General features: G+C 49.6%; 48 protein-coding genes. 40 read left to right on the plus strand and 8 right to left on the minus strand.

The window, feature by feature from the left end:
- Positions 1–89: 89 nt before the first annotated feature.
- The 4 genes from Dia5BBH33_RS00275 (at position 90) to Dia5BBH33_RS00290 (ending at position 3,897) form a co-directional block, all read left to right on the plus strand.
- Positions 90–350, plus strand: a complete 261-nt coding sequence (locus tag Dia5BBH33_RS00275) for a hypothetical protein (RefSeq protein WP_022381579.1) — start codon at positions 90–92, stop codon at positions 348–350.
- A gap of 61 nt (positions 351–411) precedes the next feature.
- On the plus strand, positions 412–1,086 hold the full coding sequence (locus Dia5BBH33_RS00280; protein ID WP_108850176.1) for a Pr6Pr family membrane protein: 675 nt from the start codon (positions 412–414) through the stop codon (positions 1,084–1,086).
- Positions 1,087–1,189: 103 nt separating this feature from the next.
- Positions 1,190–2,056, plus strand: a complete 867-nt coding sequence (locus Dia5BBH33_RS00285) for a hypothetical protein (RefSeq protein ID WP_143332108.1) — start codon at positions 1,190–1,192, stop codon at positions 2,054–2,056.
- A 617-nt stretch (positions 2,057–2,673) separates the two neighbouring features.
- Positions 2,674–3,897: an IS110 family RNA-guided transposase gene (locus Dia5BBH33_RS00290; RefSeq protein WP_143332109.1), complete on the plus strand. Its 1,224-nt coding sequence runs from the start codon at positions 2,674–2,676 to the stop codon at positions 3,895–3,897.
- A 360-nt stretch (positions 3,898–4,257) separates the two neighbouring features.
- Here the strand turns inward: Dia5BBH33_RS00290 and Dia5BBH33_RS00295 are convergent, their stop codons facing one another.
- Entirely contained in the window at positions 4,258–5,835 is a 1,578-nt protein-coding gene (locus tag Dia5BBH33_RS00295; protein WP_143332110.1) for an IS1182 family transposase, read from the minus strand.
- 70 nt (positions 5,836–5,905) lie between these two features.
- Here Dia5BBH33_RS00295 and Dia5BBH33_RS00300 point away from each other — a divergent pair, with 70 nt between their 5' ends.
- From Dia5BBH33_RS00300 to Dia5BBH33_RS00395, 19 genes are all read left to right on the plus strand, one after another.
- Positions 5,906–6,190 (plus strand): hypothetical protein, encoded by a 285-nt coding sequence (locus Dia5BBH33_RS00300; protein WP_143332111.1) that lies wholly within the window; start codon positions 5,906–5,908, stop codon positions 6,188–6,190.
- A gap of 1,219 nt (positions 6,191–7,409) precedes the next feature.
- Positions 7,410–8,699, plus strand: a complete 1,290-nt coding sequence (locus Dia5BBH33_RS00305; protein WP_143332112.1) for an SLC13 family permease — start codon at positions 7,410–7,412, stop codon at positions 8,697–8,699.
- Between the two features lie 143 nt (positions 8,700–8,842).
- A complete protein-coding gene (locus Dia5BBH33_RS00310; protein ID WP_022383220.1) occupies positions 8,843–8,971 on the plus strand; it encodes an OadG family protein in 129 nt (42 codons plus the stop codon).
- A gap of 21 nt (positions 8,972–8,992) precedes the next feature.
- Positions 8,993–10,117: a sodium ion-translocating decarboxylase subunit beta gene (locus tag Dia5BBH33_RS00315; RefSeq protein WP_143332113.1), complete on the plus strand. Its 1,125-nt coding sequence runs from the start codon at positions 8,993–8,995 to the stop codon at positions 10,115–10,117.
- Positions 10,118–10,903: 786 nt separating this feature from the next.
- Positions 10,904–12,193: an SLC13 family permease gene (locus Dia5BBH33_RS00320; RefSeq protein WP_143332114.1), complete on the plus strand. Its 1,290-nt coding sequence runs from the start codon at positions 10,904–10,906 to the stop codon at positions 12,191–12,193.
- Positions 12,194–12,321: 128 nt separating this feature from the next.
- Complete coding sequence (locus Dia5BBH33_RS00325) at positions 12,322–12,450, plus strand: OadG family protein (RefSeq protein ID WP_108850171.1); 129 nt, start codon at positions 12,322–12,324, stop codon at positions 12,448–12,450.
- A 32-nt stretch (positions 12,451–12,482) separates the two neighbouring features.
- The gene (locus tag Dia5BBH33_RS00330) at positions 12,483–13,607 is read left to right on the plus strand and encodes a sodium ion-translocating decarboxylase subunit beta (RefSeq protein WP_108850162.1); all 1,125 of its coding nucleotides are present in this window, start codon (positions 12,483–12,485) and stop codon (positions 13,605–13,607) included.
- 888 nt (positions 13,608–14,495) lie between these two features.
- Positions 14,496–15,788 (plus strand): SLC13 family permease, encoded by a 1,293-nt coding sequence (locus Dia5BBH33_RS00335; RefSeq protein ID WP_143332115.1) that lies wholly within the window; start codon positions 14,496–14,498, stop codon positions 15,786–15,788.
- Between the two features lie 152 nt (positions 15,789–15,940).
- Positions 15,941–16,078 (plus strand): OadG family transporter subunit, encoded by a 138-nt coding sequence (locus Dia5BBH33_RS00340; RefSeq protein WP_231939256.1) that lies wholly within the window; start codon positions 15,941–15,943, stop codon positions 16,076–16,078.
- A gap of 31 nt (positions 16,079–16,109) precedes the next feature.
- A complete protein-coding gene (locus tag Dia5BBH33_RS00345; RefSeq protein WP_143332116.1) occupies positions 16,110–17,234 on the plus strand; it encodes a sodium ion-translocating decarboxylase subunit beta in 1,125 nt (374 codons plus the stop codon).
- A gap of 838 nt (positions 17,235–18,072) precedes the next feature.
- Positions 18,073–19,365 (plus strand): SLC13 family permease, encoded by a 1,293-nt coding sequence (locus Dia5BBH33_RS00355; protein ID WP_108850166.1) that lies wholly within the window; start codon positions 18,073–18,075, stop codon positions 19,363–19,365.
- 151 nt (positions 19,366–19,516) lie between these two features.
- Positions 19,517–19,654: an OadG family protein gene (locus Dia5BBH33_RS00360; protein ID WP_108850165.1), complete on the plus strand. Its 138-nt coding sequence runs from the start codon at positions 19,517–19,519 to the stop codon at positions 19,652–19,654.
- A gap of 31 nt (positions 19,655–19,685) precedes the next feature.
- Complete coding sequence (locus Dia5BBH33_RS00365) at positions 19,686–20,810, plus strand: sodium ion-translocating decarboxylase subunit beta (RefSeq protein WP_108850164.1); 1,125 nt, start codon at positions 19,686–19,688, stop codon at positions 20,808–20,810.
- 936 nt (positions 20,811–21,746) lie between these two features.
- Positions 21,747–23,039, plus strand: coding sequence for an SLC13 family permease (locus Dia5BBH33_RS00370; protein WP_108850163.1), 1,293 nt, complete (start codon positions 21,747–21,749; stop codon positions 23,037–23,039).
- Between the two features lie 138 nt (positions 23,040–23,177).
- Complete coding sequence (locus tag Dia5BBH33_RS00375; RefSeq protein ID WP_022381697.1) at positions 23,178–23,306, plus strand: OadG family protein; 129 nt, start codon at positions 23,178–23,180, stop codon at positions 23,304–23,306.
- 32 nt (positions 23,307–23,338) lie between these two features.
- Positions 23,339–24,463: a sodium ion-translocating decarboxylase subunit beta gene (locus Dia5BBH33_RS00380; RefSeq protein WP_108850162.1), complete on the plus strand. Its 1,125-nt coding sequence runs from the start codon at positions 23,339–23,341 to the stop codon at positions 24,461–24,463.
- A gap of 936 nt (positions 24,464–25,399) precedes the next feature.
- A complete protein-coding gene (locus tag Dia5BBH33_RS00385) occupies positions 25,400–26,692 on the plus strand; it encodes an SLC13 family permease (protein ID WP_108850163.1) in 1,293 nt (430 codons plus the stop codon).
- A gap of 138 nt (positions 26,693–26,830) precedes the next feature.
- Entirely contained in the window at positions 26,831–26,959 is a 129-nt protein-coding gene (locus tag Dia5BBH33_RS00390; RefSeq protein WP_022381697.1) for an OadG family protein, read from the plus strand.
- Positions 26,960–26,991: 32 nt separating this feature from the next.
- Positions 26,992–28,116 (plus strand): sodium ion-translocating decarboxylase subunit beta, encoded by a 1,125-nt coding sequence (locus tag Dia5BBH33_RS00395; protein ID WP_108850162.1) that lies wholly within the window; start codon positions 26,992–26,994, stop codon positions 28,114–28,116.
- A 554-nt stretch (positions 28,117–28,670) separates the two neighbouring features.
- Here Dia5BBH33_RS00395 and Dia5BBH33_RS00400 read toward each other — a convergent pair.
- On the minus strand, positions 28,671–29,861 hold the full coding sequence (locus Dia5BBH33_RS00400) for an ISL3 family transposase (RefSeq protein WP_162501731.1): 1,191 nt from the start codon (positions 29,859–29,861) through the stop codon (positions 28,671–28,673).
- Positions 29,862–30,671: 810 nt separating this feature from the next.
- On the opposite strand from Dia5BBH33_RS00400, the gene Dia5BBH33_RS00405 reads away from it, so the two are divergent.
- From Dia5BBH33_RS00405 to Dia5BBH33_RS00475, 16 genes are all read left to right on the plus strand, one after another.
- On the plus strand, positions 30,672–30,983 hold the full coding sequence (locus Dia5BBH33_RS00405; RefSeq protein WP_022382517.1) for a hypothetical protein: 312 nt from the start codon (positions 30,672–30,674) through the stop codon (positions 30,981–30,983).
- Between the two features lie 146 nt (positions 30,984–31,129).
- Positions 31,130–32,281 carry a sodium ion-translocating decarboxylase subunit beta gene (locus tag Dia5BBH33_RS00410; RefSeq protein WP_143332119.1) on the plus strand — a complete coding sequence of 384 codons (1,152 nt, stop codon included), beginning with the start codon at positions 31,130–31,132 and terminating at the stop codon, positions 32,279–32,281.
- A gap of 10 nt (positions 32,282–32,291) precedes the next feature.
- The gene (locus tag Dia5BBH33_RS11365) at positions 32,292–32,417 is read left to right on the plus strand and encodes an OadG-related small transporter subunit (protein ID WP_022382519.1); all 126 of its coding nucleotides are present in this window, start codon (positions 32,292–32,294) and stop codon (positions 32,415–32,417) included.
- An 88-nt stretch (positions 32,418–32,505) separates the two neighbouring features.
- Positions 32,506–33,879 carry an aminopeptidase gene (locus Dia5BBH33_RS00415; protein ID WP_022382520.1) on the plus strand — a complete coding sequence of 458 codons (1,374 nt, stop codon included), beginning with the start codon at positions 32,506–32,508 and terminating at the stop codon, positions 33,877–33,879.
- Positions 33,880–34,161: 282 nt separating this feature from the next.
- A complete protein-coding gene (locus Dia5BBH33_RS00420) occupies positions 34,162–36,150 on the plus strand; it encodes a TRAP transporter permease (protein WP_143332120.1) in 1,989 nt (662 codons plus the stop codon).
- A 97-nt stretch (positions 36,151–36,247) separates the two neighbouring features.
- Complete coding sequence (locus tag Dia5BBH33_RS00425) at positions 36,248–37,255, plus strand: TAXI family TRAP transporter solute-binding subunit (RefSeq protein WP_143332121.1); 1,008 nt, start codon at positions 36,248–36,250, stop codon at positions 37,253–37,255.
- Between the two features lie 117 nt (positions 37,256–37,372).
- Positions 37,373–37,825: a cupin domain-containing protein gene (locus tag Dia5BBH33_RS00430; protein WP_143332122.1), complete on the plus strand. Its 453-nt coding sequence runs from the start codon at positions 37,373–37,375 to the stop codon at positions 37,823–37,825.
- Between the two features lie 215 nt (positions 37,826–38,040).
- On the plus strand, positions 38,041–39,042 hold the full coding sequence (locus tag Dia5BBH33_RS00435; protein WP_143332123.1) for a DUF362 domain-containing protein: 1,002 nt from the start codon (positions 38,041–38,043) through the stop codon (positions 39,040–39,042).
- Positions 39,035–39,760, plus strand: a complete 726-nt coding sequence (locus Dia5BBH33_RS00440) for an HAD family hydrolase (protein WP_108850155.1) — start codon at positions 39,035–39,037, stop codon at positions 39,758–39,760. The genes Dia5BBH33_RS00435 and Dia5BBH33_RS00440 overlap by 8 nt, the downstream gene beginning before the upstream one ends.
- Positions 39,761–39,956: 196 nt before the next feature.
- Positions 39,957–40,523 (plus strand): manganese efflux pump MntP, encoded by a 567-nt coding sequence (locus Dia5BBH33_RS00445; RefSeq protein WP_232518059.1) that lies wholly within the window; start codon positions 39,957–39,959, stop codon positions 40,521–40,523.
- An 88-nt stretch (positions 40,524–40,611) separates the two neighbouring features.
- Positions 40,612–41,763, plus strand: coding sequence for an aminotransferase (locus tag Dia5BBH33_RS00450; protein WP_143332124.1), 1,152 nt, complete (start codon positions 40,612–40,614; stop codon positions 41,761–41,763).
- A 150-nt stretch (positions 41,764–41,913) separates the two neighbouring features.
- Positions 41,914–42,345, plus strand: a complete 432-nt coding sequence (locus Dia5BBH33_RS00455) for a hypothetical protein (RefSeq protein WP_108850154.1) — start codon at positions 41,914–41,916, stop codon at positions 42,343–42,345.
- Between the two features lie 9 nt (positions 42,346–42,354).
- Complete coding sequence (locus Dia5BBH33_RS00460) at positions 42,355–42,786, plus strand: EamA family transporter (protein WP_022382529.1); 432 nt, start codon at positions 42,355–42,357, stop codon at positions 42,784–42,786.
- Positions 42,787–42,840: 54 nt separating this feature from the next.
- Positions 42,841–44,991, plus strand: coding sequence for an ATP-dependent helicase (locus Dia5BBH33_RS00465; RefSeq protein ID WP_143332125.1), 2,151 nt, complete (start codon positions 42,841–42,843; stop codon positions 44,989–44,991).
- A 145-nt stretch (positions 44,992–45,136) separates the two neighbouring features.
- A complete protein-coding gene (locus tag Dia5BBH33_RS00470) occupies positions 45,137–47,503 on the plus strand; it encodes a beta strand repeat-containing protein (protein ID WP_143332126.1) in 2,367 nt (788 codons plus the stop codon).
- Complete coding sequence (locus tag Dia5BBH33_RS00475) at positions 47,431–48,222, plus strand: autotransporter domain-containing protein (RefSeq protein WP_143332127.1); 792 nt, start codon at positions 47,431–47,433, stop codon at positions 48,220–48,222. Before Dia5BBH33_RS00470 ends, Dia5BBH33_RS00475 begins: the two co-directional genes overlap by 73 nt.
- Positions 48,223–48,391: 169 nt before the next feature.
- Here the strand turns inward: Dia5BBH33_RS00475 and Dia5BBH33_RS00480 are convergent, their stop codons facing one another.
- The 6 genes from Dia5BBH33_RS00480 to nikB all read right to left on the minus strand — a co-directional run bounded on the left by Dia5BBH33_RS00480 (position 48,392) and on the right by nikB (position 55,337).
- On the minus strand, positions 48,392–49,702 hold the full coding sequence (locus tag Dia5BBH33_RS00480; protein ID WP_022382532.1) for an MFS transporter: 1,311 nt from the start codon (positions 49,700–49,702) through the stop codon (positions 48,392–48,394).
- A 527-nt stretch (positions 49,703–50,229) separates the two neighbouring features.
- The gene (locus Dia5BBH33_RS00485) at positions 50,230–51,042 is read right to left on the minus strand and encodes an ABC transporter ATP-binding protein (RefSeq protein WP_108850150.1); all 813 of its coding nucleotides are present in this window, start codon (positions 51,040–51,042) and stop codon (positions 50,230–50,232) included.
- Positions 51,039–51,800, minus strand: coding sequence for an ABC transporter ATP-binding protein (locus Dia5BBH33_RS00490; RefSeq protein WP_108850149.1), 762 nt, complete (start codon positions 51,798–51,800; stop codon positions 51,039–51,041). Before Dia5BBH33_RS00490 ends, Dia5BBH33_RS00485 begins: the two co-directional genes overlap by 4 nt.
- Before the next feature lie 33 nt (positions 51,801–51,833).
- Positions 51,834–53,408 carry an ABC transporter substrate-binding protein gene (locus tag Dia5BBH33_RS00495; RefSeq protein ID WP_143332128.1) on the minus strand — a complete coding sequence of 525 codons (1,575 nt, stop codon included), beginning with the start codon at positions 53,406–53,408 and terminating at the stop codon, positions 51,834–51,836.
- A gap of 151 nt (positions 53,409–53,559) precedes the next feature.
- Positions 53,560–54,393: a nickel transporter permease gene (nikC, locus tag Dia5BBH33_RS00500; protein WP_143332129.1), complete on the minus strand. Its 834-nt coding sequence runs from the start codon at positions 54,391–54,393 to the stop codon at positions 53,560–53,562.
- Complete coding sequence (gene nikB / locus Dia5BBH33_RS00505) at positions 54,393–55,337, minus strand: nickel ABC transporter permease (protein WP_179951947.1); 945 nt, start codon at positions 55,335–55,337, stop codon at positions 54,393–54,395. The genes nikC and nikB overlap by 1 nt, the downstream gene beginning before the upstream one ends.
- A 267-nt stretch (positions 55,338–55,604) precedes the next feature.
- Between nikB and Dia5BBH33_RS00510 the strand changes: the two genes are divergently transcribed.
- Entirely contained in the window at positions 55,605–57,245 is a 1,641-nt protein-coding gene (locus Dia5BBH33_RS00510) for an IS3 family transposase (protein ID WP_108850122.1), read from the plus strand.
- The last annotated feature ends 426 nt before the right edge of the window (positions 57,246–57,671 follow it).

Raw genomic sequence — 57,671 nt, forward strand, 5'->3', positions numbered from 1 at the left:
AACAAAAACTATTAAAATAAGAGCAATATGCTTTTAACGTTTTTTACAAGATTAACGCGGCCTTCCCGCGCAAAGGAGAAATCACAAGGATGAAAGCACGTGGACTTTTATTTGGCGTAGCTGTCGCTTTCGCCATTTGGAACATTATGGTAAATGGTGTGAACGTAAGAACCGTTGCCATTGCCGTTATGATCCTTCTCTGTCTGGCTATGAATATTTACAACTACCACCAGAAGAAGAAAATCAGGCAGGAGGAAGAGGACCAGATCCGTGAGAAGGAAGAAGTCCGCCGTCTTCGCGCTGAAGCCCGCCATAAGCAGTCTAGAAGAGGAAAGAGAAACAAGAAATAAGCATTTTCCAAATGCTGATCCGGGATGAAAGTTCCCGCTAGTCTTTCCTTTCGAGGTGCATATGCCGGTCGCTTTAATTTACCGCTGGGTGATCTTCGTCCTTCTGATCATAGGGCTGATCCTCCTGATGAAGCATAAGGTCCTGACGCCTTTTGTTTTTTGGTCAAGAATCCAGTACTACACATTTTCCACATTTACCCTGTTCGTACTCTGGCTGGGCGCGACGCTCATGAAAGTGGACATGCCGGTTCTTTATACCGCCGACTTCCGCTACGCTGTCGCAGCGAGCCTTGGGACACTGTCGCTCATGTACCATCTCATCGTGCGGCCGGGCGCCATAAGGACCCACAAGCTGAACGACATCAGCTACGAACACTTTTCCTTTTACAACTACATATTCCATTACATCATTCCGATCCTGATGATGATCGACTACATTCTCTTCGTAGACAAGCGCGAAATGCACTGGTACACCATGATCACATGGATGGTTTACCCTGCACTCTATGTCGTCTTCGTCTACTTCAGGGCATGGCTGACGATCGTTCTCCACGGGAAGAGCCATCTCTATCCCTACACCTTCATGGATCCGAATTTCCATAATATCCTTGTCATCACGAAAGGCGTCCTCATGGTAGGCCTGCGCTTCTTCATCATCGGCATCATCGTCTATGCCGTCGGAGCAGGCCTCTGGGCACTTGGCATTCCGCCCCTTTCCTGGACGTTTAATGGATGATGGATAAGACGGATGCATGCGGGCTTCCCGCTTCTGCAGATGTCCGTATGTTATAATCAATGCATTGATTTCCCTTTATTGCTGCTCAAAAGGAGTATGAAGCATGGCAAATAAGATTACACAGACTGGATCCCCGAAAGATTTCGTCGACCATTCCTATTTTTACAAACCCTATATGATTCCTGCAGTGTTAGGATTCATCCTCTGGGCAGCCTACGTATGCTGGACCGGCTACTGGGGCATCGTCCACGGCCGCGTTCCTGTCATTGATATCGGCATGCAGATTGCCATCCTCTGGTGGTTGCTCGATACCGTCCTCACCAAGACCGTTTACCGCCTGGAAGATGATGGGCTCTACATGCTGAAGACCGGCGTAGGCCACAAGAAGGAAATCATCATTCCTTATGATGAAATCTACGGCGTGCACCACTTCAAGAACCAGCTCATGAAGCCGGTCACCTACCGCTATACATTCCATGAATACGCAAAGATGGACAACCGTCCGATCTGGTCCCTCCTCTACGATATCGGAAGCACCCAGAAAGTCGGCCGCGTCCTCATGAAAGCCTCTGAAGAATTCTGGAAGGAATTCGAAAAGAGAATGCCCGGCCAGATCCGCATCCCGCAGGAAGAAGTCGTCACCTTTACCTATAAAGGCATGGAAAAGAAACTCCGTGAACAGGGCTACTTCAAGGAACATCCGGAAATGGACTTCGAAGAAGGCATCAAGCAGCTCCGCCAGAAGGGCACCGAAATGGGCGGCCGCGCTGACGAACTGACAGGCGAAGACTTCCACGGCGAAGACTTCCACGGCGAAGAAGTCGAACTCAAGGACGGCACCAGAACCGATACATTGGAAGCTGCCAGAAAGAAAGGCATTGCTACCAGCGACGCAAAGGAAAAAGCGCCGGAAGAAACCGCCAAGGAAGAACCGGCCAAGAAAGAAACAGAAGCAAAAGAGACGAAGTAAAAAACAAATGAGGGCTGTGACAAAGTGTGCAAACATTTTGTCACAGCCCTTTTTCTATTGGAATATTCCATTGGAGGATTATCTGACATAAATATAGGCCTGTGTTATCTGAAAACCATAGGCGATGATGCTTCGCCTTCTTAGAAAATGCAACTCTTTCTCCCAGCAACAGAAAAGTGATAGGCTGGGCACTTTCCCCTCCGGGGACAGTTCTGCGATGTGAAATATAAGAAATCAGTTCTAATTTGTCTTGAACTTATATACCTACGGCTGAGGAAATGCAACTCATCCGACCCGTACACTAAGACTTATGTCATTATCATGAATCACTTCTATACCAACTGGTATACGGCCCACCTAGTACAATAGAAGTGTAGTAGATAGGTCGCTCCTATCCGCTGCACTTATTGCATATAATTAGGGAAGTAGATGGCTTGACGGCGGTCCCCCGGTCCGTTTACTGGACGTAGGGAAGAGGGTCAGCCTTCCCCTTATTATGTGTGCTCGCGTTAGGCAGGTTTATCTCCGTGTTCGTGTAAAAAACTAGTTTGAGTGGTAATAAGTGTGTGAAGGATTAGCGTCTACCAACTACAAATATCTTTTATAGGAGGTCACTTATGATCTGTGTAGGTATTGATGTATCCAAGAGAAAAAGTACGGTGTGTTTCATGGCGCCTGGCGACAAGATCATCCGCAGGCCCTTTGATGTTAAGCACACAAAAGAGGAACTTCAGCCTCTGGTCGATGAAATTCGGGTACAAGCAAAGTATGACGAGATAAAAGTCGTCATGGAATCAACAGGCGTCTATCACCTGTCGATAGCCTATTTCTTGCAGCAGAATGGGATTTTTGTATCTGTCGTCAACGCTCTGAAGGTTGCTAATTTTAATAAGGCAGAGAACTTCAGACACACAAAGACAGACTCCATCGACTCCACGAATATTGCCAGATATGGAATCGCTTATTGGGCAAAGTTACCGCAATTCGATCTTAATGGAGATAAGTATTTCCTCTTGAAGAGACTCTGCGATGCTTATCTTAACTTTTCGGAGGAAAGAAGCCGCATCCTTCTCCAGCTGCAAAGTCAATTGGAGCAGACCATGCCAGGAATCTTCGATCTTTTCGGAGGATTCGACATAAACAGCGGTAAAGACAAACTGCTGGATTTCCTGGAAAGGTATTGCCACATTGAGGATATTATTGCTAAATCGGAAGCAGAATTTGTCGCATCTTATCGCGAATGGGCAAAAGAAAAAGGATACCGTTCCAATGAGAGTAAAGCAGCGACGATCTACGCTCAAGCAAAGAATGGTATCCCTTCCATCCCCAATAATCCAATTGTTAGAGAAACCAGCATGTGGTATGTCGGATTACTGAGAAGAGCCGACGAGGCTCTTATGGCTAGTTTAACACGAATGGAAGATATAGCCAAGGATCTGCCGGAATATGAACTCGTCGGCGAGATGGGCGGAGTCGGAAGAGTTACCAGAGTAGCGCTTATTGCCCAGATCGGAGATGTGAGACGCTTTAAAAACAAGCATTCTCTGATCTGCTTTGCAGGCCTGACCCCATCAATACATGAATCAGGGAAATTCCGAGCCTCGCAGAATTACATAGTAAAGAAAGGTCCTGCGCGGCTGCGGAAAGTATTGTATCAAGTAATGATGTCGTTAGTTATGCATAAAATCCCCAAAGATGATGCAGTATATAGGTTCATAAAGAAGAAAGAGGCAGAAGGAAAGTATAAAAAAGTAGCAAAAGTAGCAGGAATGGCTAAGTTTTTACGAATATACTACGGCCGGGTGATGCATTTGTATCGCGACTTAGGCCTTGCTGCGTAAATAAGGCAAACAAGTGAAGAAAAGCGGAAAAAGCCGAGTGTGAGATCGGCTTTTTCGTAGTGCAATGAATTAGTCGGCCAAACTCCAAAATCTAATCAGTTAGGATCAGTCAGGAAATCCGACAAGAAATTCTATAAGAAATTCAAAAAATACCAAAAAATTAAAATTGGGGCTTGTTCTTGTGTAGCAGGTCTTCCCTTCCAGGGCAAGGTTAAAGGGGGCTGTGACAAAATGGTTAATCATTTTGTTGCAGCCTCTTTTTTGCGTCTTTATTTCATCATTTTTAGCTCTGCTGTAAGCCTTTTACGTAAAAATGCGCGTAAGCCCCCTTACCCCCATAAGACTTTTAATTATATTGTCTTAGGCGGCAATCCTTATACGCATTATTTTTGTGATGTATTTCCTTAAATTATAGCCAAGTGCTACCAGGTATAACTCGGCTTTTACAGAATCTATCCCTTTTCTGACGATTCTTTTGTACCATCTGTCATGTTTCATGATTCCAAAAGTTCCTTCAGCCTGGATTGACCGGTTCATTCTTAGCAGGGCTCCATGGATGCTTTCCAGATTATCCTGAACCTCCTGGTACATGTTATTCCGTTCTCTGCTCAATGAGATTCTTTTGTTCTTCGGGGTCTTTTTACATTGCTCTGCCAGCGGGCATCCTTGGCAGTCTTCGCATTCAAATACTTCCTCCTGCCTGCCGTATAAGTTCCCTCTGACCAGATGTCTATAGATAAATTTGAAAGCCCTGTCATTTGGACAACGGATGGTTCCATTCTCATCAACTCTAAAGTTTATTGGCCGAAACGGATTGGTATGGTATTTCTTGTCTTTCGTTTCTTTCTTGTACATGGGGAATTTCATATACTTTTCCATACCGTGCTGCTCGCAATAGATGTAATTGTTGAAAGATCCATATCCTGCATCTGCCACAGGATACTTAGGATAAGCCCCATAGACTTCGTGGAATTCCTCCATCAGCGGTACGAAGCAATCCATATCTGAACGATACTGGTTAACATCAATTACGGCAATAAATTCATCGGCAACACCTATTTGGACATTGTATGCAGGCAGAAGCTGATCATTTCCCATGTAGTCCGACTTGATTCGCATGAATGTTGCATCCGTATCGGTCTTCGAATAACTGTTTCTGGAAGTACCGCATATCTGTATCTTCTCAACATATTCTTCAAGTTTTGATGTATATGCCTTAAGCTGCTCATACTTGCGTTGATGATCGGACTTGCGATGCCCGCTTCCATGAACAAAGGCCGTCTCATCAATCTGCCAGATTTCTTTTAATTTATCCAATACCAGACGCAGATAGTCCGGAGCGTATTCTGTATTGATGTTTACACTCATATGGTCATACTTAAGATCATCATTGAGTAACTCAAAAAGGCTGGTAATCTTGGCAAAATGCTTGTAGCGGGATTTTTCAGCGGATTTCTTCCATACCCAGCTGTATTTATTTGCGTTCGCTTCAAACTTGGAACCGTCAATATATATATGCTGCAAATCCACGTTGAGTTTGCCGCAGAGTTCTTTCGTAATTGAATAAAAGATATCCTTGAGAGAATACTTAAGAAAGCCCTTCACGAAATGACAGAATGTCCGATAGGATGGGGCTTCATAATTCATCAGGTACATATATCTGATATTAACCCTGCAATTATCTTCAAGTTTTCTAAAAGAGCAATATCCTTCTTCTGCGAAACCATAGATGATCGTTTTCAGCATGTTGACGGGATTATACCTGGGTCTGCCAGCGCCACGCGTCGGTATGTAACGAAGGTACTTTTTAAGATCGATTTCCTCCATAAATCTGTCATACATTAAAACAGGATCATCGACATTGAGAATCTCAGAGGGAAACATTGGCAAAATGCCTTGTTCTGCGGTAAAATGATTGCTAGTGTTGTTATTTTTCATTGTAAAAAATTATAACACGAAAGGCTCTGCCCCGGACCAAATGATCCGGGGCAGAGCCTTTTTTGTTGGGATGAATTTTGTCACATCCCCTTTTTTGATGCACGAAAGCGGCCGTGACTCCGCTCAGATTTCGCGAGAAACGCAAAAATCGGGGTCTCAGAGCGATTTGCAGAGATTGCGCGGGAAGAAGGTCGAAGGCCGCCTTAAACCTGCTGAAGCGGACAGGGCGCTTGATGGATACAGCCTTTCCTCAGATGCCGGGCTGGCTGCCCCCCGACGGAGGGAAGTGGCGCCGTCAGGCGACGAAAGGGGGGTAGGAGGGATTTACGAAAGGTTTCAAACAAATAAGAACTGAGCTTTTTCTTTTATTCCGCATGAAGCTGTCTCCGTTAGGAGAAAGTGGACCGTATACTGATTGACTCTATATTAATATCGGTACTGGCTCAATGGTCCTGTACGGGCCGAAAGAGGTGCATTTTCTACGAGTATTAGCGAGCACTCGCCTTCCCTGACAGGAAAGCACTTCCTCTTGCGCCGAAAGTGTTTCGATTCCACAAGCCTTGCCTCTGTTTTCCTGGTTTCAGATAACGCCGGGCACCTATGCCGGAATCCCCGTGCTGAATGCTTCCTGAAGGAGGGACTGTAAACATGACTGCATTTGCAGCTTCCTTGACGCAGAGGCGCGGCCCCACTCAGATTTCGCGAAAAACGCAAAATTTAGGGACTCAGAGCGATTTGCTGATATTGCGCGGGAAAGAAGGACGACGAAATAGAAACGCGCTTTAGAGGCGCTCTCAGGGGCAAAAATGAAAGAAAGCATGAAAGCGGATGAAATCCGTCGATATCCGAAGCGATTCATGATAAAAAATGATGGAAATCTGTCATGAAAGATAGGAATTGTTTGCCATTCGCAACAAAAATAAGGAAAAATCGGAAAAATCTTTTATAAAATAAATCTATTGGTAATTATAGAGAAACCATGAAATGAGCGGATTTTTCCAAGAAGTATCGTATACAAACTATTCTTTGTTTAGGGCTGACAAAAGTTAACGGCCAAAAGATGTTTTCCTATTAGAAATGAGAGATTTTTGCATGAAAAAGCTATTAATCGGGCGTATAGGTTAGATTTTAAGTTATGTATCAAATAAATTGATAAGTGAGTGAAAGTCATCGAGCCGAAAATATCCGTTGAGATTCAGCGAGATAAACGAAGATAAAATGCATAAACATAGTACACATACCTAAAAAACGGTAAAAGTACTATGTTTTTTTGTAAATTCCGTGCTTTTCTTGTACCATTAACTCAGACGCTTCACAGGGGAGCGTACTTCAAGGCGGACCCGGCCGGGAACCCGGGACGTAGAAAAAGGAGGATAGCAGTCCGGTTGGTTTCCAGAATTATGAGGGGGCTCATCAAGATCCGCGTTCTGCAATATTAATTTCTTAAATCAGTTACTTAATGAGTTAGATGGATTAGAGCATGGACCTCTTCACTTTTCTGGAAAATACTCTTGGCCGCAAAAAGCGGCAGGCATTCTTTGAAAACAAGAATAACAATAAGAAAGGTGGTTTTTATGGATCCAGCGATTATCACACTATGTGTGCTTGCGGTTGCAGCATTCCTGTTCGTCACCGAACTGATTCCGCTGGCTGTCACAGCTATGGCAGCTTGTACCGCACTGGGCATTCTGGGAGTACTTCCGTCTAAACAGGTATATGCGGGACTCTCAAACTCCACAGTCGTACTCTTCGGCGGCATGTTCGTCATCGGCGCGGCTATGTTCAAGACAGGCCTTGCCGAAGCAATCGGCGTAGCCGTCGTCAAGAAGGCAGGAACGAATGAGATTCCGCTCATGGCAGCTATCATGCTCGTCACGATCGTTCTCTCCTCCCTATCCTCCAACACTGGTACCGTAGCTTGCCTGATGCCGGTTATCGTAGGCATCTGCCAGGCAGCTAAGATTCCGGCATCCAAGGAACTCATGCCTCTGGCTATCGCTGCTAACGTCGGCGGCACGATCACCATGATCGGTACCCCGCCAAACGTCATCGTTACCGGCGCCCTCGCAGCAGCAGGACTCCCGACCTTCGGATTCTTCGAATTCGCTAAGATCGGTGTGCCGCTCTCCATCATCATTCTCCTCTACACACTCTTCGTAGGCCGTCACTTCCTGCCGGAAAAATCCGCAGGCCAGATGGACGAAGAAGCAGTGAAGGCTGCTAAGGAAGAGGCAGGCGCAGGCGGAGATGCTCCGAAGAGCAAAACAAAGATGTGGATTTCCGGCCTGATCCTGATCGGCGTCGTTCTGGCTATGGCTCTTGGTCTCAAGAACCTGCCGCTCCACACCGCTGCCGTTACCGGCGCTATTCTCTGCGTCATTACCGGATGCCTCAAGGAAAAAGAAGCATATGCAGGTATTGACTGGGTAACCATTTTCCTGTTCGCAGGCATGCTTTCCGTTGCAACCGCAATGGACAAGACCGGCGCAGGCAAACTGATTGCTGATACCGTCGTAGGTATGATGGGCGCAAACCCGAACCCGTATGTCCTGACAACAGTACTGTTCCTGATTTCCAACATTCTCACGCAGTTCATGTCCAACACCGCATCCGCAGCGCTCCTCGCTCCGATCGGAATTTCCATTGCACAGTCCATCGGCGTCGATCCGAAACCGGTTCTGATGGCACTCGGCATTGCGGCATCCTGCGCATTCGCCACACCAATGGCTACTCCGCCAAACACCCTCGTCCTCGGACCTGGCGGATTCTCCTTCAATGACTACGTCAAAGTCGGCGTTCCGATGTGCGTGCTGTCTCTTGTAGTCAGCGTTATCATCATCCCGATCATGTGGCCATTTCATTAATTGTGAATCGTCCTTGAAGGGCAAGATGCTTCTGCATCTGACGAAGGAGGGGTCCGGATTTTCCCGAATCCCTCCTTCCTTGTTTTAAGCGGCTCTGCCGCGGGCATCCTTAGATGCCTTATCGTAGAAAGGTGGATTAATACATGGCAACTCCAAGCCCGCTTTCCATTTGTCTCACCAACATGGTAATCGTGTTCGCCGTTCTGATTTTCCTGGCGTTCGTTATCCAGCTCATTCATGTTATTGACCCGACAAAGGCAAAGAAAAAATAATCAAATAGGAGGATACTAAATATGGACGGCTTTATGAGAGCACTTGCTTCCGTATGGACAGACTCTGGCTTTGCCTCTCTGACCTGGGAAAACATTGTTATGATTTTAGTAGGACTTGTCCTGCTGTACCTGGCAATTGCAAAAGAATATGAACCTCTTCTGCTTCTGCCAATCGCATTCGGCGATATTATGGCTAACTTCCCGAACACCGGCTTTGAAACCGATATGGGCGTTATGATGGCCATTGGATTTGGTATTAAGTATGAAATTTTCCCGCCGCTGATTTTCATGGGCGTAGGTGCCATGACGGACTTTGGTCCGCTTATCGCTAACCCGAAAATGGTTTTTCTGGGCGCTGCAGCTCAGATCGGCGTATTCGTAGCCCTTGCAGGCGCTATGCTCCTCGGCTTCAATGTCCAGGAAGCAGCTTCCATCGGCATCATCGGCGGCGCTGATGGCCCGACCGCTATTTACCTGACAACTAAACTGGCTCCACACCTCTTGGGTGCTATCGCAGTTGCCGCTTACTCTTACATGTCCCTGGTTCCGCTGATTCAGCCACCGATCATGAAACTTTGCACCACCAAAGAACAGCGTCAGATCCGCATGGTCAACCTTCGTCCTGTAACCCACTTCGAAAAAGTTGCATTCCCGATCGTCGTTGCTATCGTAGTTTCCCTGCTTCTGCCGCCAGTAGCAGCCCTGATGGGATGCCTCTGCCTCGGCAACCTGTTTGAAGTTTCCGGTGTTACCGCTCGTCTGTCCGATACCGCTCAGAACGCACTGTGCAACATCGTTACCATTTTCCTTGCAACCGGCACAGGCCTGACCATGACCGGCGACAAGTTCCTTCGTATCCAGACCATCGAAATCATCGTTCTCGGCCTGATCGCATTCGCAGCTGGCACCGCTGGCGGCGTCCTCTTCGGCCAGATCATGAGAATCGCATCTGGCAACAAGGTAAACCCGCTGATCGGTTCCGCGGGCGTATCTGCAGTTCCGATGGCAGCTCGTGTTTCCCAGGTTGTAGGTCTGAAGGATAACCCGTCCAACTACCTGCTGATGCAGGCAATGGGCCCGAACGTAGCAGGCGTTATCGGTACTGCAGTAGCAGCCGGCACCATGCTCGCACAGTTCGGAGGCTAAGACTGGAATTCTTCGGTCTTATCGCATAAAAGCATATCGCTTATAACGAAATCCGCAGAAAGAAGAGACTTCCGTCTCCGATTTCCGCGGATTTTTATTTCTAATAATTTTTTAGATTTTGACGGTTTTTGTCACTTTTATTGTCAACTTTGCATAGATTGCGACGTTTTTACTGAGAACGATTTTGATGATAATTATTATCACTAGCCGAATTAATAAATAGATAGCTATGAAATGAAAATATTCAATCTGATTTCAGGAAAATAGAAAGTATAAGATGGAAATGCTTAGCAATTATATAGCATCCTAAGATATAGATACCTATATTTTATTGCATAGTATACGACAGATACGCTCAATGATGCGCAAAGTGAATACATAGAGATGAGATAGGAATGATTAGCAAAGTTTATAAATGGAATGGGATTAATTATAAACTAAATATAACGTAAGTATAACAGAAACGATTAGAAAACGATTGAAACGAGGGAAAGCGAGTTTGAAAAAATTGTTTCCCATATATACAATGGGTTCAGGTGCATGTGCCGGAGGGGGAAATCCGGTACAAATCCAGGACCTGCTCCGGGTCGTCAGAAAGGAGGATAGCAGGTTTCCAAGGAGCTATTTCAGTTTCCGGGGGAAACAGAAGGATTCATCTATCTATCCAGCTATTATCAATCATATATATGAATCCCACACTCTTCCGGGAAATTCTTCCAATTCCGCTTTCCAAAGCACCCAAGGAAAGCCCGTGGAATGAAAAATGAATAAGGAAGGTGAACATTCATGGATCCAGCTATAACCACCCTGTGTGTACTCGCAGTGGCAGCATTCCTTTTCGTAACCGAGCTGATCCCTCTGGCTGTCACAGCAATGGCAGCTTGTACCGCACTGGGCATTCTGGGCGTACTTCCGTCCAAGCAGGTCTATGCAGGTCTCTCCAATTCCACCGTCGTACTTTTCGGTGGTATGTTCGTTATCGGCGCAGCTATGTTCAAAACTGGCCTCGCTGAAGCAATCGGCGTTGCAGTAGTTAAGAAGGCAGGTACAGGCGAAATTCGTCTGATGGGCGCAATCATGCTCGTCACCATCGTACTGTCCTCCGTATCGTCCAACACCGGTACAGTTGCTTGCTTGATGCCAGTTATCATCGGTATCTGCCAGGCAGCTAAAATCCCGGCATCCAAAGAATTGATGCCTCTGGCTATCGCTGCTAACGTCGGCGGTACCATCACCATGATCGGTACCCCGCCAAACGTCATCGTTACCGGCGCTCTGGCTGCAGCAGGACTCCCGACATTCGGATTCTTCGAATTCGCTAAGATCGGTATTCCGCTGTCCATCATCATCCTTCTCTACACCCTGTTCGTTGGCCGTCACTTTCTGCCGGTTCATAACGCAGGCGACATGGATGAAGAAGCTGTCAAAGCAGCTAAAGAAGAAGCAGGCTCCGCTGGAGATGCTCCGAAGAGCAAAACAAAGATGTGGATTTCCGGCCTGATCCTGATCGGCGTCGTTCTGGCTATGGCTCTTGGTCTTAAGAACCTCCCGCTGCACACCGCAGCAGTTACCGGCGCAATCCTCTGCGTCATCACAGGCTGCCTGAAAGAAAAAGAAGCATATGCAGGCATCGACTGGGTAACAATCTTCCTGTTCGCAGGTATGCTTTCCGTTGCAACAGCAATGGATAAGACCGGCGCAGGCAAACTGATCGCTGATACTGTCGTAGGTATGATGGGATCCAACCCGAACCCGTACGTCCTGACCGCTGTACTGTTCCTGATTTCCAATATCCTGACACAGTTCATGTCCAACACTGCATCTGCAGCACTCCTGGCACCGATCGGTATTTCCATCGCTCAGGAAGTAGGATGCGATCCGAAACCAGTACTGATGGCACTTGGTATCGCAGCTTCCATGGCATTCGCAACACCAATGGCTACTCCGCCAAACACCCTGGTACTTGGACCTGGCAACTTTACATTTAACGATTATGTAAAAGTCGGCGTTCCGATGTGCTTGCTTTCCTGGGTAGCTTGCGTAGTCATCATCCCGATCTTCTGGCCATTCCATTAATCGGCTGGAACGATTAAACGATTAAGCAACATATCAATGATGAGGATCTCTTCCGGCCTGGCCGGAAGAGGCTCCTTATTTTTACTCTCGAACGAGAGTTTCTCGCAGATAGAAAGGTGGATTAATACATGGCAACTCCAAGCCCACTTTCCGTTTGTATCACCAACATGGTTATTGTATTCGCAGTTCTGATTTTCCTGGCTTTCGTCATTCAGCTGATTCACGTCATCGACCCAACCAAGAACAAGAAGAAATAATTCAATAACTATATTAATAGGAGGATACAAATATGGATGGCTTTATGAGAGCACTCGTTTCCGTATGGACAGACTCCGGCTTTGCCGCTCTGACCTGGGAAAACGTGGTTATGATTCTGGTAGGACTTGTCCTGCTGTACCTGGCAATCGCAAAAGAATATGAACCTCTTCTGCTTCTGCCAATCGCATTCGGCGATATTATGGCTAACTTCCCGAACACCGGCTTTGAAACCGATATGGGCGTTATGATGGCCATTGGATTTGGTATTAAGTATGAAATTTTCCCGCCGCTGATTTTCATGGGCGTAGGTGCCATGACGGACTTTGGTCCGCTTATCGCTAACCCGAAGACGGTTCTTCTGGGCGCAGCTGCTCAGATCGGCGTATTCGTCGCTCTGGCCGGCGCTATGATGCTCGGCTTCAACGTTCAGGAAGCAGCTTCCATCGGTATCATCGGTGGTGCTGACGGCCCGACCGCTATTTATCTGACAACTAAACTGGCTCCACACCTCTTGGGTGCTATCGCAGTTGCCGCTTACTCTTACATGTCTCTGGTTCCGCTGATTCAGCCGCCGATCATGAAGCTCTGCACCACAAAAGCACAGCGCTCCATTAAGATGGTCAACCTTCGTCCTGTAACTCACTTCGAAAAGGTTGCATTCCCGATCGTCGTTGCTATCGTAGTTTCCCTGCTTCTGCCGCCAGTAGCAGCCCTGATGGGATGCCTCTGCCTCGGCAACCTGTTTGAAGTTTCCGGTGTTACCGCTCGTCTGTCCGATACCGCTCAGAACGCACTGTGCAACATCGTTACCATTTTCCTTGCAACCGGCACAGGCCTGACCATGACCGGCGACAAGTTCCTTCGTATCCAGACCATCGAAATCATCGTTCTCGGCCTGATCGCATTCGCAGCTGGCACCGCTGGCGGCGTACTGTTCGGCCAGATCATGAGAATCGCATCTGGCAACAAGGTAAACCCGCTGATCGGTTCCGCGGGCGTATCTGCAGTTCCAATGGCAGCTCGTGTTTCCCAGGTTGTAGGTCTGAAGGATAACCCGTCCAACTACCTGCTGATGCAGGCAATGGGCCCGAACGTAGCAGGCGTTATCGGTACTGCAGTTGCTGCAGGCACCATGCTCGCACAGTTCGGAGGCTGATCGTAAGATCAAACGAATTGAAAAGACGCGTCTCTTCGGAGGCGCGTCTTTTTGTGCGATCCGGGGCTTACGGCAGGGAAAAAAGGAAATAAAGAGGACAGGATAAGGCCAGGAAAGGGAAGTATATCAAAATGCGAAAAAATGGAACAAATAGTATACCTTCTATAAAAAAGAAAGCTGTAAATAATGACAGGCAAGTGCAGATTCAGGAACATGAATAAAATCGGTAAATACAGGGATTTCCTGAGATATCACCGCTATATAAACAACGCTTATAAGCCTTTATCGTAAATGTTGATAGGCATTCATTTAGATATGCATACTGTGTAATAGTTAAATGGTACTTAAAATTACATAGTATACATAATGAATTTGCAGAAATACCGCTGCAAAATATCCGTAAATATAAAGATAGTATACTATGCAATTCGAGAATGACGGGATTTCTGGCCAATAACGGCATTTTGCATTTAGTCAGGATGTAAAAGCAAATAGAAATACTGCGCAAATAAGGAAGTGTGACAAAATATGTCATAATCAATTTTAAAATGCAAAATAAACGCGGTAAATACAGGGGTTTCTAGGTTTTGTATACAGCTTGAAAAAAGGGTATCCCGTGCTTAGAATTATCCATAGGTGCCTATGGATTGCAACTGAAAATCCATAGATAAGGGTTCGACCCCGGGACCATTTTAGAAAGGAGGATAGCAGGTTCTTCAGGGGAGTCGTTTTCCGGAAATTATTTCGGGATTCATTCGATTCAAGCTATTTTTATCAAACAATTTTATATGAGTCTCCAAAAATCTTCCGGAAACATTCTTTGACGAGCATCCTCCCGCACCGGTTGGGAAGCCGGTCAAAGAATCATCACTAAGGAAGGTGAAAATTATGGATCCAGCCATTATCACACTGTGTGTCCTGGCGGTTGCAGCATTCCTGTTCGTTACCGAACTGATTCCGCTGGCAGTCACAGCTATGGCAGCTTGTACCGTTCTCGGTATTCTGGGCGTTCTTCCTGCTAAACAGGTATATGCAGGTCTGTCCAACTCCACCGTCGTACTCTTCGGCGGTATGTTCGTCATCGGTGCTGCTATGTTCAGAACCGGCCTTGCAGAAGCAATCGGCGTTGCCGTTGTTAAGAAAGCAGGAACAAGCGAAATCCGTCTGATGACCGCTATTATGCTTGTAACCATCGCTATGTCCTCTGTTTCTTCCAACACCGGTACCGTTGCCTGCCTGATGCCAGTCGTTATTGGTATCTGCCAGGCTGCAAAGGTATCTGCTTCCAAGGAATTAATGCCTCTGGCAATCGCTGCTAACGTCGGCGGCACCATCACCATGATCGGTACCCCGCCAAACGTTATCGTTACCGGCGCACTGTCCGCTGCAGGACTCCCGACCTTCGGTTTCTTCGAATTCGCATACATCGGCATTCCGCTGTCCATCATCATTCTGGTTTGGATGGTAACCATTGGCCGCCATATGCTCCCGGCTCACAATGCTGGCGAAATGGACGAAGAAGCAGTTCAGGCTGCTAAGGAAGAAGCAGGTGCTTCTGACGATAAGGCTCCAAAGAGCAAGACAAAGATGTGGATTTCTGGTCTGATCATGCTGGGCGTTGTAGTCTGCATGGCTCTTGAACTCCCGACCGTTCCGCTGCAGACCGCAGCAGTAACCGGCGCAATCCTCTGCGTCATCACCGGCTGCCTCAAAGAAAAAGAAGCTTATGCTGGTATCGACTGGGTAACAATTTTCCTGTTCGCTGGTATGCTCGCTGTAGCTGATGCTATGGAAAAGACCGGCGCAGGCAAACTGATCGCTGACACCGTTGTCGGCGCAATGGGCGCAAACCCGAACCCGTACCTCCTGACCGCTGTACTGTTCCTGATCTCCAACGTTCTGACACAGTTCATGTCCAATACCGCTGCTGCAGCTCTGCTTGCACCAATCGGTATCTCCATCGCACAGTCCATCGGATGCGATCCGAGACCTGTACTGATGGCACTTGGTATCGCAGCTTCCATGGCTTACGCAACACCAATGGCTACTCCGCCAAACACACTCGTCCTTGGACCTGGTAACTTTACATTCAACGATTATGTAAAAGTTGGTGTTCCGCTCTGCCTGATTTCCTGGGTTGCCTGCGTTATCATCATCCCGATCTTCTGGCCATTCCATTAATTTGAAATGTCCTTGAAGGATGAAACAATCTGAGTTTTACCAGAAGGGCGCTTCCGGCCCCCGGCCGGAAGCCGTCCTTATTATTAACCCCGATGCGGATTTGCCGCAGGGAGGTGCTCCGGCGCCTCTTCAATAGAAAGGTGGATTATTACATGGAAACTCCAGGCCCACTTTCGATTTGTATCGTCAACATGGTTATTGTATTTGCTGTACTGACCGTTCTTGCTTTCATCATTCAGCTGATTCACGTTGTGGATCCAACCAAGAACAGCGTAGCAAAGAAGAAATAATTCAATAACTGGAAAATAGGAGGATACGAACATGGATGGCTTTATAAGAGCACTTGTTTCCGTATGGACAGACTCTGGCTTTGCCTCTCTGACAATCGAAAACATCATTATGATTCTGGTAGGACTTGTCCTGCTGTACCTGGCAATTGCAAAAGACTATGAACCTCTTCTGCTTCTGCCAATCGCATTTGGTTGTATTATGGCTAACTTCCCGAATACCGGTTTCGAAACCGATATGGGCGTTATGATGGCCATTGGTTTTGGTATTAAGTACGAAATTTTCCCGCCGCTGATTTTCATGGGCGTAGGCGCAATGACAGACTTTGGTCCATTGATTGCAAACCCGATGACCATGCTCCTGGGCGCAGCTGCTCAGATCGGCGTATTCGTAGCACTGGCTGGTGCTATGGCTCTTGGCTTCAATGTTCAGGAAGCAGCTTCCATCGGTATCATCGGTGGTGCTGACGGCCCGACCGCTATTTACCTGACAACTAAACTGGCTCCACATCTGCTGGGTGCTATCGCAGTTGCTGCTTACTCTTACATGTCCCTGGTTCCGCTGATTCAGCCGCCAATCATGAAGCTCTGCACCACAAAAGCACAGCGCTCCATTAAGATGGTCAACCTTCGTCCGGTTACCCATTTCGAAAAGGTTGTATTCCCGATTGTCGTAGCAATTGTCGTTTCTCTGCTTCTGCCGCCAGTAGCAGCCCTGATGGGATGCCTCTGCCTTGGCAACCTGTTTGAAGTTTCCGGTGTTACCGCTCGTCTGTCCGATACCGCTCAGAACGCACTGTGCAACATCGTTACCATTTTCCTTGCAACCGGTACTGGTCTGACCATGACTGGCGACAAATTCCTCAACGTTAGAACCCTTGAAATCATTTTCTTGGGCCTCGTAGCATTCGCAGCTGGCACCGCTGGCGGCGTACTGTTCGGCCAGATCATGAGAATCGCATCTGGCAACAAGGTAAACCCGCTGATCGGTTCCGCGGGCGTATCTGCAGTTCCAATGGCAGCTCGTGTATCTCAGATCGTTGGTCTGAAAGACAACCCGTCCAACTACCTGCTGATGCAGGCAATGGGCCCGAACGTAGCAGGCGTTATCGGTACTGCAGTTGCTGCAGGCACCATGCTCGCACAGTTTGGATCTTAATCCGGACCGGATTTAAAGAAGCAGAATGTTTCCTCCTGAAAAGGAGTCTTGGGAATCCAATCCTCTCCCTTCCCTGGAGAAGGGGGAGGGGGATTATCCCTTTTTCTAAAATTTCATCAAAAATTCTTTAAAAATTCTTTTCGAAAGATAGAAAAAAGTAAATGCAAAAGAATTGCGATAAAATCTAAGAAAACTGAACATTTTTGCTTGGTATAAACGATATTTATAAAGAGTTATCGCAATTATTGATATATTGGAATTTATATAGCATACAATGTTTTGCATAGGTTTACCTTATAAAGCATAGACTACTATGCTTAAAATGCAAAAACATATATCCAAAAGCAAGTGTCTTGAATATATAGTATGCAATGTAATTCGACGAAATCACACTTTCCGAATGGAAGGTGCTTTTTTATTGCCTGCAAATGGATTGGCAAATGAAAATAAGGTGCAGGAAAATGAGAGTACCAGAATTTGTCATGGATTATGATTTAATGCTAAATACTCCCATTTGGACAAGAAAACGGGCGAAAATGGGAGCTATTGAAAAGGCAGGGAATGGACGTTATCATTACACATAGGTGCCTATGGATTGCAACTACAAGTCCATAGAAATGCAGATCCTGTCCCGGGATCATCAAAAAAGGAGGATAGCAGGTTCACCAGGGAATACATCGTTTTCCGGAATATGTTTCGGGATTCATGGAATTCAGCTATTTTCATTAAAAATTACATATGAGTCTCCAAAAATCTTCCGGAAATCTTCTCCGGCTCTCCGCCTCCCGCACCGCGCAGACAAAGAGCCAGAGATACATCACTAAGGAAGGTGAAAATTATGGATCCAGCCATTATCACACTGTGTGTCCTGGCGGTTGCAGCATTCTTGTTCGTTACCGAACTGATTCCGCTGGCAGTCACAGCTATGGCAGCTTGTACCGTTCTCGGTATTCTGGGCGTTCTTCCTGCTAAACAGGTATATGCAGGTCTGTCCAACTCCACCGTCGTTCTGTTCGGCGGTATGTTCGTCATCGGTGCTGCTATGTTCAGAACCGGCCTTGCAGAAGCAATCGGCGTTGCCGTTGTTAAAAAAGCAGGTACTGGCGAAGTTCGTCTGATGGCAGCAGTTATGCTCGTTACCATCGCTATGTCCTCTGTATCTTCCAACACCGGTACAGTTGCATGCTTGATGCCAGTAGTCATCGGTATCTGCCAGGCAGCTAAAGTTCCGGCTTCCAAGGAATTGATGCCACTGGCTATCGCTGCTAACGTCGGCGGCACCATCACCATGATCGGTACTCCGCCAAACGTTATCGTTACCGGCGCTCTGGCTACAGCAGGACTCCCGACTTTCGGATTCTTCGAATTCGCTTACATCGGTATTCCGCTGTCCGTCATCATCCTCGTATGGATGCTGACCATCGGCCGTCGTATGCTCCCGGCTCACAATGCTGGCGAAATGGACGAAGAAGCAGTTCAGGCTGCTAAGGAAGAAGCAGGTGCTTCTGACGATAAGGCTCCAAAGAGCAAGACAAAGATGTGGATTTCTGGTCTGATCATGCTGGGCGTTGTAGTCTGCATGGCTCTTGAACTCCCGACCGTTCCGCTGCAGACCGCAGCAGTAACCGGCGCAATCCTCTGCGTCATCACCGGCTGCCTCAAAGAAAAAGAAGCATATGCTGGTATCGACTGGGTAACAATCTTCCTGTTCGCTGGTATGCTTTCCGTTGCAACCGCTATGGAAAAGACCGGCGCAGGCAAACTGATTGCTGACACCGTCGTAGGTATGATGGGTGCAAACCCAAGCCCGTACCTCCTGACCGCTGTTCTGTTCCTGATTTCCAACGTTCTGACACAGTTCATGTCCAACACCGCATCCGCAGCACTTCTTGCTCCGATCGGTATCTCCATCGCTCAGACAATCGGATGTGATCCGAAACCTGTACTGATGGCACTTGGTATCGCAGCTTCCATGGCATTCGCTACACCAATGGCTACTCCGCCAAACACACTCGTCCTCGGACCTGGTAACTTTACATTCAACGATTATGTAAAAGTTGGTGTTCCGCTCTGCCTGATTTCCTGGGTTGCCTGCGTTATCATCATCCCGATTTTCTGGCCATTCCATTAATCCGGAATGTCCCTGAAGGGCAAAAGATTTGAGTTCTAAAGGAAGGAGCTTCCGGCCTTGGCCGGAAGCGTCCCTTTCTCTTTAACCGCGTGTAGCGGTCCCACACATTGGGTGCAGCACGCACCCATCAATAGAAAGGTGGATTTATTACATGGAAACTCCAGGCCCACTTTCGATTTGTATCGTCAACATGGTTATTGTATTTGCTGTACTGATCGTTCTTGCATTCATCATTCAGCTGATTCACGTTGTGGATCCAACCAAGAACAGCGTAGCAAAGAAGAAATAATTCAATAACTGGAAAATAGGAGGATACAAACATGGATGGCTTTATAAGAGCACTTGTTTCCGTATGGACAGACTCCGGTTTCGCTGCTCTGACATGGGAAAACATCGTTATGATTCTGGTAGGACTTGTCCTGCTGTACCTGGCAATTGCAAAAGACTATGAACCTCTTCTGCTTCTGCCAATCGCATTTGGTTGTATTATGGCCAACTTCCCGAATACCGGTTTCGAAACCGATATGGGCGTTATGATGGCAATTGGTTTTGGTATTAAGTATGAAATTTTCCCGCCGCTGATTTTCATGGGCGTAGGCGCAATGACAGACTTTGGTCCGCTTATCGCTAACCCGAAGACCATGCTCCTGGGCGCAGCTGCTCAGATCGGCGTATTCGTAGCACTGGCTGGCGCTATGGCTCTTGGCTTCAATGTTCAGGAAGCAGCTTCCATCGGTATCATCGGTGGTGCTGACGGCCCGACCGCTATTTACCTGACAACTAAACTGGCTCCACATCTGCTGGGCGCTATCGCAGTTGCCGCTTACTCTTACATGTCCCTGGTTCCGCTGATTCAGCCGCCAATCATGAAGCTCTGCACCACAAAAGCGCAGCGCTCCATTAAGATGGTCAACCTTCGTCCTGTAACCCACTTCGAAAGGGTTGTATTCCCGATCGTCGTAGCAATTGTCGTTTCTCTGCTTCTGCCGCCAGTAGCAGCCCTGATGGGATGCCTCTGCCTTGGCAACCTGTTTGAAGTTTCCGGTGTTACCGCTCGTCTGTCCGATACCGCTCAGAACGCACTGTGCAACATCGTTACCATTTTCCTTGCAACCGGCACAGGCCTGACCATGACCGGCGACAAGTTCCTTCGTCTCCAGACCATCGAAATCATCGTTCTCGGCCTGATCGCATTCGCAGCTGGCACCGCTGGCGGCGTCCTCTTCGGTCAGATCATGAGAATCGCATCTGGCAACAAGGTAAACCCGCTGATCGGTTCCGCAGGCGTATCTGCAGTTCCGATGGCAGCTCGTGTATCTCAGGTTGTAGGTCTGAAAGACAACCCGTCCAACTACCTGCTGATGCAGGCAATGGGCCCGAACGTAGCAGGCGTTATCGGTACTGCAGTTGCTGCAGGCACCATGCTGGCTCAGTTCGGAGGCTGATCGTAAGATCATCCCGAGCAATAAAAACGCATCTCTTCGGAGGTGCGTTTTTTGTTTGCCTTTTTGTCTGCGCTGATGAATGGCTGACCGGCAGGAGAGGAAAAGAAAAGTGGAAAAAGGATCCGGAAGGGGAAAGGCGTGAAAGGGAATGAAAAGGATCCGATTTTGGAAAAATGCTGCGAGTGGTCATGGTTTTGCATTAAGGAAGTCCGGTATTATCGGACAAAGTGCGCTGCTGATGGCAGATATAACCAGTCTAATGGGAATGGATATAATGAACCTTTATAGCATACTATATAAAAAATCTGATACGTAATTCTTAGGAAGACCTTAAAACTGACTGAAAAAATCTCGAAATAATACATAGCATACATATCTAACACATGGATTTGATTCACAAATGCAATAAATTCGAAAAACAAATAGATAACGATGCTATCTATTTGCAGGTACATTTTTTAAGAAAAGTTTATGTTTGCATTTGCAGACGAAAAGGGCCCGTTTTTGGAGCTCTTTTTTTTGCGTTTTTAATGCACTTGCAACCGAATATCATTTAAAATTTCAAAAATCGAAGAGGGAAATTATGTTCCGGGTGGCCGAAAAGCGTTTGAAAATTCAAACCTTGGCCGTTACAATAGGCAACAGGTGCTCACGAAATGCAAGTATCTTGCAATATCCGACAGCAGGTGTCAGATTTCATGGACTTGTATTTGTGCGATAGTGATCCCCTCCCCGGGGGATATCCGAAAGGAGGATAGCAGGTTGACCAAAGGGGAGATGTTCCGGATGGATTTCGGGGCTCATTCAGTGTCAAGCATTTATCTTTCAATCACAATTTCATATGAGTCTTTTAATCTTTCCGGAATGAAACCGGACGACATGACTTCCACCTGAGCCGCGTCTTCCGGGGAAAACATTTTAGGAAGGTGAACATTTATGGATCCAGCTATTATCACACTGTGCGTGCTGGCAGTCGCTGCTTTCCTGTTTGTTACCGAACTGATTCCGCTGGCTGTTACCGCAATGGCAGCCTGCACCATGCTCGGTATTCTGGGAGTTCTCCCGGCAAAACAGGTTTACGCAGGTCTTTCCAACTCCACAGTCGTACTCTTCGGCGGCATGTTCGTTATCGGCGCTGCTATGTTCAAGACTGGCCTTGCTGAAGCAATCGGCATCGCAGTCGTTAAGAAGGCAGGCACAGGAGAAATCCGTCTGATGGGCGCTATCATGCTCGTTACGATCATCCTGTCTTCCGTTTCCTCCAACACCGGTACTGTTGCGTGCCTGATGCCAGTTATCGTCGGCATCTGCCAGGCAGCTAAAATCCCGGCTTCCAAGGAATTGATGCCTCTGGCAATTGCTGCTAACGTCGGCGGCACCATCACCATGATTGGTACTCCGCCAAACGTCATCGTTACCGGCGCACTGTCCGCAGCAGGACTTCCGACCTTCGGATTCTTCGAATTCGCATACATCGGCATTCCGCTGTCCGCTATCATTTTCTTCTGGACACTCTTCGTAGGCCGTCACTTCCTGCCAGACAAATCTGCAGGTGCTATGGACGAAGAAGCAGTCAAGGCTGCTAAAGAAGAAGCAGGCGCAGGCGATGACAATGCTCCAAAGAGCAAAACAAAAATGTGGATTTCCGGTCTCATCCTGATTGGCGTCGTACTCGCTATGGCTCTGGAACTCCCGACACTTCCGCTGCAGACTGCTGCCGTTACCGGCGCAATCCTCTGCGTCATCACTGGATGCCTCAAGGAAAAAGAAGCTTACGCTGGTATTGACTGGGTAACAATCTTTCTGTTCGCTGGTATGCTTTCCGTTGCAACCGCTATGGAAAAGACCGGCGCAGGCAAGCTGATCGCTGACACCGTTGTCAACATGATGGGTGACAATCCGAACCCGTACGTCCTGACCGCTGTACTGTTCCTGATCTCCAACGTTCTGACACAGTTCATGTCCAACACTGCATCCGCAGCACTGCTTGCACCAATCGGTATTTCCATCGCTCAGTCTATCGGCTGCGATCCGAAACCGGTTCTGATGGCTCTTGGTATTGCAGCTTCCATGGCATTCGCAACACCAATGGCTACTCCGCCAAACACTCTGGTCCTCGGACCTGGCGGATTCTCCTTCAACGATTATGTCAAAGTCGGCGTTCCGATGTGCCTGATCTCCTGGATCGCGTGCGTCATCATTATCCCGATTTTCTGGCCATTCCATTAATCCGGAATGATCGTGAAGGGTCAGCGTATCTGACACGAAGAAAGGATCCGGGGCTTCCCGGGTCCGGACTTCACTTATTTTCAAGCGGCTTTGCCGCAGGCATCTTTGATGCCGTATCGTAGAAAGGTGGATTTATAGATGGAAACTCCGGGCCCACTTTCAATTTGTATTACCAACATGGTTATTGTATTTGCCGTACTGATTTTCCTGGCATTCGTTATTCAGCTCATCCACGTTGTGGATCCGACCAAGAATAAGAAAAAATAATTCAATAACTCAATAATTAGGAGGATACAAACATGGATGGCTTTATGAGAGCACTCGTTTCCGTATGGACAGACTCCGGCTTTGCCGCTCTGACCTGGGAAAACGTGGTTATGATTCTGGTAGGACTTGTCCTGCTGTACCTGGCAATCGCAAAAGAATATGAACCTCTTCTGCTTCTGCCAATCGCATTCGGCGATATTATGGCTAACTTCCCGAACACCGGCTTTGAAACCGATATGGGCGTTATGATGGCCATTGGATTTGGTATTAAGTATGAAATTTTCCCGCCGCTGATTTTCATGGGCGTAGGTGCCATGACGGACTTTGGTCCGCTTATCGCTAACCCGAAGACGGTTCTTCTGGGCGCAGCTGCTCAGATCGGCGTATTCGTCGCTCTGGCCGGCGCTATGATGCTCGGCTTCAACGTTCAGGAAGCAGCTTCCATCGGTATCATCGGTGGTGCTGACGGCCCGACCGCTATTTACCTGACAACTAAACTGGCTCCACACCTCTTGGGTGCTATCGCAGTTGCCGCTTACTCTTACATGTCCCTGGTTCCGCTGATTCAGCCGCCAATCATGAAGCTCTGCACCACAAAAGCGCAGCGCTCCATTAAGATGGTCAACCTTCGTCCTGTAACTCACTTCGAAAAGGTTGCTTTCCCGATCGTCGTAGCAATCGTCGTTTCCCTGCTTCTGCCGCCAGTAGCAGCCCTGATGGGATGCCTCTGCCTTGGCAACCTGTTTGAAGTTTCCGGTGTTACCGCTCGTCTGTCCGATACCGCTCAGAACGCACTGTGCAACATCGTTACCATTTTCCTTGCAACCGGCACAGGCCTGACCATGACCGGCGACAAGTTCCTTCGTATCCAGACCATCGAAATCATCGTTCTCGGCCTGATCGCATTCGCAGCTGGCACCGCTGGCGGCGTCCTCTTCGGTCAGATCATGAGAATCGCATCTGGCAACAAGGTAAACCCGCTGATCGGTTCCGCGGGCGTATCTGCAGTTCCGATGGCAGCTCGTGTATCTCAGGTTGTAGGTCTGAAAGACAACCCGTCCAACTACCTGCTGATGCAGGCAATGGGCCCGAACGTAGCAGGCGTTATCGGTACTGCAGTTGCTGCAGGCACCATGCTGGCTCAGTTCGGAGGCTGATCGTAAGATCATCCCGAATGATAAAAACGCATCTCTTCGGAGGTGCGTTTTTTGTTTGCCTTTTTGTCTGCGCTGATGAATGGCTGACCGGCAGGAGAGGAAAAGAAAAGTGGAAAAAGGATCCGGAAGGGGAAAGGCGTGAAAGGGAATGAAAAGGATCCGATTTTGGAAAAATGCTGCGAGTGGTCATGGTTTTGCATTAAGGAAGTCCGGTATTATCGGACAAAGTGCGCTGCTGATGGCAGATATAACCAGTCTAATGGGAATGGATATAATGAACCTTTATAGCATACTATATAAAAAATCTGATACGTAATTCTTAGGAAGACCTTAAAACTGACTGAAAAAATCTCGAAATAATACATAGCATACATATCTAACACATGGATTTGATTCACAAATGCAATAAATTCGAAAAACAAATAGATAACGATGCTATCTATTTGCAGGTACATTTTTTAAGAAAAGTTTATGTTTGCATTTGCAGACGAAAAGGGCCCGTTTTTGGAGCTCTTTTTTTTGCGTTTTTAATGCACTTGCAACCGAATATCATTTAAAATTTCAAAAATCGAAGAGGGAAATTATGTTCCGGGTGGCCGAAAAGCGTTTGAAAATTCAAACCTTGGCCGTTACAATAGGCAACAGGTGCTCACGAAATGCAAGTATCTTGCAATATCCGACAGCAGGTGTCAGATTTCATGGACTTGTATTTGTGCGATAGTGATCCCCTCCCCGGGGGATATCCGAAAGGAGGATAGCAGGTTGACCAAAGGGGAGATGTTCCGGATGGATTTCGGGGCTCATTCAGTGTCAAGCATTTATCTTTCAATCACAATTTCATATGAGTCTTTTAATCTTTCCGGAATGAAACCGGACGACATGACTTCCACCTGAGCCGCGTCTTCCGGGGAAAACATTTTAGGAAGGTGAACATTTATGGATCCAGCTATTATCACACTGTGCGTGCTGGCAGTCGCTGCTTTCCTGTTTGTTACCGAACTGATTCCGCTGGCTGTTACCGCAATGGCAGCCTGCACCATGCTCGGTATTCTGGGAGTTCTCCCGGCAAAACAGGTTTACGCAGGTCTTTCCAACTCCACAGTCGTACTCTTCGGCGGCATGTTCGTTATCGGCGCTGCTATGTTCAAGACTGGCCTTGCTGAAGCAATCGGCATCGCAGTCGTTAAGAAGGCAGGCACAGGAGAAATCCGTCTGATGGGCGCTATCATGCTCGTTACGATCATCCTGTCTTCCGTTTCCTCCAACACCGGTACTGTTGCGTGCCTGATGCCAGTTATCGTCGGCATCTGCCAGGCAGCTAAAATCCCGGCTTCCAAGGAATTGATGCCTCTGGCAATTGCTGCTAACGTCGGCGGCACCATCACCATGATTGGTACTCCGCCAAACGTCATCGTTACCGGCGCACTGTCCGCAGCAGGACTTCCGACCTTCGGATTCTTCGAATTCGCATACATCGGCATTCCGCTGTCCGCTATCATTTTCTTCTGGACACTCTTCGTAGGCCGTCACTTCCTGCCAGACAAATCTGCAGGTGCTATGGACGAAGAAGCAGTCAAGGCTGCTAAAGAAGAAGCAGGCGCAGGCGATGACAATGCTCCAAAGAGCAAAACAAAAATGTGGATTTCCGGTCTCATCCTGATTGGCGTCGTACTCGCTATGGCTCTGGAACTCCCGACACTTCCGCTGCAGACTGCTGCCGTTACCGGCGCAATCCTCTGCGTCATCACTGGATGCCTCAAGGAAAAAGAAGCTTACGCTGGTATTGACTGGGTAACAATCTTTCTGTTCGCTGGTATGCTTTCCGTTGCAACCGCTATGGAAAAGACCGGCGCAGGCAAGCTGATCGCTGACACCGTTGTCAACATGATGGGTGACAATCCGAACCCGTACGTCCTGACCGCTGTACTGTTCCTGATCTCCAACGTTCTGACACAGTTCATGTCCAACACTGCATCCGCAGCACTGCTTGCACCAATCGGTATTTCCATCGCTCAGTCTATCGGCTGCGATCCGAAACCGGTTCTGATGGCTCTTGGTATTGCAGCTTCCATGGCATTCGCAACACCAATGGCTACTCCGCCAAACACTCTGGTCCTCGGACCTGGCGGATTCTCCTTCAACGATTATGTCAAAGTCGGCGTTCCGATGTGCCTGATCTCCTGGATCGCGTGCGTCATCATTATCCCGATTTTCTGGCCATTCCATTAATCCGGAATGATCGTGAAGGGTCAGCGTATCTGACACGAAGAAAGGATCCGGGGCTTCCCGGGTCCGGACTTCACTTATTTTCAAGCGGCTTTGCCGCAGGCATCTTTGATGCCGTATCGTAGAAAGGTGGATTTATAGATGGAAACTCCGGGCCCACTTTCAATTTGTATTACCAACATGGTTATTGTATTTGCCGTACTGATTTTCCTGGCATTCGTTATTCAGCTCATCCACGTTGTGGATCCGACCAAGAATAAGAAAAAATAATTCAATAACTCAATAATTAGGAGGATACAAACATGGATGGCTTTATGAGAGCACTCGTTTCCGTATGGACAGACTCCGGCTTTGCCGCTCTGACCTGGGAAAACGTGGTTATGATTCTGGTAGGACTTGTCCTGCTGTACCTGGCAATCGCAAAAGAATATGAACCTCTTCTGCTTCTGCCAATCGCATTCGGCGATATTATGGCTAACTTCCCGAACACCGGCTTTGAAACCGATATGGGCGTTATGATGGCCATTGGATTTGGTATTAAGTATGAAATTTTCCCGCCGCTGATTTTCATGGGCGTAGGTGCCATGACGGACTTTGGTCCGCTTATCGCTAACCCGAAGACGGTTCTTCTGGGCGCAGCTGCTCAGATCGGCGTATTCGTCGCTCTGGCCGGCGCTATGATGCTCGGCTTCAACGTTCAGGAAGCAGCTTCCATCGGTATCATCGGTGGTGCTGACGGCCCGACCGCTATTTACCTGACAACTAAACTGGCTCCACACCTCTTGGGTGCTATCGCAGTTGCCGCTTACTCTTACATGTCCCTGGTTCCGCTGATTCAGCCGCCAATCATGAAGCTCTGCACCACAAAAGCACAGCGCTCCATTAAGATGGTCAACCTTCGTCCTGTAACTCACTTCGAAAAGGTTGCTTTCCCGATCGTCGTAGCAATCGTCGTTTCCCTGCTTCTGCCGCCAGTAGCAGCCCTGATGGGATGCCTCTGCCTTGGCAACCTGTTTGAAGTTTCCGGTGTTACCGCTCGTCTGTCCGATACCGCTCAGAACGCACTGTGCAACATCGTTACCATTTTCCTTGCAACCGGCACAGGCCTGACCATGACCGGCGACAAGTTCCTTCGTATCCAGACCATCGAAATCATCGTTCTCGGCCTGATCGCATTCGCAGCTGGCACCGCTGGCGGCGTCCTCTTCGGTCAGATCATGAGAATCGCATCTGGCAACAAGGTAAACCCGCTGATCGGTTCCGCGGGCGTATCTGCAGTTCCGATGGCAGCTCGTGTATCTCAGGTTGTAGGTCTGAAAGACAACCCGTCCAACTACCTGCTGATGCAGGCAATGGGCCCGAACGTAGCAGGCGTTATCGGTACTGCAGTTGCTGCAGGCACCATGCTGGCTCAGTTCGGAGGCTGATCGTAAGATCATCCCGAATGATAAAAACGCATCTCTTCGGAGGTGCGTTTTTTGTTTGCCAAAGTGGAGAAGGCTTAGACTTATAGGACATTTCGTGTTGGTTTTAGGGCCGATGGAGCCAGTGTTTATCAGGCTTTATCGGCAATTTAAGATTTCATGGGAAATTGCAGGGGGTATCGCGTAAATAGACTTACCTGTAAAGGCAGGGGGCAGGAATCCAATATACCGTTCGCCCTTATCAAGGAAAATAAGGGCAAGGCAAGCTTGAAATGAGTCCTTTTGCTTCAAGCCGCAGGACTGTCTCTGCCGGAGAAAGTGATTCTGCTGCCAGTGGATTTTTTGATAGAAGGAATGATGACTCATATACTTTTGCAAGAATCGATGAAGGTTAATCCGGTAAAGGCAGTATGATCTCTCGGATTGCAACCCCGCCTTCCCACGCGGTCAGCGCTGTGGATAGGAAGGCAGATGCAGGCTGGCCTTGGTTTTAATTTTTGCTCCTCTCTGAAAATCTTCCGTTTTGCTGCCTGGGTGCATGGAAATTTTTTGGCTCTTCACGGAAATTTGGGGGATGAATAATTTTTAGGTAAAGAATGGAATCGGATAAGGGTAAAGAAATAATCCATGTTTCGGTACCCATATCCGATTCTTTTTAGTACCTTGATCTTATTATTGAATCCTTCAAGCTTCCCCGTATTGATAGGATACAGGGCATGAGCAGCCAGTCCCTTGATTCGCTTCTGCTTTTGCCGGGCAAACTTTACCAGGGCAGGAATCCCGCTCTCCAGTCCAGCCTGAATCCATTTTGTCCATCCGGCGAGAGCTTCTTCATAGTCAGTCAATGTGAACAGACGAGTCATCTCCTGCTTCATGGCATAACAAATCGCCAAATCCCTATGCTCGCTCAGGATATCCAACAGATGAGTTTTCTGCCTTTCATTCAGGTGGTCGTCCTTCTTTAACAGTATCCATCGGGATTTCTTCAATTCGGTATAAAGCTTCCTTTCTTCATGGCTCTTTTCCCTGGACATCTTCTGGAGCTCTGGATTATTAGTTTCTTTCGTATATTCCTTTAATGCTTCTGCTTCCTGCCTATGCTTTTGTGCTTCCTCCAGGCGCACGGCTCCCATAACATCACGCCCAAACTGTGCCTGCATATGGTACCGGTCATAAACGATGGGGGCCTTCGGACAATATTTCTGGAACAGCCTGTTAAAGGATGCGTTCATATCCATGGCCACCGCTTTTAGCCTGGAAAGAAGCGAAAGGCCAATGCTCTTAAAGAAGTGCTCAAAATCTGACATGGAGCGGCCCAGGCCGGCCCACAAGATGAATCCCGTTTCCAAATCCATAACGCAGGTGGCATAGCGATGGCCCTTATGGATAGCGAACTCATCTACGGCCAAATACCGTGGGCGATAGTTACTTTTCTTCAGGCAGGTTTCAAAGGCAGCCAACGCCTTATCCATGATATGCTTTTGTATTTTCTGTATGGTACTCCAATGTACAGAGAGCATGGCCGAAATGGCAGAAATGGATGTATGACACTTAAGCAGATGGATAATCCACAAGGCCATATCCCAAGTAACGCGTGTGAAAGGGCATTGGCAGGGGATATCTTCCGTTATGGTCTTCCCGCAGGATGTGCAGCGGAATCTGTGCCCCGAGAACTCTATATACTTCTTTTGCTTAGGAAGATCTGGAAAATCCTTGATGAGTACAGAAAAAGCCCCATAACTATACATACGGGAGTGACAGTGCGGACAGGAAAAATCTCTGGCAGTCCGTAGACTGGTAACTCGGGTATGGCAATGAGGATTTGGATGGTTAGTGATATTTTCTGTACGATAATATTGACAATTAAAAGTGATTTCATTATGGTAATAAAAGAGCATTATTCGACCTCCGTGCGTAGTTTTAGGCAACTTACATTTTGGAGTAGATAATGCTCTTTTTCAATGCCAATTTTATATGTTATTATTTTTATCCCACAAAAAAGCGTGAAGAACCAATTTTTTCACCTGTCATCATTCATTTGCGGGATTATCCCCTGACCGGCACCTGTCTTTTCTCTGAGACGAGTGCTTCGCGTAGAATGCTGCCGTGAAAATGCATATGTTGTTGTTCCATCCTTTGCCCGGGAAGGTATTGGTGGAGCCTCTTTCAGGTACAAAAAGTACAGCAAAATCTCTTCTGCTGCAGGAATACAAAATAGTAAAAAGCAGCCGGTAAATATTCATTCTTTGATAGTGAAAAGGTTCATTTATCAAATAGAGCAAAGGACAGACGATTTCCTAGAAGAAGTAGTTCCTGTCAAAAGTTCATCTGCTGCCAGATGGGAATGCATTGTATGAATAATTCTTAAATACTTTGTATGTCTCTTGACAGGGACATGGCAAACATGATAGATTTCCGAAAGAATGCTTCGGATGGAGAATAACGGAGGGTTTTCTATAAAAAGGGGCGCAAGGGACGGTATTCCTTTGCCAAATCGGGTCCGTTGCATTATAATAGAAGTACTGGTATGATATACACGTAGAAGGAGTACTAACAAGATGCAAATGATCGATCTGTCGGACGTGCATGATTTCAGCGCGGCCCGGTTCATACTTTACTGGGTGGTGGCTTCTGTCGTAGCCGTCATCGTAGCTTACAGCATCGGACAGGAAAGAAAACTTAAATGGTTCAAGCCAAGAAGCTCTAACGGATTCATGGTTCGCCGCGGACCTTTGGGAAATTTCAGTCTGCTGGGCGTACCGCATTCCAAGGAAGGCGTTGCCATCACAGCTGGCATTTTCATCGGAGCCGGCGTTATCTGGGCAATTCTTGTATTCATGATTCTTCCGGCGCTTGGATACAACATTTAATTCCATAATACGGTTTCCTGCGTATGGCACAGGGGTAGGAAATCATCCTGAAAATAGGACCTGGCATTGAAAAATGTCGGGTCTTTTTTTAGGTTTAAGGAAAGTAGTGCCGGTTATTTCTTTTTATTCAAGGAGGTCTTATTGGTATGGCAAATTGGGAATCAGTTCTTGAGGAACTATTTACGGGCGTCATGGGGATGCAGGATCCGACGGTATGGATCATGTTCCTCATCGGCGGGCTCCTCATCTGGCTGGGAGTGAAGAAGGACTATGAGCCTATGCTTCTCTTCCCGATGGGGGTCGGATGTATCCTGGCGAACATCCCCGGACATTTTGCGGTCATCCCGACGGGAGGCGGTGAACCAGGTTTCCTGACGGTGCTCTATAATGCAGGCATCGCCAACGAGCTTTTCCCTGTCCTGATCTTCATCGCCGTCGGTGCGATGTGTGATTTCACACCGCTCATCCGCGCTCCGTACGTCATGCTCTTTGCAGCGGCAGCGCACTTCGGTATTTTCGCGGCAGCGCTTCTCGCCGCTATGGTCGGCTTCCCGTTCAATGAAGCTGCATCAATCGGTATCATCGGTGCTGCTGACGGCCCGACCACCATCTTCGTCGCACAGAAATTTGCGACAAATCTTCTGGCTCCGCTGACGGTCACGGCGTTCTGCTACATGTCCCTCGTGCCGATCATCCAGCCGCCGATCGTCAAGCTTATGACGACAAAGCATGAAAGAAGAATCCGCATGGGATTCAAGGAAGAAAAGCCTGTCTCCTGGACAGCGAAGTTCCTCTTCCCGTTCATGGTCGTTCTTTTCGCGGGCATCCTTGCTCCGATTTCCGTACCGCTTATCGGTGCGCTCATGTTCGGCAACATGCTGAAGGTTTCCGGCGTCTGCGATTCCCTGTCAAATGCTGCGCAGAATGAGCTGTCCAACCTCGTGACACTCTTCCTCGGCATCACCGTCGGCGCTACAATGACAGCTGAAAACATCCTTACATTCGACGTACTGAAGATCCTGGCCCTGGGCGCTGTTGCCTTCGTATTCGATACCGTGGGCGGCGTTCTCTTTGCCAAGATTGCCAACCTCTTCCTGAAGAAGAAAATCAACCCGATGATCGGCGCATGCGGCATTTCCGCATTCCCGATGTCCGGCCGTGTCATTGCGAAAATGGCGCTCAAGGAAGACCCGACAAACTACATCATCCAGCATGCCATGGGCGTCAACGTGGCAGGCCAGGTTGCTTCCGTCGTAGCCGGCGGTCTCGTTCTTGCATTGATCCCTGTATTAGGATAAGGAGGAAACTATGAGCTCTGTTGAATCAGCCATTTACCTGATGGTCATCGCGTATCCCATGGTTTTCATCGTCATGGGGCTCTTTGTGGCATTGACCTACTTGCTGAATAAAGCATTCCCGTACAAAGGGGAATAAAAGAGAGGGTCGGCGGGGATATTTCCTGTCCGTCCCTTTTGCGTTATAATAAGAAATGTGATAATAATTCTCTATTAGGAGGTATGACATGAAAGAAACATACAGCAGAACCAAGTCCGTATGGCAGCGCATGGACGAAACCGAACGCAAAGCCGTCATGGACTATGGCGAAAAGTACAAAGCATTCCTTGATACAGCCAGAACAGAAAGACTGGCAGCCAAAGAAATCATCCGTCAGGCAGAAGCAAAAGGCTTTAAACCTGTCTATGATATGAAATCCCTGAAAGCAGGCGACAAAGTATACTGGAACCAGAAGGATAAGTCCGTCATCCTGGCCGTCATCGGTGAAGAACCGGTCCATGAAGGCATCAAGATCGTCGGCTCCCACATCGACTCCCCGCGTCTGGACCTCAAGGCAAACCCGGTCCATGAACAGGAAGGCGTCGTATACTTCCGCACCCATTACTACGGTGGCATCAAGAAGTACCAGTGGACCTGCATTCCGCTCGCTCTGATCGGCGTCGTATACACCAAGGACGGCAGAAAAGTGGAAATCAATATCGGCCTGAAAGATAGCGACCCGGTATTCTACATTTCCGATCTCCTCATCCACATGGCACAGGACCAGATGAAGAAATCCCTCGCAGAAGGCATCACAGGCGAACAGCTCCAGCCGATCATCGCTACCAACTCCGATGAAAACCAGAAGCCGAAGGAAGCTCTCATGAAGATGTTCAAGGACACCTACGGCATCGAAGAAGAAGACTTCGCAGCTGCTGAGCTCGAACTCGTACCGGCTGAAAAGAGCCGTGACGTAGGCTTCGACCGTTCCCTCATCGCATCCTATGGCCAGGACGACAGAGTCTGCTCCTATGCAAACCTGGAAGCCATCCTCGATGCAAAGCCGGGCGTCAAGACACAGGCAGCTCTCCTGACAGATAAGGAAGAAATCGGATCCTACGGCAACACCGGCATGGAATCCTCTTACTTCGTCAAATTCGTCATGAAGCTCCTCTCCCTCCAGGGACAGAACACCATCCTTGATTTCTATGAAACCATGGAAAACAGTGAAATGCTCTCCGCAGACGTCAACTCCTGCCTGGATCCGATGTTCCCGGAAGTATCCGAAAAAGACAACGCATCCTTCCTGGGCTACGGCATCAACCTGACCAAGTACGGCGGATCCCGCGGCAAAGCAGGCAGCAATGATGCCAATGCTGAATTCCTCCAGAAGATCCGCACCATTTTCAACGAAGCAGGCGTATGCTGGCAGATCGGTGAACTTGGCAAAGTAGACCAGGGCGGCGGCGGAACGATTGCATTCATGATGGCAGACTGGGGCGCTGAAGTCGTAGACTGCGGCACAGCCATGCTCTCCATGCACGCACCGTACGACCTCCTCTCCAAGGCTGACGCTTACGAAACCTACCTCGCTTACAAAGCATTCTTCGAAAGCAAGTAATTGATAAGAGCAATATAAAGAAGGGCCCGGGAAACCGGGTCTTTTCTTATGCCCGAAATGCCATTTCTTCCTGGCAGCAGTTCAGTTTTTGATGGTATATAAAAACCCGCACTTTCTCCATTTCCTTGCTCTCCGGAATAATCCGTATCTTTCTTATGTAAGAAAAATATATAGTAAGGAACGGTTTTTCTTTTCCGTTCCTCGTTTCCGTGGTATACTTTCAATAATCAATACTTTCGATAAAGAGTTTATCGATGGAGAATAGGAGCATGGGAGGTACTTATGGAAAAAGAAAGGAAAGAAGTCCGCATCGAAGACGCGATGGCGGAGAAGGAGGCCCTGGACAAGAAGGCACAGGAAATCCTTGAGGAGAAGGACGCGGATTCGCGTCTGCGCGTTTACAAGGGGCCGCTCGGGAAGGCAATCATCGTCCTTCTCTGTGTCTGGACCGCATTCCAGCTTTACTTCACGACGATCGGTGCCATCAGCGCAGTGAATCTTCGCGCGATCCACACGATTTTCCTGCTCGTCTTTACATTCCTTCTCTTCCCGACGTTCAAGTCGGAGACGAGGAAACGGAAGATTCCGCCGATATGGGATATCGCATTCATCCTGGGCTCGGTCGGTTCCTTCGGTTACCTGATCTTGAATTTCACGCGCATTGCCCAGACGGGCGGGCGCATCAATAATATGGAAATCGGCATTGCGCTTGTCGGCATCGTCTGCGTCTTTGAAGCAGCGCGCCGCGCATCAGGAAATCTGGCCATACTGGCTGCTCTTTTCCTGGCATACAACTGGTTCGGTGCCTACCTTCCGGGATACCTCGGTCATAACGGATTTACGCTGAAGCGTGTCCTCATCACCCAGTTCTGGGGTACAGAGGGCGTCCTTGGCACAGGCGTCGGCGTTTCTGCGACGTATATTTTTCTCTTCGTTGTCTTTGGCGCTTTCCTGAAGCACAGCGGATTTTCCAAATTCATCAATGATTTCTCGCTGACACTTGTCGGTCAGACATCTGGCGGCCCTGCGAAGGTGGCTGTCATTGCATCCGGCCTCATGGGCATGATTAATGGTTCTGCGATAGCGAATGTCGCAACGACCGGCACGATCACGATTCCTCTCATGAAGCGTACGGGTTACAAGAAGGAATTTGCGGGCGCTGTCGAAGCCGTCGCATCGACGGGCGGCCAGTTCACGCCTCCGATCATGGGCGCTGTCGGCTTTGTCATGGCAGAATTCCTGAACCTGTCTTACACCTACGTAGCGCTTGCCGCAGTGACCCCTGCGCTTCTCTACTACATTGGACTTCTTCTTGCCGTCCACTTCGAGGCAAAGCGTCTCGGCCTTTCCGGCATTGCCAAGGAAAATATTCCTGACGTGAAGATCGTCCTCAAGGAGCAGGGACACCTGGTTCTTCCGCTCATCAGCTTGATCGGCCTCATGTTCGCAGGCTTCACGCCGCTCTATGCCGCTGTCATTTCCATCTTTGTCACAATCGGCGCCAGCTGGCTCCGCAAGGATACGAGAATGACACCGGACAAGATTCTGGCGGCTGTCGTCGAAGGCTCGCAGAGCGCGATTTCTGTCGGTGTCTGCTGCGTTATCATCGGCGTCATCATCGGTACAGTCACACTGACTTCGATGGGGCTCAACATGGGCTACCTCATCCTGTCCATCGTTCATAACGATAACCTTTACCTCGCAGGCTTCCTCGTCATGATCATGTCCGCCATCCTTGGCATGGGCGTTCCCGGTGTTGCCGCCTACGTCATCGTGCAGGCCGTCGCTGTTCCTGTCCTGATCAAGGCAGGGGCTATGCCTCTCATCGCGCACCTTTTCTGCCTGATCTATGCCTGCCTTTCCAATATCACCCCGCCGGTCGCTATGTCTGCGTACGTCGCATCCGGCATTGCAGGATCCGACCAGACGAAGACGGGCCTCTGGGCCGTCCGGCTGGGGCTCATCGGCTTCATCATTCCGTTCTTCTTCCTGAATAATCCGGTCCTTCTGATCGGCGTCGACAAGACAGCGACCGTGTGGGCGACGCTCTGGTGCGTCTTCACCGCTGCCGTCGGCACCTTTGCCCTCGTGGCAGGCCTGGAAGGATGGATCTTAAGGAAAGCATCGTGGATCGAAAGAATTATTCTCATTGCATCCTCGCCGTTCCTGCTCTTCCCGGGGTCTCTCACGGATCTTGCAGGAGCCGTTGGCCTCATCGGCGTCATTGCATTCCAGTATTTCCACAAAAAGAATGGGGAAAATGCAGCTTAGGAATGCGGATTTCTAAAAAGAATAGTATAATGAAACTAATCGATAAAGTCTCCGGCTAAGGAACCCGGAGCATTAGGAGCATAGGAGGAAAAGTAAAATGGGCAAATGGAAAAAGACAATGGCAGCAGCGGCAGCAGCACTCGTTTTGACGGCTGCATTTGCAGGATGCGGAGATGAAAAGAGCAGCGGACAAGCACAGTCGAAGCCGGCAGCAGGCCAGACAATCCGCATCAACTTCCCGACTGCAGGCGCATCCGGTGCACTCTATGCCGTAGGCGCAGCCATCACGAATATGTGGAGCCAGAATATCCCAGGCATGCAGGCAGCCAGCCAGGCCTCCGCAGGCGGCGTCGCGAACCTCAATATGGTCTCTGACGGCGAAGCGCAGGTATCGATTGCGATTTCCAGCAACGTGTACCAGTGTCTGAACGGTACTGACAGCTTTGAAGGCCATGCGTACAAGGACCTCAAAGCCATCGGCGGACTTTACCTCAACCCGAACCAGGTTGTTGCCGCAGCCAATACGAATATCAACAGCCTCGAAGGCTTCAAGGGCAAGAAATTTGCCGTAGCTTCCGCAGGGTCTTCCGTTTATAACGAATGCGACGTCCACTTCACGGCGGCCGGCATGAAGTTCCCGGAAGACATCCAAGCGGAATACATCACCTTCACCGACGCAGCCGACATGCTGCAGAACGGATCCATCGACGGCGCATGGATCATGTCCGGCGCACCGGCCTCTGCCGTCACCCAGGCACTGACAAGCGGTGCTCACCTCGTCCCGATCCCGAACGAGCTCATTGAAAAGCTGAAAGCGAAGTACCCATGGTACACCAGCTACACCATCAAGGCAGGCACATACCCGAATCAGAATGAAGACGTGAATACGTCCGCCATCAAGATGGTCATGTTCTGCCGCGGCGATCTGCCGGACGATGTCGTCTACCAGATGACGAAGACACTCTGGGAACACATGGATGAACTCGGCCAGTCCCAGAAGAACCTGAAGGGCCTCACCGCAGCGAATGCCGTCAAGGATATCGCAGGCGTTCCGCTCCATCCGGGCGCTGCGAAGTACTACAAGGAAATCGGCGTACTGCAGTAAAATAATCATCAGAAGGACATGAGAAGGACCGCAAAGGGTTCCGCTCATGTCCTTTTCTTTTCTCAATCTCTTTCCTGTGCTACAATGGGACAAATGGAAGAAAATGGGAGGTACAACATGATTCATAAATTTCATCCGGACAAGAACAGATGGGATGGAGTAGAACCCCATATCTATAAGGAAAACCCGGGCGTATTCCGCAAAGTGACCAAGCAGATCCTTTTTGACAATGAAAACGACCTGCCGGTGCAGTTCCGTTATTTCCAGGTGGAGAAGAACGGCTTCTCTTCGCTTGAGCATCATAAGCACATGCATGCTGTCATGATTTTCAAAGGAAAAGGCCATGTCCTTCTGGGCAATCAGGTCTATGCTGTCGAAGAGGGAGATTTCCTGACGATTGCCCCCTGGCAGTGGCACCAGCTCAGGGCGGACCGCGGAGAAATCCTTGGTTTCCTCTGTCTTGTCAACCACGACAGGGACATCCCGAAGTATCCGACAGAAGAGGATCTGGCGGAAATCAGGAAGAACCCGGAGGCGGCCGCTTTCCTTGACGGGACACTGAAAGACTAGTGTTTTGCGCCTATGCGCTAAAGGTATAGTGAACTATAACATATGGTTATTTTACATATAGTAGATTTGGGATTATAGTAAATGCAGGGGGAAAGCTCCTGCATTTTTAGTGCGCCCGAGAGGCGCAGGGAGTCCCCTTCATTAAAATAAAGATCAATTTTTCATCTGCATTTGGAAAAGGGACCGGGAGACCGGCCGCCAAAGGAGAAAGAATTATGGCAGAAGTAAAACCAGGAACCGGCGGAGATCATTACATTCCGTACGAAGAAAGAAAAGGAAATGAATCGATCGTCTATTTCACAAGAGACCTTTCCGCCGAAGGGCTCAAGAAGATTTATGAAAAGATTAGTGCAAACCTGACAGGCAAGATCGCCGTCAAGCTGCACACCGGCGAAAAGCACGGCCCGAACATCCTGCCGCGCCCGTGGGTCAAGGAACTCCTTGAAAAGGAAATCCCGGATGCCACGATCATCGAAACAAACACCTATTATGAAGGCGACCGCTACACGACCGCCCAGCACAGGGAAACGCTGAAGGTCAATGGCTGGACCTTCGCACCGGTCGACATCATCGACGACGAATCCCACGGCACCACGATGCTTCCGGTCAAAGGCGGCAAATGGTTCGACGCTATGTCCGTCGGCAAAGGCCTTCTGGACTATGATTCCTTCCTGGCTCTCGCCCATTTCAAGGGCCATACCCAGGGCGGTTTCGGCGGATCCAACAAGAATATCGGCATCGGCTGCGCAGACGGCCGCATCGGCAAAGCCATGATCCACACCTATGAAGGACAGGATCAGTGGTCGATCGGCACCGAAGAATTCATGGAAAGAATGACCGAATCTACAAAAGCAACTATCGACCATTTCGGCAAGAAGATCGCTTATATCAATGTCATGAGAAATATGTCCGTTTCCTGCGACTGCGAAGGCGTCGCCGCCGCTCCTGTTGTAACCCCGAACGTCGGCATCCTTGCTTCCCTTGACATCCTCGCTGTCGACCAGGCTTGCGTTGACTGCGTCTATGCCATGAAGGAAGAAGACCATCACGACCTCGTGGAACGCATGGAATCCCGTCACGGCCTGCGCCAGCTGACCTACATGAAGGAACTGGGCATGGGATTTGACCGCTACGTCCTGATCGACCTCGACAATGGCGAAAAACGCATCGATGCGAAAGAAGCCGTCAAGGGCGTCAAACCATTCGTCAATGAATAAGAAGGGCTGGCTTTCACAGGCCGGGGACACGATCATCTTTGATATGGACGGCACGCTCATCGACTCCGTCGGAGTATGGAATGATGTCGACGCTGCCCTCATCAAGGAGCTCGGAGGCCCCGAAGAGGATCCGTCCTTCACGCAGAGGAGAAGGGATGAGCTCCTGACCCGTTTCCGCGCTGACGACGATCCCTACGTTTCCTACTGCGGAGAGCTGGGAAAGATTTACCATTCAGACAAATCCGGCAGGGACATCATGAAGCGCCGTTATGAAATCGCGCAGGATTTCCTTGTGAACCGCGTCGACTACAAGGAAGGTGCGCCTGAGCTCATCAAGAAGCTCGCTTCCCTTGGGAAGACACTCGTCATTTCCACGACGACAAAACGCGCGAACATGGAAGTCTACCGGACAAAGAACAGGAACATCCGCGAGAAAGCGCCCGTCGACAAGTACTTCGTGAAAATCTACACGAGGGAAGATGCCGAGCGCATCAAGCCGGACCCGCAGATCCATGAAAAGCTCCTTGCTGAAATGGGAAAGAAACCGGAAGACTGCTTCATTTTCGAAGACTCCCTGATCGGCGTCAGGGCGGCAAAGGCAGCCGGCATTCCTGTCGCTGCGATTTACGACAAGTATTCGGACGCAGAGAGAGAGGAAATCAACGCTCTGGCGGATATGACCTTCGATTCCTCTGCCGATGTCCTCAAAAATATGTAATATCGATAAAAACAGCTTTGACAGGGAATGGCCATAATGATAATATAAATGACAATGTGTGAGGGAGTAGCAGCCCTTGGGCGAAACAGTCAACATACTGGTCATGGTACCTGGCTGTATTCAGAATCGCGAGACTCACGCGTACGGTTTTCGTGCGCGTGGGTCTTTTTTGTTCGTATTGGATAGAGGGATCATTTTGAGCTTTTGGCTTTTTCTGAGCAATCTTCTTCTTGGCGCAGGCCTTGCCATGGACGCCTTTTCCGTTTCGCTGGCAAACGGCCTGCAGGAACCGTACATGAAAAGGAGGAAGATGACGCTGATCGCCGGTGTCTTTGGATTTTTCCAGTTCGCGATGCCATTTATCGGCTGGATTTGTGTCAATATGCTTATCGGTGTGTTCCAGTTTCTCTGGCCGCTCATTCCGTGGATTTCCCTCATCCTTTTCTGCGCCATCGGCGGTTTCATGATCAAGGACGGACTGACGGGCGAAGAAGAAGCCGTCCATTCGCAGGTTTATATGAAGGCGCTCCTCCTGCAGGGGATTGCGACCTCCATCGACGCCCTTTCCGTCGGCTTTACGATTGCAGAATACGATGCATCCGACGCGCTCCTTGCTAGCCTCATCATCGGCATCACCACCTTCTTCATCTGCATCGCAGGCCTCATCCTGGGCAAGACATTCGGCATGAAGCTTGCGGACAAGGCCATCATTTTGGGCGGTATCATCCTGATTGCGATCGGCATTGAAATCTTCATCGGCTAGTTTGCCGTAATAATTATTTCATGGTAATATAGTAGAGATTACTGGCAGCAGCCGGCGTTTTAGTTCTGCTAAGGAAAGGCTGGGAAGCATGAATATCGAGCGGTTTGGCGTGGAAGAATGGATGGACAAGTACGAATCGGATGCAAAATACAATATCACCGACACCTGCGCCCGTCCCATGACGCTGAAGGAACTCTTTGCCCTTGCGGGAGAAGACAGGGAAGATTTCGTGGAAGCTCTCTTTGAGAAGGAGCAGTCCTACGGAAGCATTTACGGCCTTGCCTCTCTCAAGGAAGAAATCGCCGGGCTCTATGAGACGATCACCCCGGACGATATCCTTACCCAGCATGGCGCGACCGGCGGAAACCAGCACGTCCTTTTCTCCCTCGTACGTCCCGGAGACAGGGTCGTCGCTTTTTCCCCGAGCTACCAGCAGTTTTACTCGACGCCCCGCGCTCTTGGAGCCAATGTCACGGTGCTGAAGCTCCGACGAAGCAATGGATTCCTTCCCGATCTTGACGAACTCAGGAAAGCCGCTGCAAGGGGCCTCCGCCTCATCTGCATCAACAATCCGAACAACCCGACCGGTTCCCTCATCCCAGAAGACATGATGAAGGAAATCGTCGAGATTGCAAGGAGCTCCGGCACCTACATCCTCTGCGATGAAGTCTATGCCGGCGTTTCCATCGAAGGCGCTGCCTGCCCATCGATTGCCGACCTTTACGAAAAAGGCATCGCGACAGGCTCCATGTCCAAAGCCTTCTCTCTGGCAGGACTCCGCCTCGGATGGCTGGCAACAAAGAGCCAGGAAGCCCTCCGCCAGTTCAAGCGCGTCCGGGACTATGACCTTGTCAGCTGCGGACTTTTCGATGAGGAAACGGCAGCCCTTGCGCTCCGCCATAAGGAAAAAATCCTTGAAAGGAACCGCGCTATCCTCCGCGAAAACCTTCCCATCCTCGATGCATGGGTCAAGGAGGAGCCGCGCACTTCCTACGTCAGGCCGAGAGCCGGCACGATGGCGCTTGTCTACTATGACCTTGACATCGACTCCGACATTTTCAGTCAGAGAATGTTTAAGGAAACCGGCGCATTCGCTGTCCCGGGCACCTGCTTTGAGGAAAGAAGAGCCCTCCGCATCGGCTACGGCCATGATGGAGAAGCCCTGAAGGAAGGCCTTTCCGTCGTCAGCTCCTTCATGAGGAAGCTGGAAGAAGAAGGAATCCCAGTCATAAAAGAATAACCAATACCCCTTGTCCCGCCACCGGGTTGGACAAGATGGACGGAAGTCCGAAGGTGTTTCAGCAGTTCTCCGTAGGTACGGCACAGCCGGGAGAGAACAGCTGGAGCACCTTTTTTTAATCATAAATGGAAAATGGAAAGAGGTATCGTTATGGAATTATTTGCCCTATGGTGGCCGGTCGCACTCGTCGTCGGCGCCGATGTCATTTACCAGGTCTGCGCGAAGAAACTCTCCTCGCATGCCAGCCCCATGGCAGCCCTGGGTGTCACCTATATCGCAAGCGCCATCGTCTGCGCCGTTCTTTTTGAAATCATGGTGCCGGGAAAGAGCATCTTTGCCGAGCTCCTCCTCGTCCAGCCTGCGGCTATCGTCGTAGGCGCTGCCATTGCAGGCCTTGAAGTCGGATCCATTTACATGTACAGGGCAGGCTGGCCGATGAACGTGGGTTTCATCGTCTACACCGCCTCCATCGTCGTCGTCCTTGCCATCGTCGGAAGCGTCTTCTACGGAGACTCGATGAGCTGGATGCGCCTTGCCGGCATCCTTCTCACACTGACCGGCATGTTCTGCATCGTGAAATAGGAGGGGACTATGTTTAAATTCTGGTGGCCGATCGGCCTTATCATCTTATCAAGTGTCGGATACCAGGTCGGGCTGAAGGAAGTCTCGACCGGTATGGATCCCTTCGTCGCGCTCGTCGTGACCTACCTCGTCGCATCCGCCGTTTCCTTTGCCATTTACTTCATCCAGGGGACAGGGGAAGCAGGATGGAAGAAGGACATCTTCACCATCAATCCGGCGGCCCTCGGTCTTGGCGCTGCCATCGTCGGCATCGAGCTTGGGAACGTCTACATGTACCAGGCAGGCTGGACCGTCAATACCGCCTTCATCGTGTCGAACGGCCTTATCGTCCTCGCCCTCATGGTCATGGGGACCCTCCTTTACGGAGAAAAGATCACCCCGAGGAAGATCCTGGGCGTCGTCATTTCCATGGCAGGCATCGCCGCCATCACATTGGGCTGACAAGTATTTCCGTCTGTTGTATAATGAAATAAGAATATCAGTTCGGAGGGAAATATGGACATACTGGAAGGACTCAATGAGAAACAGATCGAAGCCGTCACCACGACAGAAGGCTACGTGCGCGTCATCGCAGGCGCAGGCTCGGGCAAGACACGCGCCCTTGCCAGCCGTTTCGCCTACCTTGTGAACGACCTCGGCATCATGCCAGGCCACATACTCTGCGTCACATTCACGAATAAATCCGCACGCGAAATGGCCATGCGCATCCACCGCCTGACCGGCGACAACGACACAGGATACATCAATACATTCCACGGCTTCTGCGTCTCCGTCCTGCAGGAAGACAGCTTTGCCGTTTCCTATCCGAAGAATTTCCTCGTCATCGACAACTCCGACATCGATGAGATGCTCGCCATCATTTATGAGGAAATGGGCCTCACCCTGCGCGACATGCCCTTCAACAAAGCGCGCGACATGATCGAAATGAAGAAGTGCGTCTGGGAACCGGAATACTACAAGGACATGATTGCCATGCCGCTTCAGGTCCTCTATGAAAGGTACCATACCGCGACGACCGTCCAGGACATCATTTTCTACGGCTACCTGTACCAGGAAAAGAAATGCTTCGCTCTGGACTACAACGACCTCATCAAATTCACGCTCTACATCTTTGAGGAAAATGAGGAAATCCGCCTCAAGTGGCAGAAGCTCCTCGAATACATCATGCTCGATGAATTCCAGGATATCGACCCGCTTCAGTACAAGCTGATGGAAGCCCTCTGCGGCTACCACAACAACCTCTTCATCGTCGGCGATCCCGACCAGACCATTTACACATGGCGCGGCGCCAATATCCGTTTCCTTCTGGACTTTGACAAGAAATTTCCAAACGTCAAGACCATCCTCATGAATGACAACTACCGCTCAAGCCCTGAAATCCTTGCTGCGGCAAACTCCCTCATCGCCAAGAACAAGAACCGTTTCAACAAGAACCTCATTGCCCACAGGCCAAGCGGGCCGAAGGTCACCTGCTTCATGGGAAAGACAGCGGGCGAGGAAGCAGACCGCGTGGCAAAGGAAATCATAGAGCTCCATAAGAAGGGCGTCCCGTACAAGGACATCACGCTCCTTTACCGCGCCCACTACGTCACAAGGAACCTCGAGGAAAAGCTCCTCAAGAAGAAAATCCCGTACACCATTTACAGCGGCACGCAGTTCTTCGGAAGGATGGAAATCAAGGACGCCCTCTGCTACCTGCGCATGATTGTCAGCCAGGACGACATGGCTTTCCGGAGAATCATCAATAAGCCGAAAAGAAATATCGGGCAGCGCCGCATGGAATTCCTCACGAATTACGCCTCTGAAAACGGCTGCACACTCTTTGAAGCCCTCAGGAAGAATGTCGAGGAACCCACGCTGAAACGCACAGGCGCCGCCGATTTCATCGAACTCATCGATACCTTTGCCAAAGACAGCGAAGGGAAACCCGTCTCCGAGGTCCTCTCTGCCATCCTTGACGAAAGCGGGTACGAGAAAATGCTTCGCACTGAAGGCAGCCAGGAACGTCTCGACAATCTGGCGGAACTCAAGCAGTCTGTCTTCGAATATGAAACCACCTGCGGCGAAGAGACGAACATCGTCCATTATCTGGAGCACGCTGCCCTTTTCTCAAGCATGGACACCGGCGAAGGACAGGACAAAGTGAAGCTCATGACCGTCCATACCGCCAAGGGCCTTGAATTCCCGTACGTCTTCATCTGCGGCATGAACGAAGGCATCTTCCCGTCAAGGAAGACAAGGACAGTGAATGGCATGGAAGAAGAAAGACGCCTTGCCTTCGTTGCCATGACAAGAGCCGAAAAAGCCCTCTACATCACGGAAGCCGGCGGCGCCAACCTCGACGGCTCGCCAAGATACCCGTCAAGATTCATCCTGGACATCGACAGGGACAAGCTTGAATTCGATTCGCCCGTCGATGAACAGCTCATGAAGGAAACCATGGTCTACGTAGGAAGATCGACCGCCTTCCTGCAGGAAGACAAAGACGAAACAACCATGGAAGCAGGCACCCGCGTCCGCCATCCCGTCTTCGGCCCGGGCACCATCGTCGAAGTCGATGGAAGCGCCCATGCCTACCTCATCAAATTTGACAGCATGCCCACCATGCGCCAGATCTCCTTCCACGCAAGACTGTTCAAATTGTAATCTGTAATCAAAAAAGGCTGCACAGATAACAATTCCCTCACAAAAATAAAAAAAGTATACTTTCGGATAATACACAACCGACATTCCCTGTTTTATAACTAAGACAGGGAATTTTATATTGTTCTAAAGAATGAGGCGAATGGGAATGAAAAACGGGAAGGTTTTCTTAAGGCTGTCAGTGATAGCTCTTCTCTTAGCCTGCACATCAGGGACGATAGTACAGGCAGAAGATGTATCCGGCAAAGTGAATGAAGTTTCAGAAAGTGCGGAAGATACTGTCTACGGCGGAAATGCCGCAGACGGCAGCGCATTGAATAATCAGCTCTCCATCACGAAAGAAGCATCCGTCAATGGATCCGCATACAGCGGCTATTCATCAAACGGAGAAGCTTCCGGAAATACTTTGAAAATCACGAGGACAGGAACCATCTACGAGAGCGCGGAAGGCGGCTACGTGAATTCTGGAAGCGGAGCAGTCTCATGCAATAAAGTTTTCATGGAAAGCGGCGAAGTAGTACAATCTATCAACAGCGGCAGTACGGGCGGCAGCGGTGACGCCACAGGAAACAGCATCGAATTAAGCGGCGGGACAGTTACGGTTTCTGTCTACGGCGGTGTTTCCGCAGGAGGTAATGCGAAGGGAAACAGCGTGACGATCGGGGGCGGCAGCATTGATGCAAAAGCCGGGAACGTTTATGGCGGCGTGACTTTGACGAGTGAGAGCGCCGAATCGTCAGGAAATTATCTTTATATCAAAGAATCCGGCACGGTTGACGCGAATGCTTATGGCGGTTATTCCGGTTTCGGCTCAGCTCTGAAAAATATAGTGACGATGACAGGCGGCACCGTGGGAGACTGCCTCTATGGAGGCCGCGTCTCTGAAAAAAGCAATGGCGAAGCTTCCTACAATGAAGTGACCATAAGCGGCGGCACAGTTTCTAATGATGTCATCGGAGGCTATTCTCAAAATGGCGATGTCATCGGGAACAAGGTTACCGTGGAAGGCACGGCCACAGTAAAGGGAACTGATTACAGCGATGTTTATGGCAGCTACTCAATAGACGGCAAAGCTTCTGGCAATCAGGTGCAAATGACAGGCGGCAGCGTGCAGAGTGAAATCAGCGGTGCCTTCTCTTATAAAGGCGATGCCATAAATAATACTCTGACAATATCAGGCGGAACCGTGGATGGTTATGCATCCGGCGGCTCTTCAGACGCTGGTGCTGTGACAGGAAATATCATTACAATCAGCGAAAATGGTACAATAAAAAATGATGCAGTGGGAGGCCTTTTGTCTGAAGGAACCAAGGGTACCTCAGGAAACCAGGCCATCATGACCGGAGGCAGTGTCGGCGGAAATCTGATTGGCGGATATATCATGATAAGCAGTCCGTCAAATGCGGATAATACCGTCACCGTGACAGGCGGGACATTCGGTGAAGAAACGAGCGTCTATGGCGGGTATACAGAAGAAGGCGATGCTTCCGGAAACAAAGTGACGATCCAGGATGTGACCGTCAATGGCTATGCCGAGGGCGGCTATTCAGGCGGCGGTTCCGTGACGGGCAATACGCTTGCCATCAGCGGCAATTCCTATGTTAAAGAAAATGCATATGGAGGCCTTCTTTACTTTGCAGATGGCACCGTTTCTGGAAATAAAGTACTCCTGAGCGGCGGTACCGTTTCCGGTCAGGCGGCCGGCGGTATGTCCTTCCTTGGTGATGCAGTAGAAGTTTCAGGCAATGAAATCACTGTGACAGGCGGCACCATCGAAGAAGGTGTGTATGGCGGCCTTGCGCAGCTTGGCGGCAATGCTTCGGGCAACACCGTGACAATCAGCGGCGGAACCATTAATAAGTATGTATACGGCGGCAGCGCCGATTCCGGCACGGCTTCGAATAATACAGTCAATATTTACGGAGGCACCTTCAAATCAGATACCAGGCTCTATGGCGGTTTCTCTGATGACAGCAGCGGCAATACACTGAATTTCTATACGAAAGGCATAACCGTAGACAAGCTCGGTTATTTCCAGAATCTGAGTTTCTATGTCCCGGAAGATACGACGGCAGGAGAAACGATCCTGACCGTGACAAGCACGGCTGACGTCAGCGGTGCATCCATCAGGGCATCCGTCTACGACTCCATGAAGATGAGCCCCGGCGATACGATCACGCTGATCGACGGCAGGAGCGGCCTTACAGCTGAGGACACAGACTATGGCATGATGAGCGGCAGCAGCACGGTCACGGACGCTGCGTTCCTCAGAAGAGAAGTGAATATCCGGAAAGACGGAGACAAGGTCATCCTCGAAGTTCCTGAGGACAGCGTACCATCCCTCCTTTCTGACACGAAACTCCTCGCCGAAGCAAGGGAAGCTTCCATTGAGACACTTTGGAATGCGTCCGACATAGTCTTCTCTTTCGTACTGGTGGATTCATGCCGTACGCATCCATCGGCGGCTTCGATCTTCGCCATGAAACGGGATCGTATATCGATACGGCCGGCCTGAATGCGAACATCGGCTTTGCCCGCCAGTACGAAAGAGAAGACTATGTCGATACACTGATGCCATTCTTCGAATACGGCAGGAGCAACTACACCAGCCACCTGGATGATGGTGCAAGAGCCGATGGCGATCAGCACTATACAGGAGCAGGCGTACTCTACCGCCGCGACCGTAAAGACGGACTCCACTATGAGGCACTCGTCCGCGCAGGCCATCTCTCCGGTGACTTCAAAGGAAAGATTGACGGCTATGACGCCTCCTACGACAGCGGCGCTCCATATATCGCCGCCATAGCAGGCCTTGGCAAAGTCGTTACCAGAGACACTAACTCCTTAGACTATTATGGCAAATTCTTCTGGACGCACCTTGGAAGCGACAACGTCCGGATTGATAATACATTAGGCAGTTCCCGGTATGATTTCGATTCCATCGATTCCTACCGTACAAGACTCGGCGTAAGATGGACGAAAGACATTTCCGACATCGGATCCTGCTACGCAGGCATCGGCTGGGATTATGAATTTGACAGCAAGGCAAGAGCCAGCTACAGGAGCTTCAATACTCCAAGTCCTTCCGCAGAAGGATCGAGCGGCTTCCTCGAACTTGGCTGGAAGAGCAGACTGACAAAAGAAAACCCGTGGGGCGCAGACGTCAACGTCACAGGCTGGGCTGGAAAACAGCGCGGCGTGACCTACACACTCTCCGTCTCAAGAGCATTTTAATTGATGAAGGTTATCTCCCTCTCCCAAGGGAGTTAACTGATAGATTCCCACCCACTTATGGAAAAGCAGGCATACTCCACCTTCCCGGGAGATGCCTGCTTTTCCAATGCAAAAAAAAAGGCTGTGGCAAAATGATTAACCATTTTGCCACAGCCCCTTTTAAATGCAATTATTCTTCCGTCCCTTCGAGCTGCTTGCCCGGATTGACGAAGAGCCATGCTGCGATGGCAATGATGCCAAAGAGTGCGGTGTAGGTGAATGCATTGTTCCAGCCATAGTTGGTGACGAAGAATGCAGTGACGATCGGAGCGAGGACGCCGCCGACATTTCCCCAGAGGTTCATCCAGCCGGATACGGAGCCGGTGTACTTGCCGCCGAGGGAAATAACAGTGGACCAGCTGGCGCTCATGGAGAAGCCGAGTGCGCCTAAGGAAACGCTCATCCAGAAAATCGTTGCTGCTGCGCCGCTTGCGGTATGCGCTGCGATGTAAAGACCGAGGGAGGTGACAGCGACGCCTGCCATAGCGGTGAAAGTACGCATGGTGTACTGGCGGCTTGAGTTCTTGCTGTGTGCCATACGGTCAGAGAGGAAGCCGGCGGTGAATACCATAGCCATCAGTGCGAGCCACGGGAAGGAAGCCCAGATGCCCATAGATTTCAGGGACAGGTTGTGGACTTCAGTCAGGTAGAGAGGCAGCCATGCGAGGAATACGTACATGATGTAGTCGACGACGAAGAACTGGATGCCCAGTGCCCAGAACTGACGGGAACGGAGAAAACGGCCCCAGGGAGCAGATTTCTTTTCTGCGGAGAGGCTGCGTCCTTCATTGATGAATGCTGCTTCTTCCTCATTGACATACGGGCTGTCCTTTGGATTGTCCTGCGCATAGCGGTGCCAGACCCAGGCGAGGACGCATCCTGCCAGACCGAAGATGATGAAGACAGCATGCCAGCCAAGAGCGGCGATGAGAGCGACGGTAACCATCGGGCCGATGACGGGTCCGAAGAAAGTGCCCAGAAGGATGGCGCTGCTTGCCTTGCCTTTTTCATCCTTGTTGAACCAGTTGAAAGTCGCCTGCCCCAGAGACGGGAAAACAGGACCTTCACCAAGACCGAAAGCCAGACGGACAGCGGCAAAGCTTGCCTTGCCCTGAGCAAAAGCGGTGAGCGCTGTGAAGACAGACCACCAGAGTATAGCGCCGGCGCCGGTTTTGCGCAGGCCGAAACGTTCAGCGAGCATGCCGCCAGGGACCTGCATCAGCGCATAGCCTGCGAAGAAGCAAGTCTGGAGGAAGCCCATATCCATTTTATCAAAGCCAAATTCCTGCATAATGACAGGGGTTGCGACGGACAAATTGACCCGGTCCATGTAAGCGACGAAGCTGATCAGGAAAATAAGGAAGGCAATCTTCCAGCGAAAATTAGTCATAGTACGTGTTTTGGCCTGCGGAACGGCGTCCGCGGTGATGGTTCTTTCCATAATCAGATACCCCTTTCATTAATCATTTTGAATCCTTATCCTTTTCCTCACATGCATCAAGGGTGCAAAAAGCCCCTGCTGCTCTTTATAGAGCAACAGGGGCGAAGGTTCGCGGTACCACCCTGTCATTATTCTTTGTGCTGATGACAGACTGCCTGTAACGAAGGCTTGCGGCTGTATCTGGGAATCCCGGGTGCTCCTCGATACAGCGACTCCCAAGTGATATGGAAATGGATCCGATCCGCCGGTTCTCAGCTTTCCCGGCTCTCTGTAAGATACTTGATGTCCAATCCCAGCTTGTTCATTGTCTCTTAGCGGTACTATTGTCAACGGTACCTTGGTAGTGAGTTGGGTTCATTATCCATGAAACGGAGAAACTTGTCAAGAAGAATTTACTCATTTTTATAAAGTGTACTATATATCTCCTCAAAAAGGGCTGAAGATGGCACTTTTTAAGCCCTTCCCATGCTAGAATGTCCCAAATCAAAAAGAGCCATGAAATGATTTCCATTTCATAGCTCTTCTTATTATGCGAATAAGGATTCCGGGAAAACTTTATTCTTTCCTTCCCTGATCGTGAATGTACACGCGAGGAGTTTCCTTGAGTAGGGGGCCTTCGCTTCGTTCAGGTCATGAATCGTTTCATGAATGACGCCCTTCTTCATGACGGCGATGGTATCGCAGAAAAGGTTCGCAAGCGCCAGGTCGTGGCAGATGAATAGATAGGCGACGCCTGTTTCCTTCTGCAGCCTTGAAAGCAGCTCGATGATTGTCTTCTGGACGGACATATCAAGCGCTGACGTGGCTTCATCGCAGATGATGAGCTTCGGCTTCAGAACCAGAGCGCGAGCAATCGCGATACGCTGACGCTGGCCTCCTGAAAGTTCAGAAGGGTAGCGGTTGATGAAATCTTCCGGAAGGTCGACCTTCTTCAGCATTTCAGCAGCCTTCTTGTCGATATCCTTACTGGCGATGAGTCCGAAATTCATGAGCGGCTCGCAGATGATATCCGCGATGCGTTCCTTCGGATTGAAAGCAGAGGATGGATCCTGGAAGACCATCTGGATGGCGCGGCGGCTCTCGCGGAGTGCTTTGCCCTTCAGATTCGTCACGTCTTTCCCTTCAAAGTACACCTTTCCCGAATCGGGCTGGTGGATGTGCGTCAGTATGCGGGCAAGCGTCGACTTGCCGCTTCCGGATTCACCAACGAGGCCGAAGGTTTCTCCTTCATGGATCGTGATCGACACATGGTCAGCCGCCTTGACGGGAATGCCGTCTTCAGGATGGAAGGTGAGGCATATGTCCTCCGTTCTCAGCAGTTCTTTTCCATCAAGTCTCATGACAATACGCCTCCCGGGTCTGGAACAGCTGCTAGAAGCAGCTTGGTATACGGATCTTTCGGATGATAAATGACTTTTTCGGCGCTTCCGTATTCGACGGCATTTCCATCCTTCATGACAAGGATGGTATCCGCCATGTACGAGGCAAGGGCCATATTATGTGTGACGACGATGATGGCCGTGTCCGCGCGGGCACAGACGTCCATCATTTCACGGACAACGACAGCCTGATTCGTGACATCCAGGGCAGACGTCGGTTCATCGGCAAGAATCAGCTCGGGATGAATCGCCATCGCCATTGCAATCCCGACTCTCTGGCGCATGCCGCCTGACAGTTCGAAGGGATAGCTCTTGAGGATGCCGGCCGGATCAGGAAGGCGCACCTGCGAAAGGAGATTCGTCATGCGGTCTTCCGCTTCGCCTCCCGTGATGCCGTGGGCAGCGAGGTATTCGGAAAATTCCGTCCCGATCGTGCGGATCGGGTTCAGCATGGCGCCGCTGTCCTGAAAGATGAAGGACGTCTTCTCGCGGATCGTCTTCGTCTCCGATTCCTTCCCTTCAAAAAGGATGTGTCCGCCTGTCACTTGTCCCTGCCTTGGCAGGATATGGCCGACAGCGCGGAGGACGGTCGTCTTCCCCGAGCCGGATTCCCCGATGATGGCAAGAATTTTCCCTTTGTCCACGGAAAAGGATACCCCGTGGACGACGGGATTTCCTTTGCCGTATGAAATGGACAGGTCATTGACTTCTAAAAGCATGGCAGCTCCTTTATGAATGAAAGAATGAAATGATTACTTGGAAGCCGGTGTGATCTTGTCGGTGATCCAGTAGTAGTCACACGGCTTGATATCTGCATGAGCGACAGCAGAGGTGGAAATCATATTGGTCTGCGGATAACCGAAGACGAGGGTGGCGGAGGTATCCTGCAGAATCTTTTCCATCTGGATGATGATGTCCCTGCGCTTGGCCGGATCGAATTCGCCGGCCAGCTGATCGGAGAGCGCATCATAAGCCGGGTTGCTGTAGCCGGAACCGTTCTGCGGGTTGGAGCCGTTGACGTTCGTCTTCCAGTACATGTTGAGGAACGTTTCCGGATCGCCTGCCTGTTCGGTCAGGATGTTGGAAATGAGGAGGTCGTACTCGCCTCTGGTGCCGATGCCGTCAAGGACGTTGTAGTCGACGTTCTTCAGATTGATCTGGATGCCGACCTTCTTGGCATCAGCCTGGGTAGCTTCAGCAAAGAGCGGCAGTTCAGCACGGCCGGAGTAGTAAACGAAATCAAGGGAGAGCGGCTTGCCGTCCTTATCGACGATGCCGTCGCCATCCGTATCCTTCCAGCCTGCTTCAGCAAGGAGCTGTTTGGCATGTTCAGGATTGTACTTGTTCGGATAGGTCTTGGAAAGTCCGTCGAAGTCATAATCGAGGGACGGCGGGAGAGCCGGGCCACCAGGGGTGAATGTATCCTTCAGGAGGACCTTGCAGTATGTATCGCGGTCGAGGGATTCGATCAGGGCAGCACGTACGCGCGGATCTGCCAGCGGTTTACCTTCCTTCACGGAAAGACGGGCAAGAACGTCGCGGATGGAATCGATTTCAGAGGTGGTGAATTTGCTCTTATCCTTGAAGAGTGCAAGATCGCCAGGCGCAATGTTGACGGCAACGTCGACTTCGCCCTTCTGGAGAGCCATGGCGCGTGTAGACGGGTCATCGATTGTATTGACGACAGCATGCTTGTAAGGAACAGCTGCATAGTAATTCGGGTTCGCATCAAGCTCTGTCTTGGCTTTGGAGAAGCTCTTTACGACATAAGGACCAGTGGAAATCGGGCCCTGCTTGTCGAAGTCCTGCTTTCCTTCAGCAGACGTGTCGACGATGATGAAGAGCGGATCGCCCAGCATGCTTGGAAGTGTTGCAATCGGCTTCTTGGTGTAAATCGTGACAGTCTGTCCATCAGCTGTGATATGGTCGAGTGGGAACATAGCCTGGGCACGCGGCGCTTTAGCAAACGTTCTCTCGATGGATTTCTTGACAGCTTCACCGGTGACAGGATTGCCGTTGGAGAATTTGATATTCTTGATCTTGAATGTCCAGGACATCTGGTCCGGAGCGACCAGCCAGCTTTCAGCGATCCAGGGTTCCGGGCGCATTTTATCATCAAAGTGGACGAGTGCTTCGCCGACACCGTAACGCATGACCTGCCAGCCGAAATAGTTGGCCGTCGGTTCAAGGCTGTCGGCGAAGTTCGTTACGCCGACACGGAGGGTGTCTTTACTCGCGGAGGAAGAACTTCCGCCGCATCCGGAAAGACCGAAAACGAGAAGGGCGCAGGCTGCAAGGGCAGCCCCTTTCTTTGCAAATGAATTCATGATGTCTCCTTTTTGAAAATATAGTGAATAAATCTATAGAAAAGGCAATGGGAAAGAATCATGCGGCTTTTGGGAAGAAGCCGGGTGATCCGAAGGAAACGGGATGGCGGGATGCAAGTGAGGAGACCTTGCCATTCGTTTCCTGCGCCTTTTACTGCTGATCCTGATGCGGGTCAAGGACATCCCGGAGTGCATCGCCCCAGAGATTGAAGACGACGACAGAAAGGAAAATCGCAAAACCCGGGAAGAACATGAGCCATGGCGCGGTCTGCAGCTGCAGGCGGCCCTCATTCAGCATGAGGCCCCATTCCGGCTGCGGCGGCTGGCTCCCGAATCCGAGGAAGGAAAGTCCGGCCAGTTCCATCATCATGGCGCCGATATCTGCAGCGGCCGTAATGACGAGAAGGGGAAGGACATTTGGCAGAATATGATGCAAAAGGATGTGAGTGTGAGTGCCGCCGCTGACAATGGCAGCTTCTACGAATTCACTTTCCTTTAATTTCAAGACGAGCGAGCGAGAAAGCCGCGCATACTTCGTCCATGTGACGACCGTCAGAGCCAGCATCGCATTGATCAGGGACGGTCCCATGATGCCGGAAATCGCGATCGCAAGGATGATCCCCGGGAAGGAAATCATCATGTCAGCGATACGCATAATGACGATATCGACGATGCCGCCTGCATAACCGGAAATGACACCGGCTGTCGTGCCGACGACAAAAATGAGAGCGACAAGGAAGAGGACACTGGAGAGCGAACGCTTAGCACCGCAGAGGATGCGGGAGAAAACATCGCGGCCCAGCTTGTCCGTGCCGAAAATATGCGACGAAGACGGAGCCAGATTCGCATCCTTCATGGAAGCGGAAAGCGGATCATAAGGCGCAATGTGCGGCGCAAGGAATGCAATGAGAAGAATAAAAAGAATCAGGATCGACGTCACGAGGAAAACCCTGTTTTCCCGGAGTCCGCGGGCTATCATGTGCATCAGCGGCCTCCTTTCCTCAGCCTGGGATCCAAGTGCTGATAGGAGAAGTCGATGATGATATTGATCACCATGTACATGAAAGCAATCCAGAGGACGACCGCCTGCACCGTCAGGAAGTCACGGTAGGTGATGGCCTGCACGATCATGTAGCCAAGGCCCGGCCAGGAGAAAATGATTTCCACGACAGCCGCGCCCCCAAGAAGCGAGCCGAAAGCAAGGCCGAAGAGCGTGATCAGAGGCAGGAATGCATTAGGAAGGACTTCCTTCCATAGAATCTGGCTCTCGGAAATGCCCCTGGCGCGTGCGCCCATGACATAGTTCTGCTGGAGTTCTTCAAGAACAGCAGCGCGGACCTGCCTTGTGAACTTGGATGTCATGACAATGCCAAGAGTGACCGTCGGAAGGACGAGATTTTCAAGAGAAATCGTTCCGTCGATGATGGAGAAAAGATTCAGCTTCAGTCCGAAAAGCCAGAGGAGCATGAGGCCCATCCAGAAATTCGGGATCGATACGCCGGCAAACGAGAAGAGCCTCACGATATAGTCGAAGCGGCTGTTCTGGCGGACGGCAGTGTAAATGCCAAGCGGCACAGAGAAGACGAGCATGAAAATCGAGGAGGAGCAGGCGAGAAGAAGAGTCGCAGGAAGCGCTTCCAGAATGGCATCCAGGACCGGCTTCTTCATGAGGTAAGAAAAGCCGAAGTTGCCATGCAGTACGCGTCCCAGCCAGTCCAGATACTGGTAAATGAAAGGCTGATCGAGCTCCAGCTCATGACGCAGCGCATCGATTTCCAATTGGCTGACGACGATGTCTTCATTGCCGGCAATCATCTGACGGACAGGATCTCCCGGGGACAGCATCACGAGACAGAACGTGATGAAGCTGATGCCCAGAAGAACGATCACAATCTCCACAAGGCGCAGGGCCAGTTGTTTCGGTTTCAAAGTCTTCCTCCTGAGATAATAGACAAACATACGTAAACGAACATTTAGTTCGAAAACCCCATAACGTCAAAGAACAAGGCATGCATGCAGGACCTTGTTCTTTAAAATGGCAAACTCCGGACTCCCGGCAGTGCCATGCTTGTTTCGTTATCAGATTAGAATTTGTTAAATTAATTATAACATGGTTTCCATGGAAATCAATGATAATGTTTGGGGGACGCGGACAAAAAGTTGGACCAATTGACAGAGGTGTCAGGAGGTCAATTTATGTATTCGCATGAAGAGCGCTTAAAGGCAGTCAAACTGCACGTCGATTCGGGCATGGGGCTCAAAGGCATTATGAGAACGCTCGGCTATCCTCACGACATAAAAGTGTTGCGTCAATGGTGCCGGGAATTCAAGTTCTCCAGAGAGATTCACGAAGTAGACGGATTTGATGACGGATATTCTCTCAAACAAAAAACATTAGCCGTCAAATACTTCGTAAATTGCGGCGATCTGCGGCGCACCATCAGGGAAATAGGCTATCCCAGCAGCACGCAGAGATTGAAAATATGGGTTGAGAAATACAACCTTAACGAAAACGATCATTGGCAAGCTGACCAGAACCCTGTAAAATGGGGGCAAGATCGACAGACGGGAAGCAGTCCACTGATTCAGGAGAATCCATTCGAAGAAATTGAGATAGCCTCTAACGCTATCTACAAGGACTTAGGCTTCCTCGAGGAATTGTTCCAAAGGAGGCTGGCAACAATGTCTAAAAAGGACTCGGAAGTAACGATTGAATCTTTAAAAGAAGAAATGCAAGTACTGCTTAGAAATATGGAAAACCTCCGCAAAGAGAATAAAGCATTGCTGAAAGCCAATCAGTCACTGGGAGAGAAGACGAAGTCTCTTGATGAAAAGTGCCAGACACTTGCGAAAGAGTATAAGGAGCTTGGCGAGCAGACTCTTATTAAACGGATCGAGTACGAAGCCCTCGAGATAGCTGCAGAAACAATAAAAAAAGAAGAGGGCATCAGTCTAAAAACACTGACCAATCGGGAAAAAGCCATCGTGATTGATGCCCTTCTGAGCCGCAGCAAGTATCCCCTGAAGAAACTGCTGACGGTGCTAAATATGGCTAAAGCCTCATATTTCTACCAGAAATCCGCTATGAAGGCGGGAGATAAATATGCGGAAATACGCGAAACCATCAAAGACAAATTTAAGAAGAACCGGTCGGTTTATGGTTACCGGAGAATCTGGTTAGCGCTCAGAAAAGATGGGAAAATTCTTTCTGAGAAGCTCGTCCGCCGCTTTATGAAAGAGGATCATCTGGTTCCATACCGCAAAAAAGCTAAAAAGTATAGCTCCTACAAAGGAGAAATTTCACCTGCCCCTAATCTCGTTAACAGGAATTTTCATGCCGACGAATTAGGAAAGCTGCTTCTCACAGATATTACGGAATTCCACATATCTGCAGGGAAAGTATACCTGTCAGCTATAACTGACGTCTTTGACGGCAAGATTGTCGCATGGACGATCGGCACGTCGCCGAATGCCAAACTGGTCAATACCATGCTGGTAAAAGCGAGAGAGGCCCTGGGCGATGACAAGCATCCTATCGTTCATTCAGACCGCGGTATACATTACCAATGGCCTGGATGGATCGCCTTGATGAAGAAATTCGGCTGGACAAGATCCATGTCGAAAAAAGGGTGCTCGCCGGATAATGCTGCTTGTGAAGGTGTCTTTGGAAGAGTAAAAAACGAAATGTTCTATAATAGAAGCTGGATAGGTGTATCCATTAAAGAATTCATAGCTTACCTAGACGATTATCTTCATTGGTATAATGAAGACCGAATTAAAATTACCTTGGGCGGCATGAGTCCAGTAGAATACAGAGAAAGCTTAGGGATAATGTAAGTACTACCAGAATGGTCCAAAAAAATATCCGCACCCCCTTGTCAATACCGAGTAAATGAATGAAATCATAAGAAAATATGAGGAAATCATGAGAATAACCGAGATTAAGAAACATATCATTTAGAATGACCTGTTTTGCATGTATAAGGCATTTTTATAGTACAGTATAGAAAAATCTCGGATTCATCGCGGATCCCGGGAACGATTCGAATAAGTGTACACTTAAACATAGAAAAAATTCTGGTTCTTCACGCTTTTTTGTGGGATAAAAATAATAACATATAAAATTGGCATTGAAAAAGAGCATTATCTACTCCAAAATGTAAGTTGCCTAAAACTACGCACGGAGGTCGAATAATGCTCTTTTATTACCATAATGAAATCACTTTTAATTGTCAATATTATCGCACAGAAAATATCACTAGC

It is taken from the genome of Dialister hominis, assembly GCF_007164725.1.
Taxonomy (GTDB): Bacteria; Bacillota; Negativicutes; order Veillonellales; family Dialisteraceae; genus Dialister; species Dialister hominis.

What these genes read in the sequence shown, in the direction of transcription:
- Dia5BBH33_RS00275 (WP_022381579.1), top strand. Translation starts at nt 90, where the DNA reads ATGAAAGCACGTGGACTTTTATTTGGCGTAGCTGTCGCTTTCGCCATT.
- Dia5BBH33_RS00280 (WP_108850176.1), top strand. Translation starts at nt 412, where the DNA reads ATGCCGGTCGCTTTAATTTACCGCTGGGTGATCTTCGTCCTTCTGATC.
- Dia5BBH33_RS00285 (WP_143332108.1), top strand. Translation starts at nt 1,190, where the DNA reads ATGGCAAATAAGATTACACAGACTGGATCCCCGAAAGATTTCGTCGAC.
- Dia5BBH33_RS00290 (WP_143332109.1), top strand. Translation starts at nt 2,674, where the DNA reads ATGATCTGTGTAGGTATTGATGTATCCAAGAGAAAAAGTACGGTGTGT.
- Dia5BBH33_RS00295 (WP_143332110.1), bottom strand. Translation starts at nt 5,835, where the DNA reads ATGAAAAATAACAACACTAGCAATCATTTTACCGCAGAACAAGGCATT.
- Dia5BBH33_RS00300 (WP_143332111.1), top strand. Translation starts at nt 5,906, where the DNA reads ATGAATTTTGTCACATCCCCTTTTTTGATGCACGAAAGCGGCCGTGAC.
- Dia5BBH33_RS00305 (WP_143332112.1), top strand. Translation starts at nt 7,410, where the DNA reads ATGGATCCAGCGATTATCACACTATGTGTGCTTGCGGTTGCAGCATTC.
- Dia5BBH33_RS00310 (WP_022383220.1), top strand. Translation starts at nt 8,843, where the DNA reads ATGGCAACTCCAAGCCCGCTTTCCATTTGTCTCACCAACATGGTAATC.
- Dia5BBH33_RS00315 (WP_143332113.1), top strand. Translation starts at nt 8,993, where the DNA reads ATGGACGGCTTTATGAGAGCACTTGCTTCCGTATGGACAGACTCTGGC.
- Dia5BBH33_RS00320 (WP_143332114.1), top strand. Translation starts at nt 10,904, where the DNA reads ATGGATCCAGCTATAACCACCCTGTGTGTACTCGCAGTGGCAGCATTC.
- Dia5BBH33_RS00325 (WP_108850171.1), top strand. Translation starts at nt 12,322, where the DNA reads ATGGCAACTCCAAGCCCACTTTCCGTTTGTATCACCAACATGGTTATT.
- Dia5BBH33_RS00330 (WP_108850162.1), top strand. Translation starts at nt 12,483, where the DNA reads ATGGATGGCTTTATGAGAGCACTCGTTTCCGTATGGACAGACTCCGGC.
- Dia5BBH33_RS00335 (WP_143332115.1), top strand. Translation starts at nt 14,496, where the DNA reads ATGGATCCAGCCATTATCACACTGTGTGTCCTGGCGGTTGCAGCATTC.
- Dia5BBH33_RS00340 (WP_231939256.1), top strand. Translation starts at nt 15,941, where the DNA reads ATGGAAACTCCAGGCCCACTTTCGATTTGTATCGTCAACATGGTTATT.
- Dia5BBH33_RS00345 (WP_143332116.1), top strand. Translation starts at nt 16,110, where the DNA reads ATGGATGGCTTTATAAGAGCACTTGTTTCCGTATGGACAGACTCTGGC.
- Dia5BBH33_RS00355 (WP_108850166.1), top strand. Translation starts at nt 18,073, where the DNA reads ATGGATCCAGCCATTATCACACTGTGTGTCCTGGCGGTTGCAGCATTC.
- Dia5BBH33_RS00360 (WP_108850165.1), top strand. Translation starts at nt 19,517, where the DNA reads ATGGAAACTCCAGGCCCACTTTCGATTTGTATCGTCAACATGGTTATT.
- Dia5BBH33_RS00365 (WP_108850164.1), top strand. Translation starts at nt 19,686, where the DNA reads ATGGATGGCTTTATAAGAGCACTTGTTTCCGTATGGACAGACTCCGGT.
- Dia5BBH33_RS00370 (WP_108850163.1), top strand. Translation starts at nt 21,747, where the DNA reads ATGGATCCAGCTATTATCACACTGTGCGTGCTGGCAGTCGCTGCTTTC.
- Dia5BBH33_RS00375 (WP_022381697.1), top strand. Translation starts at nt 23,178, where the DNA reads ATGGAAACTCCGGGCCCACTTTCAATTTGTATTACCAACATGGTTATT.
- Dia5BBH33_RS00380 (WP_108850162.1), top strand. Translation starts at nt 23,339, where the DNA reads ATGGATGGCTTTATGAGAGCACTCGTTTCCGTATGGACAGACTCCGGC.
- Dia5BBH33_RS00385 (WP_108850163.1), top strand. Translation starts at nt 25,400, where the DNA reads ATGGATCCAGCTATTATCACACTGTGCGTGCTGGCAGTCGCTGCTTTC.
- Dia5BBH33_RS00390 (WP_022381697.1), top strand. Translation starts at nt 26,831, where the DNA reads ATGGAAACTCCGGGCCCACTTTCAATTTGTATTACCAACATGGTTATT.
- Dia5BBH33_RS00395 (WP_108850162.1), top strand. Translation starts at nt 26,992, where the DNA reads ATGGATGGCTTTATGAGAGCACTCGTTTCCGTATGGACAGACTCCGGC.
- Dia5BBH33_RS00400 (WP_162501731.1), bottom strand. Translation starts at nt 29,861, where the DNA reads ATGTATAGTTATGGGGCTTTTTCTGTACTCATCAAGGATTTTCCAGAT.
- Dia5BBH33_RS00405 (WP_022382517.1), top strand. Translation starts at nt 30,672, where the DNA reads ATGCAAATGATCGATCTGTCGGACGTGCATGATTTCAGCGCGGCCCGG.
- Dia5BBH33_RS00410 (WP_143332119.1), top strand. Translation starts at nt 31,130, where the DNA reads ATGGCAAATTGGGAATCAGTTCTTGAGGAACTATTTACGGGCGTCATG.
- Dia5BBH33_RS11365 (WP_022382519.1), top strand. Translation starts at nt 32,292, where the DNA reads ATGAGCTCTGTTGAATCAGCCATTTACCTGATGGTCATCGCGTATCCC.
- Dia5BBH33_RS00415 (WP_022382520.1), top strand. Translation starts at nt 32,506, where the DNA reads ATGAAAGAAACATACAGCAGAACCAAGTCCGTATGGCAGCGCATGGAC.
- Dia5BBH33_RS00420 (WP_143332120.1), top strand. Translation starts at nt 34,162, where the DNA reads ATGGAAAAAGAAAGGAAAGAAGTCCGCATCGAAGACGCGATGGCGGAG.
- Dia5BBH33_RS00425 (WP_143332121.1), top strand. Translation starts at nt 36,248, where the DNA reads ATGGGCAAATGGAAAAAGACAATGGCAGCAGCGGCAGCAGCACTCGTT.
- Dia5BBH33_RS00430 (WP_143332122.1), top strand. Translation starts at nt 37,373, where the DNA reads ATGATTCATAAATTTCATCCGGACAAGAACAGATGGGATGGAGTAGAA.
- Dia5BBH33_RS00435 (WP_143332123.1), top strand. Translation starts at nt 38,041, where the DNA reads ATGGCAGAAGTAAAACCAGGAACCGGCGGAGATCATTACATTCCGTAC.
- Dia5BBH33_RS00440 (WP_108850155.1), top strand. Translation starts at nt 39,035, where the DNA reads ATGAATAAGAAGGGCTGGCTTTCACAGGCCGGGGACACGATCATCTTT.
- Dia5BBH33_RS00450 (WP_143332124.1), top strand. Translation starts at nt 40,612, where the DNA reads ATGAATATCGAGCGGTTTGGCGTGGAAGAATGGATGGACAAGTACGAA.
- Dia5BBH33_RS00455 (WP_108850154.1), top strand. Translation starts at nt 41,914, where the DNA reads ATGGAATTATTTGCCCTATGGTGGCCGGTCGCACTCGTCGTCGGCGCC.
- Dia5BBH33_RS00460 (WP_022382529.1), top strand. Translation starts at nt 42,355, where the DNA reads ATGTTTAAATTCTGGTGGCCGATCGGCCTTATCATCTTATCAAGTGTC.
- Dia5BBH33_RS00465 (WP_143332125.1), top strand. Translation starts at nt 42,841, where the DNA reads ATGGACATACTGGAAGGACTCAATGAGAAACAGATCGAAGCCGTCACC.
- Dia5BBH33_RS00470 (WP_143332126.1), top strand. Translation starts at nt 45,137, where the DNA reads ATGAAAAACGGGAAGGTTTTCTTAAGGCTGTCAGTGATAGCTCTTCTC.
- Dia5BBH33_RS00475 (WP_143332127.1), top strand. Translation starts at nt 47,431, where the DNA reads ATGCCGTACGCATCCATCGGCGGCTTCGATCTTCGCCATGAAACGGGA.
- Dia5BBH33_RS00480 (WP_022382532.1), bottom strand. Translation starts at nt 49,702, where the DNA reads ATGGAAAGAACCATCACCGCGGACGCCGTTCCGCAGGCCAAAACACGT.
- Dia5BBH33_RS00485 (WP_108850150.1), bottom strand. Translation starts at nt 51,042, where the DNA reads ATGAGACTTGATGGAAAAGAACTGCTGAGAACGGAGGACATATGCCTC.
- Dia5BBH33_RS00490 (WP_108850149.1), bottom strand. Translation starts at nt 51,800, where the DNA reads ATGCTTTTAGAAGTCAATGACCTGTCCATTTCATACGGCAAAGGAAAT.
- Dia5BBH33_RS00495 (WP_143332128.1), bottom strand. Translation starts at nt 53,408, where the DNA reads ATGAATTCATTTGCAAAGAAAGGGGCTGCCCTTGCAGCCTGCGCCCTT.
- nikC (WP_143332129.1), bottom strand. Translation starts at nt 54,393, where the DNA reads ATGCACATGATAGCCCGCGGACTCCGGGAAAACAGGGTTTTCCTCGTG.
- Dia5BBH33_RS00510 (WP_108850122.1), top strand. Translation starts at nt 55,605, where the DNA reads ATGTATTCGCATGAAGAGCGCTTAAAGGCAGTCAAACTGCACGTCGAT.